Genomic DNA, 57,671 nt, shown 5'->3' on the forward strand with positions numbered 1-57,671 from the left:
GCGTTATACAAATGCGTGGTCGTGGTAAAGCCGCTGTTATAAGCATGATTTGCCTGTTCAAAATTGGCATTGCTATGTCCTAAAGAAAGCACTATTCCCTGATCCAGCAAATAATTGATGACTTCATCGTCCTGTAATTCGTGCGCAATGGTCATCATCTTAACAACACCGTCCGAATTTTCAATTAATTCCTTTACTTCTTCCAGCGTAGCTTTATGTACATATTCCAGCGGATGGGCCCCTAACCTTTCAGGATTTAAATAAGGCCCCTCTAAGTGCAGCCCTAAAAAAGCACGGGCGTGCGGTTTATAAGCTTTAGCCGCTTCAATGGCTTGTTTAAATATATCGAGTGTATTGGTGGCCACACAAGCAAGAAAACCTGTTGTTCCTTTACTGATCAGGTCAGCATCCATTTGTTTTAAGGTTTCTGCTGTTGGGTAAGCAGAAAACAGATTTTCACCACTACCATATATTTGCAGGTCCATAAATCCGGGAGTCAGATAATTCCCTTGTGCGTCTATGACTTCATATCCTGCCGGGATATCACCTTTGATAATTTCTTTGATTAACCCCTCTGCGATTAAAACAGTCGCATCGGTAATCAGCTGTTCACCTTTGAAAAATCTGGAGTTCTTGATTGCTATCATATCTTGTTTTTAACAGTTCTTAAAGATGAGCAAAAAATACAGGGCAAAAAAAAAGTCCCTTAAAATAAGGGACCTTTTAATTTATCATTGAAGGAACTATGATCCTAATTGAACACGTTTAAATGCAGTAACAGTTAAACCGTTAGCTGTGTCATTTAAAAATTTACGAACGTCTTTAGAAGAATCCTTAACAAATTCCTGGTTTAATAAAGTACTGTCTTTGTAAAACTTGTTCAGTTTACCAGCAGCAATTTTCTCAACCATTTCTTCTGGTTTACCTTCTGCACGGATTTGCTCTTTAGCAATTTCCATTTCACGCTCGATAGTGTGTGTGTCTACATCTGCTTTATCTAAAGCAACCGGGTTCATTGCAGCAATTTGCATAGCTACATCTTTTCCAGCTTCGTCAGCACCAGCAACAACTTGGTTTAAAGCAACCAAAACACCTAAACGGTAGTTACTGTGGATGTAAGGGACAACTTTTTCGCCTGATACTGTTTCAAATTTAGAGATACCAATTTTCTCTCCAATTTTACCAGTGTTTTCAACGATGATGTCAGAAACTTTTTGACCATCAACTTCAAGCGCTAATAATTCTTCTAAAGTAGCTGGGTTTTTCTCAACCGCTAAATCAGTGAATTTATTTGCTAAAGCAATGAAATCAGCATTTTTAGCTACGAAATCTGTTTCGCAGTTTAACTCAACCACAACACCACGTTTTCCGTCAGCTGTAGCTTTTGCGATTACAACACCTTCGTTAGAATCACGATCCTGACGGCTTGCTGCAACTTTAGCTCCTTTTTTACGTAAGTAATCAACCGCAGCTTCGAAATCGCCATTGGCCTCTATTAATGCTTTTTTGCAATCCATCATACCGGCACCGGTTTGTTGGCGTAATTTGTTTACATCTGCTGCAGAAATTTGTACTGACATTTTATTTTCTTTTTTAAGTTTTTATCTAAAAAATTATGGGTTGTACATTGTATGTTGTAAGTAAGAACCCGCAACGCACAACATACAACCCAAAAATATATTATTTATGCTTCGCTTGTACCTTCTTCGGTTTCAGCATTTTCTTTTCTTGCTCTTCTAGCGCCAGGTGCAGCAGTTTCAGGAGCATCAGCAGCAGTTTTAGCAGCTACAGCTTCTTTTTCAGCTTCATCATCTTTTTCACGTTTACGCTCGTCTAAACCTTCTTCAATTGCTTTGATGATAACATCAGTAATCAAAGAGATAGATTTAGTTGCATCATCATTCGCTGGAATAGGGAAATCGATGTTAGAAGGATCAGAGTTAGTATCAACCATTGCGAAAGTTGGAATGTTTAATTTCAACGCCTCACTAACAGCGATATGCTCTTTTTTAACGTCAATTAAAAAGATAGCAGCCGGTAAACGGTTTAAATCCGCGATACCACCTAATAAGCTTTCCAATTTGATACGCTCACGCTGGATCATCAAACGCTCTTTCTTAGAAAGAATAGAGTAAGTACCATCTTTAGTCATTTTATCGATGTTAGACATCTTTTTGATTGACTTACGTACAGTTTGAAAGTTAGTTAACATACCACCTAACCAACGCTCAGTTACGAAAGGCATGTTTACTTTTCTTGCTTGATCAGCAACGATTTCTTTAGCTTGTTTCTTAGTCGCTACAAATAAGATCTTACGACCTGATTTTACGATCTGTTTGATCGCTGAAGCAGCTTCTTCAGTTTTAGTTAAAGTTTTGTTTAAATCTATAATGTGAATCCCATTGCGTTCCATAAAAATATATGGTGCCATTTTCGGATTCCATTTGCGGGTAAGGTGACCAAAATGTACACCTGCATCCAATAAGTCTTGATATGTTGTTCTTGCCATTGTCTTTGTCCTCCTTGAGATTAACGTTTACTGAATTGGAACTTTTTACGAGCTTTCTTGCGACCTGGTTTCTTACGTTCAACCATACGCATATCACGGGTCATTAACCCTTTAGCACGTAATGCCGGTTTTTTCTCAGCATCTATTTCAACAATAGCTTTAGCGATAGCTAAACGAACAGCTTCTGCCTGGCCTTTAATACCACCTCCTGCTACGTTTACTTTTACGTCATATTGACCGATAAGTTCTGAAACTTCAAAACTTTGGTTTACAATATATTGTAAAGGTAATGTAGGGAAATATACTTTGTGATCTTTACTGTTAACAGTAATTGTACCGTTGCCCTCTTGCATGTAGATTCGCGCAACAGCAGTTTTTCTTCTTCCTGAAGTGTTAGTAACTGACATTTCTTTCTTCCTTTAATTAAAGTGTAATGGTTTTTGGTGATTGTGCTGCATGAGGATGCTCAGTACCTGCATAAACAAAAAGGTTTGTGTATAATTTCGCACCTAATTTTGTTTTAGGTAACATACCACGAACTGCTTTTTCTACTACACGTGTAGGATGTTTCGCCAATAACTCTTTTGGAGAGATGAAACGCTGACCACCTGGATATCCAGTATATGAAACGTACTGTTTGTCGTTCATTTTGTTTCCGGTCAACTTAATCTTGTCCGCATTGATAACGATCACATTATCGCCGCAGTCTACGTGTGGGGTGTACTCAGGCTTGTTTTTACCACGGATGATCATTGCGATCTTCGATGACAAGCGCCCCAAAATCTCGCCTTGTGCATCAACAACAACCCACTGTTTGTTAACAGTTTTAGCATTGGCAGAGACAGTTTTGTAACTTAACGTATTCACTTGCTTGTATTTAATTTGTTAAACAATTATTTTTTCTCCCTAGGATTTAGGGACTGCAAAGATAGATTAATATGTGTAATTTTCAAATAGTTAATCAAATTATTTACATGTTTTTTTATACAAACTTGTTAAAAGCTGCAAAAAGATCATAAATGAGAATAATATGCCCGAAAGGATCAGCACAATCGTTTCAGCAGGATAATAATGATAACTGATTGTATCAATCAACAACAAAACAGCGCTGTAACCCATATAGGAAGCATACAGCAAGGTTACAAACCCCGCCAACCACTGCAAAGCAGACCATTTGGTTTGCTCAGTTTCCATATTCCGTAAAACCATCCAGTTAAAGACAATGACAATCAGCAAGCCGGATACAACCCAGCGGTTACCATTCAACAGATACGTCAAAAAATAAAGGACTGCAAAAATCAGGTTCAGATAAGATAAAGTTCTAAGCATGTATCAATTTTTTCAAAAAACAGCGTTTATTATATAAATTTAAGAACCTTTTTATTCGCATATTGTTACACTACTACAAAAAGACATTTATTATGACAAAAGAAACGAAAATAGTTGCAGGTATATTGGCAGGAGCTGCCCTTGGTGCTGCGGTAGCTTTAATCTTATCTTCAGACAAAAGCGATGACGTAAAAGATAAAGTTACAGACTGGTTCTGTGACTTACTGGATGCTTCTAAAGACAAAATCTCTGATGTATCTGACACTGTAAAAGACAAAATTGCAAAAGTAAGAGCTTAATACTCTTTTAACTTTATAGATGGCACCGGATGCTTACCGGTGCCATTACTGACTATTACACCTAACTATAACCGATGAAAATCGCTTTCCATGGTGCTGCGCGCGCCGTTACTGGTAGTAAACACCTGATTACTTTAACAAACCAGACTCAAATACTATTAGATTGCGGCATGTTCCAGGGCATGGGCGAATCAACAGAAAAGCTAAATAGCTATTTTGGATTTGAGCCTTCAAAGGTTACTTACATGATTCTTTCGCATGCGCACATTGACCATTGCGGTCTGTTGCCACGCTTAGTCGCAGAAGGATTTAAAGGAAAAATATTTTGTACACCAGCAACGATGGACCTGGCCAGGATCCTTTTAATGGATTCTGCAAAAATTCAGGAACAGGATGCGGAATATGCAAACAGGAAAAGACCTCAGAACGAAGAAGTGGAAGAAGCGCTTTATACAGAAGAAGACGTAATTCAAACCTTAAGTCAGTTCAAAATTATTGACTACGATGCTAGTTTTGACATCTGCCCGGAAGTCACTGTGTGTTTCACAGATGCAGGACATATTGTTGGCAGTGCTGCAGTACACCTGACGATCAGGGAAGAAGGTAAATCGACCCGCCTCACTTTTAGCGGAGATGTTGGCCGTTATGGAGACCTGATACTCAAAAGCCCTCAGATTTTTTCGCAGGCAGACTATATTATCATGGAATCTACTTATGGAGACTCTTTACATAAGGATCTTGAACCTATAGAAAACATGCTGCGTGAAATTATACAGCATACTTGTATAGAAAAAAGAGGCAAGGTGGTTATTCCTGCATTTAGTGTAGGCAGAACGCAGGAATTGTTATATGCACTGAACAATCTTGAACTTAAGCACCAATTACCAGCTGTACCTGTTTACGTAGATAGTCCTTTATCTATTCAGGCTACTGAAGTTTTAAAGAACCATCCGGAAGTTTATAACAATGGGGTTAAAGAAGTCATGAAAACTGATGAAGACCCATTTAGCTTCAAAGGACTGAAATTCATCGAAAGTGTAGCAGAATCCAAAGCACTCAACAATGACAACAGGCCTTGTGTAATCATTTCTGCTTCTGGTATGGCCGAAGGAGGAAGGGTAAGACATCATATACGCAATACGATCGGTGATCAGAAAAACACAATTTTAATGGTCGGTTATGCTTCTCCTGGTTCACTGGCTGGCAGACTAATGGCTGGTGATAAACAAGTCTATTTATTCAGAGAGAACCTTGATGTTGTTGCCGAAGTTCGTTCTATACGCTCCATGAGTGCACATGGCGATTATGAAGATTTGCTTCAGTTCCTTTCTTCTCAGGATCCAGCGCTGGTTAAACAGCTTTTCCTGGTACACGGAGAGTATCCTGTTCAGCAGCATTTTGCAAAAAGACTAAATGAGCATGGATTTAAACAGGTGGTGATTCCTGAATACCACCGGGTGTTTGATTGCGAGACTGAACCTGCATGGAGCATTTAAATGATTTTTTTGGCTACCCCGTACCGCAATTCCTGCAAAATATAATTATTGCAGTATTCAGTTGTGCATTGGGCGCTATATTGACAATAATCATTCGGAAAGTTTTTAAGTTTTTTGCAAGATTCTGGGCAACATTTGAAATTCAGTCGATCATTAAACACTTGAATGGCCCTGTCGGTCTGTTCATCCCGCTATTATTCCTGAATATATCACTGAGTTTGATGGTGATGAATAAATCCATCATGGCTCAATTGAGCAGAATTATAGAAATATCCCTGACTATTACTTTTGCTTTAGTGCTTATCCGGATTATTAAAGTACTGGAAGATTATTTTTACCACAAATACGATCTCAATAAAGAAGATAACCTAAAGGAAAGGAAGATCAGGACGCAGTTGCAATTTATACGAAAATTTGTAGTTTCCTTGATTATAGTCGTTACTGTTTCTATTATCCTGCTGAGTTTTGAAAGTATGCGCAAAATTGGCACAGGTTTATTAACAGGCGTAGGTATTGGTGGTATTATTATAGGTTTCGCCGCTCAAAAATCACTGGGTAATTTACTTGCAGGTTTCCAGATCGCTTTTACGCAGCCTATACGGATCGACGATGTTTTGATTGTTGAAGGAGAATGGGGCCGGGTAGAAGAAATTACACTCACCTACGTCGTGGTTAATATCTGGGATCAGCGGCGCCTGATTCTACCAATCACTTATTTTATTGAAAAACCTTTTCAGAACTGGACAAGGGTCTCCGCACAATTACTGGGCACTGTCTTTCTATATCTCGATTATACAATTCCTATTCCACCATTAAGGGATGAATTAACCAGGCTACTGATCGATCATCCTTTATGGGATAAAAGAGTTAATGTGGTACAGCTCACAGACAATAAAGAAAATACGGTAGAAGTTCGTTTTTTAATGAGTGCCCGCAATTCCTCTCAGGCATTTGATCTGCGCTGTTATGTCCGTGAAGAGATGATTGCTTTTATCAGAGCTAATTATCCGGACAGCCTGCCGAAAACGAGACTGGAATATAAAGACAGTAACGCTCAGGGAGCAGAAGACGCTGTCCTTCAAAAAAAATAGGCTTTTATGGCATTAGACATTCACAGGCTCGACAATCACGATCATTTATTCGGAATTGATGATATTAAATTCAAAAATCTGAACGATATATTTACAGCATATAAGCATTGGACAGGTATTTCGATTAACCAATATGACGATACCAGACTGACGGTAGGCGGTCAGCAAACAATGATTAAAATTATAGATGATTATGTCAAAAAGACAAACTTAAATCAGGACAAAGCAAAGACCACGGACATCCTGGAATTCAGAGGTCTGTTAACTTATTTCATCAATAACAATTATGATATTGAATTTTTTGGGGACTAATTCGGCTTAACCTTGTGAGTAGAAGCATACCAATCTTTAAGCTTCAAAAAAATAATTTAATACCTTTGCCCCGATGGACGTTTTCGGAAATGCTTTACAAGATCAGTTTACAAATGGTACCGCGGCAACGTTATTGCTGCATAATTCTTATGATGAACCTGAGGAGATGCCAGTTGACATCTTTTTCCGTACAGAAGAAGAAATGCCTGACATAGAACTGGAAGCAATGGATCTTTGTGAAGGCAGGGTACTTGATGTTGGCGGAGGAGCTGGCAGTCATGCGCTTATTCTGCAAGCACGCGGCTTTGATGTGATCGCATTGGACATTTCACCTATTGCGGTAGAAATCATGAAAACCAGAGGCGTAAAGAATGCCGTTGAGGGAGATATTTTCAGTTATCAGGGAGAGAAGTTTGATACTTTATTGTTCCTGATGAACGGTATCGGATTGACAGGTACCATTGACGGTTTCAAAACATTCCTTAAACATGCAAAATCCTTATTAAACGAAGACGGACAACTATTATTTGATACTTCGGATATCTCTTACTTATATGAAGATATGGAGAAGCCTGCCGGTAAATATCACGGGGAGATCGCTTATCAATACGAATACAAAGATCAAAAAGGAGAATGGTTCAACTGGCTGTATCTTGATCCACAGCTCCTGAAACAAATCGCTAAAGAATGTGGCTGGGAATGTCACTTGCTATTTGATGATGGCCAGGATCAGTATCTTGCAGAAATGAGGGTCACTCAATAATCTGGAAGTCACAATAATTCAGAAACTCATTTGCCAGAAACAGACATTGTATTTTTGTAATACAATTTGTCAATATGAGTAATTCTTCCATTCAATTAAGCGTTCTCGACCAGTCACCTGTTAGAAAAGGTGTTTCTGCACAACAAGCAATACAGGAGACTGTTGAGCTCGCAAAAATAGCGGACAATCTCGGTTATACCCGTTTCTGGGTTTCTGAGCATCACAATACAACTGCATTAGCTGGCTCAACCCCCGAAATCCTGATTACACATCTGGCGGGCCAGACTGAAAATATAAAATTGGGATCGGGAGGGGTTATGCTCCCTAACCATAGTGCCTTAAAGGTGGCAGAGAACTTTCGTATGCTCGAAGTCCTTTTCCCAGGGAGGATTGATCTTGGACTAGGCAGAGCCCCGGGTACAGACCGGATTACTGCCAGCGTACTTAATCCGTCTAACCAGTGGAGGGAGCAGGATTTTTTGGAACAGCTGAATGACCTCAGAAATTATCTGCATGATTCCGGAGAACCTGGCACAATACAAGAAAAGATTATCGCTATTCCACAAGCAGCAACTGTACCATCAATGTGGTTACTAAGTTCGAGTGGCCAGAGTGGTTTATTTGCTGCACATTTCGGTATGGGAATGTCTTTTGCCCATTTTATTAATCCTTTAGGCGGCCCTGAAGCTGTTCAGATTTATCGCGACCGTTTTCAGCCATCAATTGATAAGACAGCGCCAGAAGTAAATGTAAGTATAGGTGTTTTTTGTTCGGAAAATGAAGAAATAATCTTCCGTCAGCAAGCCGTAATGGACTATAGATATCTTCAGCTTGAAAAAGGAGGCAAATTATATCCAATTGCCTACAACGACATTAAACATGTGAATTATAATGCTGCCGAACAGGAAAGAATAGACCATAACAGGCAAAGGATGTTAATCGGGACCCCGGATGTACTGAAAGAAAAAATAGATACATTACTGGCTGATTACAAGGTAAACGAGCTGATGGCTGTCACGATCACCGAAGGTTTCGAAGAGCGCATCCGTTCTTACGAGCTTTTAGCAGCAATGTATCTGAAATAATTTAGTTACTCTTTTCTTCCCAGATCAGCGCAATATTGATAATAGTTTCCACCGCTTTTTCCATGTCTTGTACGGAAGCCCATTCCTGCTTGCCATGGAAAGCGTGTTCGCCTGCAAAAACGTTAGGACAAGGTAAGCCCATTAATGATAACCTTGAACCGTCTGTTCCACCTCTGATACTTTGTCTTTTAACTGGAATACCTACACGTTCAATTGCCAGAACGCCATATTCCAATACTTGTGGATGCTGGTCCAGTACCTTTTTCATATTGCGGTATTGTTCCTTTATTTTTAGTGTATAAGTAGCATTCGGATAGGCAGCAATAACTTGTTTAACAATAGTTTCCAGCGTGCGGCCATGTTCAGCTAACAAAGCATCATCAAAATCACGGATAATAAAATGTGCTTCTGCCTGTTCTACATTTCCCTGCATCGTAACCGGGTGTAAAAATCCTTCCTTTTTCGAAGTCGCTTCTGGCGTCAGGGTATCTTTTGGTAAGGCACTGATAATATCACTCAGAATCTTGACCGCACTTTCCATCTTGCCTCTCGCAAAACCCGGATGAGAACTAATACCATGTATAGTCAAAACTGCTCCATCAGCAGAAAAAGTCTCATCTTCAATAGAACCGCAGGTTTCTCCATCAATAGTATAAGCGAAGTCAGCACCTAGCTTTTTAAGGTCTGCTTTATCTACACCTCTTCCAATCTCTTCATCAGGCGTAAAAAGTATTCTTATTTTACCATGTTTATGCTCCGGATGCTGCATCAAAAAGGCTGCGGCTTCCATAATTTCTGCCAGACCAGCTTTGTTATCAGCACCCAATAAGGTCGTACCGCTTGCGGTTATGATATCATTGCCAATCTGATCTTTCAGATCTTTATGCTCGCTCATCCTCAAAACCACCGAATTGTCATCAGGAAGCACAAGGTCCTGCCCCTGGTAATTAGTATGAATAATCGGTTTCACACCATATCCGCTGCAATCAGGAGAAGTATCCATATGCGAACAGAAACAAATTACAGGAACATTTTTAGTCGTATTGGAAGGAATAGTTGCATATACATAGCCATACTCATCCAGGTGTGCATCTGTTATTCCCAGCTCCAACAATTGAGCAACCAATACTTTACCAAGATTCTTCTGTTTTTCGGTTGAAGGAATGCTTGCAGACTCAGGATCAGACTGTGTGTCTATTTTTACGTATTCAGTAAATCTATTTTGTAAAGAATTACCTGTGTTATGATATTTTAGCATAATTTTAAAAAAAAGTAAAAGCCTTCTTATTCAGTAAAATTCAAAAGCTGTTTTAAATATATTCAAACAGTTTCTTAAAAGGCCAAAGATAACCAAAGATGATATTTTATCTATAAACAATCAGCATAACTTGAAAAGGATACTTATTTCAACCTTATTTTTAGCATTAGCGTTTTCGTCTTTTGCACAATCAAATTTCTACAAGTTTTCTATTGGTGCTGGCGCTGGTATTACGCAGTCTTTCGCAGATCTCAAAAAACATGACTTCGGCCTGGCTGGCTATGCTACGCTTGATTATTTATTCACTCCTTACCTTAGTATTGGCCTGGAACTTCAAAAAGGTGAAATCAATGGAGGGGACATCAACGCGACTCCAGACGACAGGCAGTTCATCAATGGCTACCAGGCGGTGTCTGTCAATGGAAAAATATCTTTAGGACAATTTATAGATTTTGACTATAATGGCTTATCCGGCAAGCTCAGAGGCCTGTATTTTGGAAGCGGCCTGGGGATTATTCAGAATAAGATGAAAGGGATCAGACGCATAAACGTAAATAACCCTGACCATCCATATCCTGGACAGGATGGTTCTAAAGACGTTTACTTTCCACTGAACCTGGGTATTAATTTCTTTTTCCCGGATCAGGAGGGCTTTTACAGATACACACTGAATGTTAATTGCCAGAGTAATGTGACCCTTGGAGAAGGGCTGGACGGTTATGACAACTCATCTTTAACCCGTAAATCCGGAAAACCTGATATCTATAGTTTTTATACTATTGGATTCAAATACAGTTTCGGAAAAATGGGGCTGTATAAGAAAACATTCAGACGCTTTTAGTCTGAAGAAATGTAGCGTACTTTTATAAATTCGTATCAATGAAATATCTTTTACTGTCTTTAATTCTGCTAACGATGGAAACATTTGCACAGCAAACGCCTTACGAGCTTAGTAATAAAAATCAAACAGCTACCTATGAACAGGCAATTGCTTATTATAAACAACTGGCTAAAGTATCTCCACAAGCTAAACTCCTTACTTATGGAACTACTGATTTTGGAAAACCGCTTCACTTACTGGTCTTGTCAAAAAACAAGGTCTTTAATCCTGTTGAACTCAGGAAAAATAATCAAAGAATATTATTAATTAATAATGGAATCCACCCTGGTGAACCTGAAGGTATAGATGCTTCAATGATGCTGGCCAGGGATTTACTAAAAGACAACCATTTACCAGCTAATGTTGTGATCTGTATTATTCCGGTTTACAATATAGACGGATCATTCAACCGCAGCAGTACCTCAAGAGCAAATCAGAATGGGCCGGAAGCTTATGGATTCAGAGGAAACAGTAAAAACTATGATCTGAACAGGGACTTTATTAAAACTGACTCCAAAAACTCAGCTGCTTTTCAGGAAATATTCAATACCTGGCAGCCAGAAATCTTTGTAGATACGCATACCAGCAATGGCGCCGATTATCAGTATACCATGACACTTATTCCTACACAAAAAGATAAACTGAACTCTATTTTAGCAGATTACCTGACCACGACTATGGTTCCTGCTTTATATGCAGGAATGAAGAAAAAAGGATACGAACTCATTCCGTATATCAATTCGGTAGAGAACACACCAGATGCTGGGATCACAGGTTTCCTGGAAACGCCCCGTTATTCAACCGGTTACGCAGCTTTACATAACAGTATTGGCTTTATGCCAGAAACACATATGTTAAAGGCTTATCAGAAGAGAGTTGAATCCACTTATCAATTACTTCAGACTTACGTTGATTTAGTGAGCAGAGATGCAAAGATCATTGGGGAGAACAAGCGTAAAGCTGATGAGGCTGCTTCCATACAAAAAGAATTTCCATTGAGCTGGAAACTAAATGAGACTACTTACGAGCTGATTACTTTTAAAGGATTTGCTGCAAAATATAAGCCCAGTGCCGTAAGTGGCGCTGACAGGCTCTATTATGATAGAAATGATCCCTATACAAAAAAGATCAAATACTGGAATAAGTTTGAACCACAACTTAGCGTAGAAAAACCGGTAGCCTACGTCATTCCAAAAGCATGGGATAAAGTAATTGGCTTACTGAAATTAAATGGGGTGAAGGTAGAGGAGCTTGAGGAAGATAAGGACCTTGCCGTTGATGTTTATTATATCGGGGATTATAAAACAGCGTCCAGACCTTATGAAGGGCATTACATTCACAATAACGTTCAACTCGTTACGAAGAAACAAACCTTAAAATTCTATAAAGGAGATTACCTGGTTTATGTAGATCAGCCGCAAAACAGGTACATTATGGAAACCCTGGAACCACAGGCTACCGATTCTTTCTTTAACTGGAATTTTTTCGATTCTGTACTGGATCAGAAAGAACATTACTCTGCCTATGTTTTTGAAGATACAGCTGCCGGGCTATTAAAAGATGATCCTGAGCTTAAAATCAAGCTGAATCAAAAGAAATTAAAAGATAGTACATTTGCACAGAATCCTTCAGCACAACTTGAATTTGTATATCAAAATTCAAATTATTACGAAAAAACACATTTACGCTATCCAATTGCTAGATTGCAATAATTTATAATCCGATACGAATATATTATGATACAAGAATACCTGATCAACACACCAGTCGCTTCTCTCATTTTTATTTTCACACTGGCGACGAGCATTTATGCCTTTAATGACAGTTCCCTGTTTGGAAAGTTTATGCTTCATCCCTATAGTGTGTACCGCAGAAGTAATGTCTATACCTTATTAACGAGTGGCTTAATACACGGGAGCTGGATGCACCTGGCCTTTAACATGTTTACTTTCTATTTCTTTGCTTTCTCATTAGAAGCTACAATAGGAAGCCTGAGATTTGGTCTGATCTATTTTGTGGGTTTAATTTTAAGCGATATTCCTTCTGTCATCAAACATAAAGATGATTATCATTACCATAGCCTGGGCGCATCGGGAGCAATTTCTGCAGTATTGTTCAGTTATATCCTGTTTTATCCACTGAATACATTAATGATATTTCCATTACCAGTACCTATCTGGGCAGCATTATTTGGTGTATTATACCTGGTTTACTCTTACTATATGTCAAAAAGTTCCAGAGATAATATTAACCATGATGCACATTTATTCGGCGCAATTACTGGTATCATCATTACGATATTAGTTGTACCTGGTATTGTTCCTCATTTTATCGAAACCATTACTGCCCGTTTCGGAGGTTAATCCGTAGCTGGCAGGGACGGTGGATTGAAGTAGCTTGTAGGGGCCATAGGGTCTTTTCTGATTTCCATCAGCAGATTTCCCCAGGGTTTCCAGACGGTCTCTAAAACCTGCGCATAAATTTTATGCTGCCAAACGTCAAATAATGGTTTGTTGGTTGTCCCCCGTAAAGGCATGGCATCAATATAGATTGATCCCTCAACAGGCATAATTGTATATTCTGGCAAACGGTTGAACAAATAGGCAGAGTAAAAGAACCTGGCACACAATTCTTCAAACTGCTGGTCTGTTAAGCACTGGCCTGCAATCTGATCCAGGATCTCCTGATGATATCTTTTATTGGTCCCATTATCCTGCAAACAGGCAATAATACCAAAATCTTTAAGTTTTAAAGAGAAAGTAAGGGTATTGATCTCATCCCTGAAGCTGAAAGGAATATCATCCTGCTCCAAGGGTACAATCACAAAAGACCATGGCGTAAAATCTTCCAGTATTACACTCCGGTAAATACTCTGGATCATGGTCTGCAAATTGCCAAATTTGTGCATCAGCCCTTGTGACATATTTAATCCATCATCGCTGAGTTGCTGCAAGTTTACCGCAGCATTCATCTCGATATAGATCAGGCTGTAAAGAAATTTACCAATCCATTTAAACAAGTCCATTTCTTCCAGCTTTGAAACGCCGGCAAATCCTTGGGCAAATGCTGCCGCTATTTTATCTTCCAGCGGGCCAATAAAATTAAGCAATACCTCTTCACTTACAGGTATTTTCAATGTATTATAGGACCTGATAGACTCATCCAGCAACTTAATCTGTTCATCACCGCTAAAATTTGCAACTTCCAATAACCATGCAGGCAATACATTGGTCTGTATCACAGGGGCATCAAAAGTATCTCCGCTCAAAAAGCAGTTTTTGAACTTAAAGTCGAAGTTTTTAAATGGCTGATAGATTGTGTTAGTCATATTAAGCGCAATATTAGGGATATTATTTTTACATTCGGCGAGGCTCCCATTTTTTAACTTTGATATTACCAAAAGCTTTTAAAACACATGCAAGCAGTTCATATTTCTTTCAACCTGGAACTTAAACATCCTTTCACTATTGCTGGCTTCACCAGAACAAGTACTCCTTTATTGCTACTAAAGCTTACTTATGAAAATATTGACGGTTATGGCGAAGCTTCCATGGTTCCTTATTTAGGTGAAAGCTATAGTTCTGCAACGGAATTTCTGCAAAAGGTAGATTGGACACGTTTTAAGCATCCTTTTAACTTTGGAGAGTTTATGGCCTACCTCGATAGTATTGACGCTGGTAATCCAGCTATAAAGGCTGCTATAGACATTGCATTAAATGACATCAATGGAAAGATGCTGCAAAAGCCATGTTTTGAGCTTTACAATGCTGATCCGCTGAAAATGCCCGTTACCTCTTTCACGATAGGAATTGCTGCACCAGAATTGATTAAAGAAAAGGTTGCTGAGGCAAAAGGGTTTAAAGTACTCAAAGTCAAACTAGGATCTGGCCACGATAAAGAGCTGATCAACGCGATCAGAAGTGTAAGTAATTTACCACTTTATATAGATGCTAATCAGGGATGGACTGACCGGAAAATGGCCATAGACCTGATCTATTGGTTACATGACCAGGGAGCCGTACTGATTGAACAACCAATGAACAAGACAAATATCGAAGGAAATGCCTGGTTAACAGGGCGTAGTCCAATTCCAATCCTTGCTGATGAAGCCGTACAAAGATTAAGTGATATTGACCACATTAAGGGGGCTTATCATGGTATAAACGTTAAATTAATGAAAAGTGGCGGAATGTATGAAGCCAACCAGATGATTTTAAAAGCCCGGTCTTATGGGATGAAAGTAATGATCGGGTGTATGAGTGAAACTTCTATCGCTACTCAGGCCGGTCTGGCTTTAGCTCCGTTATGTGATTGGGTAGATCTGGATGGTCCTTTTCTAACTAAAAATAATCCATTTGAATCCCCTGCCATGCACCAGGGCAAGTACATCTTAAAAGACCTTCCAGGTTTAGGGCTGAAAGGTCTTTCTGCTAATTTGTTTCTTCCTTAACAGCAGAAGAATTATTCACGATATTTTGTTTTTCCTTGATACCAGCTCTCACTTCTTTGACGATCTTAATCTTCAGGTAAATGAAAAATAAACCTGTAGCAATTAACAAGGCAACAACAGGATAATTTGCGTTCTGGAAAGCCCATTTAAGGCCGATTACAGAAATCACAATACCCAGGGTATAAAAAGTATTTAATGCAATTTGCTTCTTCATCTTAATAAACTGGCATGCTAGGATCAAATGCAGCCTGCCATGCAAGGATACCGCCTTTTAAGTTGTAAAGGTTTGTAAAACCATGCAATTGCTCCAATTGCATTACTGCCGCTGCACTGCGTTTACCACTTCTGCATTGCATAATTACGGGCTTATCGGTTGCAATTTTCTCTACTTCAATCAGAATGCCTCCCAAAGGAATATTCTCGCCATTAAGGTTTGAAGTATCGTATTCGAAAGTTTCTCTTACATCAATCAGTTGAAAATCTTCCTTGTTATCTATTTTTTGTTTTAATTCTTCTACGCTAATTTCTTTCATCTTCAAAGCTTTAAATGGATAGTTTATGATCCACGAATAATGGTCAAATATAAAGTTTATCAACAACTTATCTGCTAAATGCAAGTCAAAATTTATGGTTTTAACCTATAGCTTGTAACAACTAAGAATGCCGGGCGTTTAATAGTATTCTTTCTTAACTTTGTTATTATGGATGCCCTGTCACGTTTCTTTTGGTTTTGTTCTGGTGTACACCAGCCTACATTAGAGAAGCACCCTACCGAACATAATAAATATGTTGGTATCGGCGCAACTATCTTTTTCACTGGTTTATTCGCTGCTTTGTCTGGTGGATATGCCATGTACTTTGTTTTTAAAGGCGACACTGCTGCCGCGCTTTTCGCCATATTTTTCGGTGTCCTGTGGGGACTTGCCATTTTTAATATGGACCGTTATATTGTATCCAGCATCAACAAGAACTCTACTTCAACTCAGCAAATTCTACAAGCAACGCCTCGTATATTATTGGCGATTATGATCGGTATGGTCATTTCACGCCCCTTAGAGCTCAAAATCTTTGATAAGGAGATTAAAGAGCGTCTTAAAGTAAGTTACCTGAATAACCAGCGTTCAAAGATTGACACGCTAAATAAAGCTTTTACCAATAAATACACAATCGAGCTGAACAAATTAAATGAATCCAAAGCTCACAGAGATTCTTTAGAGAACGGTATCAAATCAGACCGGCAAAAACTTAACTTTGAAGTGTTCGGAACCAAAACGACTGAGACCTCAGGGGTGATGGGTTATGGGCCTTATGCAAAGCGGAAAGAAGAAGAACTCAAACAAAGGCAGCAAAATCTGGATTCCCTGAATTCGGATGTCCGGAGGATGGAGCAGTTTGTAGATGGACGAAAGCAGTTTGACGGTCTGTTGTCAGAAAGGCTTTATACAGGTAAACAATTAGACAGCCTGACAAGTCTTGCCGGTTTTGCAGATCGTAACTGGGCATTGGGCCAGTTGAGTTTCAATACAGATGGCACCCGTGATACGACAACTGCCTTAGCAGTCACGTTTATCGGTTTACTCTTCATCTTTTTTGAATGCCTGCCGGTATTTGTAAAAATGATGAGTTCAAGAGGCCCGTATGACAGGTCTGTAGAAAATCTGGAGACCAGCCAGATCCATACCTCTGAAAAGGACAGAGACTTTGAAATCGAAGTGACCGATGGCGTACATGAGACCCGGGTAGCGACTACTATTGCAAGAGAAAAAGAACTATTAACTAAATTATGATGAAATACTTTTATTACCCATTGATCTTACTTTTTATCGCCCGAACGGCTTCAGCCCAGGATATTGATAAAATTATTACTAAAGAATATGTAGACAATATGATCAAAACCCTGAGTAGTGATGACATGCAGGGAAGAGCAACGTTTAGCCCTGGAATTGATAAAGCAGCTACTTTTATTGAAGGTGAATTTAAAAAAATAGGCTTACAGCCACTTAAAGGTGCAACAGGCTATAGACAAACTTTTTACAAGTACGAGCTTAAACCTGCCTCAGCTGAAGTATCAATTGATGGGAAAGCTATTGCCCCTGCTAACTTTGCAGTTTCGGGAAATACCAGTGAAACATTGAATTTCGATAATACCGGCGGAGATGGATGGGCAAGACTTGACTCTTCAAAAACCTTCAGAGAGCAGTACAGACTTTTAGTCCGCAATAAAAAAACGAAACTGGTATTGGTAGACCCGAAATTCACAAAGGAATTTAATGAGTTAAAGGCTTATCTTTCAAAAGCAGCAATTATTGACGAAAAGATGATACATGAGGTCAACAAATTTGCTTTAGTCCTCGTATTATCTTCTGATACTACTGTAAAAAACTTTACAGTATCCTTGAAAAACAAGGCGAACAAACTACCGTTGTTTAACGTTGCCGGAATTATTCCCGGAAAATCAAAAGCCAGAGAACTGGTCGTATTCTCGGGACACTACGATCACCTGGGTATTATTCCTTCGGCAGATCAGGACAGTATTGCAAATGGTGCAGATGATGATGCTTCTGGTACCACAGCTATGATTGCGCTTGCCAAATACTATAAGAAACTGAATAACAATGAGCGTACGCTTATTTTTGTTGCTTTTACAGCAGAAGAAATTGGCGGTTATGGGGCAAAATATTTCTCTGAGCAGTTGAATCCCGATGAGGTGGTTGCGATGTTTAACATTGAGATGATCGGTAAAGAAAGCAAATTTGGTAAGAACACGGCTTTTATCACAGGTTATGATAAATCTGATTTTGGAAAGATCTTACAGAAAAACCTGGAAGGATCTGCCTTTACTTTCCATCCTGATCCTTATTTACAGCAGAATTTATTTTACAGAAGTGATAATGCAACACTGGCTGCACTTGGTGTACCAGCACATACCATCAGCACTGATCAGATAGATATTGATAAACTTTATCATACAGTTAAAGATGAGTACAGCACGCTGGATACTGAAAACATCCTTTCTACAATTAAAGCAATTGCTAAAAGCGCAATTACCATTGTAAAAGGAACTGACACGCCAACCAGAATACCTAAATTAACTAATTAAACACTTTTTAAAGGTGTTAGTGGCAGTGCCATCACATAATCATTCATAAAGAAACCGTTGCCAATTTCAATGTCGACGGTTTCTTTAACCACAAAACCTATCTTTTCGTAGAAGTCTTTTGCATTATTATAACGGTTTACATTTAATTCCAGGCTATCTGCACCTGCTTCTATAGCCTTATTTCTTACTTCATTCATTAAGAGCTTACCCAGGCCTTTTCCATGCGCCTCAGGTAAAACATACAGCTTATGCAATTTGGCCACAATATGTTGTTGATGTGTTGTAGTTGAATAAGACATAAAAGCCAGGTCCTGATCGCCATCCTGTGCAATCAAAAAAGTATGGCCTTCCATCAGCTGTTTCGTTAGGGCAGTAATACTGTAAAACTCATCAAGCATATAATCAATCTGTACCTGCTCAAGAATATGACCATAAGTTGGACCGTAGGTAGAGGTTCCTATATACTGGATGATTGCCAGATCCTCTTCTTTTGCTTTTCTTAGTGTAATCATATTTTTTCTGTTAAGAATACATATTCCGTAGCAAAAGTGAATTCCACAAAACCATCTTTCACAACCTCAAATTCCCTTTCGTCTTTTTGCATCAGGTTAGTCGCTTCGAAATAAGAAACTATATCAATCAGAAACAGACTTCCTGCGGGTTTCCAAACACTAAATCCAGTTTTGACCGCATAAGACTTCTCGGTTGCACTGAATAAAACAATATTAATCTTAGGCAAGTAAAAAGCCAGATCTGACAGTGCTTTCTGTTCATCAATAATATTCACTGCAGCATATTTCTCTGAAATCAAATAGTTCAGCACGGTATTATATTCATCGCCTGGGCCCATAATAGACTTTGTGTTCTCCTGTGGGGCGAGTTCTCCGGCAGCATTCAGAATCACATCTACTTTTAATCCCAGGCTGATAACTTTCTCATAAATAGCGCTGTTGACTATTAAAGTAGGACTCCATTCCAGGATTTGTCCTAAGTATTCCTCATCAAAATTGCCCAGATTGTGAATATATAAGGCTGGCTCCTGTTTTTCTCTGACTATATGGTGCGACGACATGTTGCTAAGGTATTAATGATTACTGAGAAGCTAAATGATTATTTGAAGAAATAATCGATAAAAACCGTCCTTATCCTATTTCCAGAAAAACAACAAACTTTATATAGAACGAGCCAAATCTGCTCAGCAAGAGCTCAAAAAACACGATAGGGGAAGATTGAGCCCTGCAAAAGTATCCACAAAAAACAAAACGCTGAAGGAACTTGCTGCAATTCTGAAAACGCACTATTAAATTTTTCTCAAAAAAAGAGGCTATTCTTTTGGGGAATAGCCTCTTAATCATTCTTTAAATCTTACTATGGATTCTGTCCACCTGGCCCAATCGCTGGATTTGCGTTGATCTCAGATTGTGGAATTACCCATTGCCATTTTGGATCACCCGCAGCCTCACCTAAGGTTGTTGCCAATTCATTTGTATGGTTAGAATTACTTCTGTCCAATGCAGAATTCAGACGTTTAAGATCCGTAAAACGGAATCCTTCACCCCATAATTCAACACGACGCTGAATTAAGATCTCATTGATCAGCGCATCACCAGTATTGGTTGACAATACATAATTAGGATCTCTGTTTACAGCCAGCTTATAAAGAGCCGCCTGTGCAAGACTATGCTGTCCAGTTCTGGCTAACGCTTCTGCTTCGATCAGGTACATTTCAGCAGTACGCATATGCGCCACATCACCTATACTTGTCACTCCTGCTACCATGAACTTTCTGTTCATATATGGTTTTCTTGCTCCGCTTGGTGGAACAAGAAAAGTCTTGTCTGCACCTGTTGGATCCCATAATGTTTTTCTTACATCAGTGGCAGCGATTTTATCATACAATAATTTGTTAATCGCTTTAGGATTTGTTCTAACGTTAGAAGAGTTAAAATTCGAAGACATATAAGCAAAGAAAGAAGAGAAATCAGAAGACTGATCTTCCACTTGCTTGCTTCCCCAAATCCACTCTTGATTCGCAGAATTATTAAAGCCGCTTTTATATTCATCATTAGTCATTAAGCTGCTTGCAGCTCTTGCTTCCACAGCATTTGCAGCCGCAACAGTCCACAAACCTTGCGTTAATGCAACTCTTGCTTTGATACCTTTTGCTACTCTTAAATCAAAGTGGCTTTTATTTGCTCTTACTGATGTTTTAGCAAAAAGGACAATAGCTGCATCGATATCTGTGTTAATCTGCGTATAAACACCTTCAACCGTACCTCTTGGTTTTGCAGTTACATCAGTAGCCAATACGATAGGCACGCCTGGCTGTGTATTATTTCCAGCTGCATCATAACGCTTAGAATAAATTTGCACTAACAGGAAATGTGCCCATGCTCTGTAGGTTAATGCTTCGGCCATAATTGCATCTTTAGCTGCCTGCTCACCTTCAGCTCCATTTACTTTCGCAATGATCTGATTTGCATTTGCAATAATCGTATAATAAAATTTATACGCGTATTTATCATTGATGCTGGAAGCATTTCTATGGTCAATCCATTTGTACATATTATTGTACCAGCCATTACCAGCTGTGGTCATTACCACATCTTCCCCAAGCATGTCCAGGTTGATTTTCATACCTGACTCTCCACCTTGATCCTGGTTGTTATCGTCGAATTGTTTGTACAACATACGGTGAATACCGTTTAAAGCAGCCATTGCGTTATCTGTAGTTTTAAATACAGTAGCATCATCCGCTTTATCAGTAGGATTTGTTTCCAAAAAAGACTTTTTACATGATGCAAAGGTCAGTGCAATCAATAAAAAAGGAAGGAATTTATATTTTATAGTTTTCATCAGTATAATTTAATTAAAATGCAACATTTAGTCCCAAAGTAATAGTACGTGTTGGTGAATAACCAGCTGATGTAGTTCCATTATAAGAATAACTTGGATCTAAACCTTTACGTTTGGACAATAAGAATAAGTTCTCTCCACCAACATATACTCTCGCATTTTTAAGGTCTGCTTTGGCAACTAAAGCCTTTGGCAAATTATAAGAAAGCGTAGCAGATCTGAAAGCAATGTAAGAGGCATTAATTAACCAACGATCTGAAGCTGCATTATTGAAAGCTGACTGACCAACATCCAAACGAGGCACATCAGTAACATCTCCAGAATTTTTCCAGGCATTTAAAGCATCAACATGTAACGCCCCACCATATCTGCTGTAAGTCATTAAACCTGCATAAGCGGAATCATAAACTTTACCACCAATCTGGTAGTTCACCAGGAAAGAGAATTGGAAATCTTTATAAGTAAATGAGTTGGTAATGCTACCTGCAAGTTTTGGAATAGCAGTTCCAGCATAACCATATTCAGCATTGTTAGGATTTGTAGTATAATCTACGCCATTAATAGTCCTGCTTTGTGCAGCATTACCTACAGGGATATTTTTATCTCTTACATACAGTGAAACACCATCTGCCGGATCTACACCACCCCATTTTCTTAACCAGAAATCATACCTTGATTGACCAACTTGTAATTTTGTAACGCCATCAATGATTGTTGGTGTTTCTTCTGGTAATTTCGTAATGCTGTTTTTAACAGCCGTCATGTTGATATTAGCAGTCCACTGGAAGCTTTTTCTTTTGATGATGTCTCCGCCAATTTCAAACTCGATACCTTTGTTATACATACTTCCAATGTTTCTTGCAATAGTTGGAACACCATTAGAAACTGGAAGTGGAACATTAAATAATAAATTATTTGATCTTCTGTCAAATACTTCAATTGTACCACGTAACCTGTTTTTAAACAAACCATACTCCAATGCAATATCAGTAGAATAGTTAGTTTCCCATTTCAAATCAGGTGTTGCTAAAGTATTTAAAGCTAATCCACCTTCTTTGTTATTGTTATAGTTCAGGTTGTAATATGATTTGTAGTTATAATAAATATCGTTTCCATTAGCGTCAAGTAATCTATCATTACCAACAGAACCGTATGAAGTACGCAATTTAAGGTAATCTACCCAAGGTGTACTTTTCATAAAGTCTTCAGCAGTAATTAACCACGAAGCTCCAACTGAGAAGAAGTTACCCCATCTTGATTGTGAGGAGAATTTAGAAGAACCGTCACGCCTAAAAGACCCGTTCATGAAATACTTACCATCATAGTTATAATTTAACTGTGTGAAGTAAGATTCCAGGTTGTAAACATTTTTATAAGCATTCAGATCACTGGTTGTTGTAAAGTTGATCAGCTCAGTATTTCCATCTAAAACCTGTCCATTTCTTGAACCTGTTCTGTAGTTATAAGTATACTGGTAAGTTTCATGACCAGCAAGAAAATCAAAATTACTCTTCTCAACAGTTTTGTTGTAATTTAAAATCTGAGTTGAAGTAAATGAAGTTGTTGTCGAACCACTGTTAGATGATCTGCCACTAGGTGCGCCATCACCAATAAACCTGTTATCGTAAGAATTTGCACTGTATTCTGAAACGTCTACATTCAGTTTTTGAGTGAATTTAAAGTCTTTTAAGAAGGTAACCTCTCCAAAAGTCCTTGCACTCAATGAGTTTATTTTAGTTAATTCCTGATTTAAAAGAGTTTCTTGTACAACATGTCTTCCACTGCTTGCGCCAGCTGGGCGAAGCGCTCCTGGATCAAAGATCTTATCACCATTCTTATCAGTCATAAAAGCACCTGAAGCATCGTGCATATATACAGGATAAATCGGGCCAATGTTACGTGCAAAATAGAACACGTTATTATAACTTGTTCCACCAGTAGTTCCTTGAGAGTTCAAAGTCATACCGCTCGCTATGTTCGATTTAGTCAAGTTTCCAGAAACATTTAAACCTGTTTTAAACCAGGTTAATGGATTTGCATTGACACTTACCCGGCCAGTAATCCTGTTGTAATCTGAACGTTCAACATATCCTTTATCATCAAGGTAACCCAATGACATGAAGTAATCTGATTTTTCAGAAGCACCACTATAGTTTAGGTTTGCATCAGTTCTTTTACCAACACGGATCAATGGTTTTGCCCAATCAAAATCGTCATATAAAAGTTTTGCATTTGGGTTTAGCAATCCATCAGTACCCACAATTGCATTGTCAGCAACATTGAAAGGATTGTATCCTAATGCACCTTTAATTGATGAAGATGCTTTCGCTCTCGCTTCCACATCAGTCAGCCCTTTTCCACTTTGCGGATATACCAGGTTATTTTTATAAGCCTGCCATGCTAAAGGATAATACTGAGCTGCATCAACTCTGTCATATTCAGGAATACCTCTTGAACTTATACCTTGAGTAATGTTTAATCCTAACTGATCATTACCTTTTCTACCTTTAATAGTAGTTACAATAACGACCCCATTTGCTGCACGTGATCCGTACAAAGCAGATGCAGAAGCATCTTTTAAGATTGAAATATTCTGAATATCATTCACGTTCAGATTCGAAAGATCACCATCATATGGGGCGCCATCTACTACATATAATGGAGTATTTGAAGCGTTAATCGATCCAAAACCACGGATACGAATAGATCCTGAAGCACCTGGTTGTCCACTTCCTGAACTAGACATAACACCAGCAGAAGCTCCGGATAAAGCGCTGTTAACATTAGTTAACGGTCTTAATTCAAGCTCTTTTTTGCTAATCTGTGCTACTGAACCAGTAATTGCTTCTTTTTTTGAAGTTCCGTAAGCAACGTTAATTACCACTTCACTTAACGCCTGCGCATCTTCGCTCAATAAAGCATTGATAACAGCTTTTGATCCAACTGTTTGTTCTGTTGTAGTATAGCCAATTGCTGAAAACACAATCACATCTGATGGAGTAACCGGGCCTATTGCATAAGCACCATTTCCATCTGTTTGGGCACCTGTCGTTTTTCCTTTAACTTTCACAGATACTCCCGGAATCGGAAGACCATCTCCTTTTCCTGTTACTTTACCTTTTATTGTTGTATTTTGAGCAAATGCAGAACTTATGCATAGCAAACTCAGCACAATAAAATTGAGAAGTTTTCTTTTCATTTAGAATAAGTAAGGTTAATTATTTGTTATTTGGGGCACAATATGTACAATAAATTATACTTACAGGAACTGTTGACGGACAAAGACTCCTTTTTAGCTTTTTTACTTATTTATTTTATTTAACAGAAAACATTTTCACTTAAAGTATTTAATAAGATTTTAAAAACCATTTTAGCATATAAATAAGCCTGATTATTGCATTCATGATATTTAGATCCTTAAAATCAAATCGCCGTTTCCTTGCTGTATGCTGGCAAAACAACGAACACGAGATTTATTGAATATGGTTTTTCCTATCTTTGAATTGCCTGTTAAAAATCATTCTGGGCCAATACTATTGAGCGATTCAAAAGACCGTTTCAGCCGGGTAAATATAAAGTTCAGTCAATAAGATCTTTGAATAAACGTCTTTGACACTAGATTTATAACTTAAACCTGTTTTGTTCATTATAAGAGAAGCCATGGCCAAGAATACTAAAGAAACAAGTGAACGTACTTTTTATCAGCACTTCAGGTTTTTCATTTTACCTGTCGTCTTTTTCTGTTTTTACATTTTCATTTATCTGTTAAACCCTTACGATCCATTCTGGAATGTTTATTTTGAACAGAACATATATACTTTGCTTACCGAGTGGCTTGGGGTAATGGTCGTTTGTTTTCTGATTACTGAATCCAGCCTGCTGATAGCCAGATGGCTGGACCGGCATATTCCATGGATAGAATCTCCGTTATTGCGTTTTGTCTGCCAGTTTTTCTTACAGATTATCATTGCGGGCGCTGTTATCAATCTGCTGCTTTATATTGATCACCTGGTCTACCCGCGTTGTGATACTTCTTCGCAAAGTGACAAAACATCTAGCTGGCAGGTTGGCCTGGTGAGCATTATCATCAGTACCTTAATCAGCGCTATTTATACTGCTGATTTCTTCCTCCGCAAATGGAAAATGTCAATGCTCGAAACATCAGCGCTAGAACTCAAAGCATATGATCTGAATCAGGTAGCTATGCAGGCAGAGCTTCAATCATTGAAAGCACAGCTTGATCCACACTTTATGTTTAACAACTTCAGTACCCTATCAAGCCTGATAGCTGAAAACCCAGAATCTGCACTTCTTTTTCTGGACAATCTCTCCAAAGTATACCGCTACATGATTATTAACCTGAGCCGGGATATTATCTCGCTGAAGGACGAAATTAAATTTATCAACTCTTACATCTACCTGATCAAAATAAGGGTATCTGATAACCTGCAGATCAATATTGATATTCCTGAAAACTATGAAATTAAAGGCGTACCACCAATCACACTGCAATTATTAATAGAAAATGCCATAAAGCATAATGTAGCCTCACGTTCACGTCCATTACATATAAATATTTGTATCAATGCTGAAGGCTGGCTCGAAGTTTCAAATAATCTGCAATTGGTCAACTTCCATATACCATCAACACGGGTCGGACTAAAAAACATTATCAGCCGTTACCGTTTGTTATCAGATGCCTGTCCGCAGATCATAGAAAATGAGAATACCTTTATAGTCAAACTACCCTTATTAGAAATAACTGAATAACAAAGATGAATGTATTAATCATAGAGGATGAAAAACTGAATGCCATACGCCTGCAAAAGATACTACTTGAAATAGATAGCCATACTGAGATTGTTGCCACACTGGATACGATCGCAGATAGTGTCCAATGGCTGCGTTCAAATCCGCATCCTAACTTGATTTTAATGGATGTGCGCCTTGCAGACGGTATTTGTTTTGAAATATTCTCTAAAGTTGAGATTACTGTTCCTGTTATTTTTACGACTGCCTATGATGAATATGCACTACGTGCTTTTAAGGTAAACAGTATTGATTACCTGTTAAAACCAATAGACATTGATGAATTAAGAGGCAGCATTTCTAAATTCAAGCAACAACACACGCAGAAAATATCTTCCGGAACAATTGAAGAGGTTGTTGCTATTATAAAAAAACAAAATCCAAATTACCGTTCCCGTTTTCTAATTCCATATCGTGATGGCTACAAGACCATTATGGTTCCAGATATTGCTTATTTTTACTCTGAGAACAAGATCACGAATATCGTTACCCGCGATGCGAAAGAACAAGCTGTATCTTATACAATGGATGAACTTGAAGAGCAACTAGACCCGGCAATATTTTTTCGTGCTAACCGGCAATACCTGATCAACATCAAAAGTCTGGAGAGTATACACAACTATTTCAATGGCAAATTAAAACTTATCCTGGTTCCTGCAGCAGCGGCCGATATTCATATCAGTAAGGAAAAGGCAAGTCAGTTTAAGAAATGGCTGGATAGCTGATTCAGTCGTACTGAAAGTTGTTTCATCTGTCAATAAAGCGTTCTCAGTTATTTCTTCTCCCTCATTTTGTGACTTAAACCATAAAATTGCATCGTTGTAATCTGTATTTATTAAGCAATATAGGTTCCCGCAATTTATGCAAATCCTATCACACTCATGAAAGTTGAAAACAAATCTCTTCTGTTAAGAAGACCAGGCCTTTTATTTTGTACAGCACTGCTCCTTACTTCTTTATTCAGTTGCCGCTCCGCTAACGAAAACACGGGTACCCAAGAAGCTCCACCAACAATACCCGTTATCACACTGACAAATTCTACAGCAACGACTACTAAAGATTATACAGGTACCCTTGAAGGAAAGGTAAATGTTGAAATCAGGCCTCAGGTAGAGGGCTATCTTGACAAGGTTTACGTTGATGAAGGTGCATTTGTGCAGGCAGGCGAATTATTATTTAAAATTAACGATCAGCCTTACCAGCAGCAATTCAATAATGCCGTTGCCGTTATGCATGCCGCAGAAGCAGCATTAAGCAATACACAGCTGGAAATAGATAAGGTTATCCCCCTGGTTAAAAGTAACGTAGTCTCTGCTATACAGCTTAAAACAGTGCAGGCAGCCCATAATGTAGCAAAAGCAAATCTGGAACAGGCAAAAGCAGCAGTAGGGTCAGCAAAGATCAATCTGGGGTTCACAAAAATTAAAGCCCCAGTAAGTGGCTTCATCGGCAGAATTCCACGCAGGTTAGGCAGTTTAGTTGGCCGGAATGATCAGCAGCCTTTAACGACGCTTTCAGATGTACATGAAATCTATGCTTACTTCTCTATTGGCGAAAGCGACTTTATCAATTTCAAATCACAGTTTCCAGGTAAAACACTGACCGAAAAAATAAAGCAGATCCCGCCGGTTTCTTTACTCCTTGCAGATAATACTATTTATACACATCAGGGACGTATCAGTATGGTTGATGGACAATTCGATAAGAATACAGGGTCTATTATGCTGAGGGCAACATTTCCGAATGCAGATGGCTTGTTACGTGCAGGAAATACCGGAAAGATCAGAATTGATCAGCTTCACCAAAGTTCTCTATTAGTCCCTCAGGCTTCAACGCTGGAACTTCAGAATAAAGTCTTTGTCTACAAACTAGCGGACAGCAACAAGCTCAGCAGAGTAATGATTGACATTGCGGGTAAAAGTGGTGCAGACTACATTATCAAAGATGGTTTAAAGCCTGGTGACAAGATCGTATCCGTTGGACTAGACCGCCTGCATGAAGGTATGGTTATCAATCCAGGTTCTTCAAAGGTTCCTTCAAAAGCTGCAAAACAATAATATTAACATTAGCCGGGACAGTTCAATTGTCCGGCATCATTATACAATGAATCATGTTTAAGAAATTCATAGAAAGACCCGTATTGGCTACGGTTATCTCCATTTTACTGTTAATACTTGGGTTCTTAAGTATGACAAAACTCCCGGTCACTCAATTTCCTGAGATTGCACCACCCAGTGTATTCGTAACAGCGGTATACCCTGGTGCAAATGCAGAAACCGTGGCACGTACCGTTGCCCCTTCTTTAGAAGACGCAATTAATGGGGTAGAGAATATGACTTATATTAAGTCAACCTCAAGCAATGACGGCTCACTAAGTCTCCAGGTTTATTTTAAACTTGGTACGGATCCCGATCAGGCAGCAGTGAACGTCCAAAACAGGGTATCACAAGCCATTAGTCAGCTACCAACAGAAGTAGTCCAAATTGGTGTAACCACGCAAAAGCAGCAGAACAGCATGATTATGTTCATGTCTATTTATGACGAAAGCAAAAAGTATGACGCTGCATTTGTGGAGAATTATGCGAAGATCAATGTGATCCCTGTGCTTAAAAGGGTTACAGGAGTTGGTAACGTTACTGTATTCGGAAACAAAGATTATGCGATGCGTATCTGGTTAAACCCAGAACAAATGGCCTCTTATGGTTTAACTCCGCAAGAAGTAATGGTAGCTATTCAGGATCAGAATGTAGAAGCAGCTCCGGGAAAATTCGGTGAAGGCAGTAAAGAAGCATTTGAATATGTACTTAAATATAAAGGTAAATCTAATCAGCCTTTAGGCTTTGAAGAGATGATTATCCGTGCAAATGCAGATGGATCAGTACTGCGTGTAAAAGACGTGGCGAAAGTTGAATTTGGCTCTTATACCTACAGCGGTGACACTTGGGTGAACGGCAAGTTCGGTGCAGGTATGGCAATTTACCAAACCGCAGGATCCAATGCAAACAAAGTACAGGAAGACATCAATGAAGCGATGTTGAAACTCTCAAAAACTTTCCCCAAAGGCTTAAAATATGAAACTCCTTTGAGCACAAAAGTTCAACTTGATCAATCGATTTCCCAGGTAATACATACTTTGATAGAAGCATTTATATTGGTTTTTATCGTGGTATTTATTTTCCTTCAGGACTTCAGATCGACCTTGATTCCCGCTATTGCTGTGCCGGTAGCAATTATTGGAACATTCTTTTTTATGCAATTATTCGGATTCTCGATTAACTTGTTAACATTGTTTGCCCTGGTACTTGCCATTGGAATTGTAGTAGATGATGCCATCGTTGTAGTGGAGGCAGTCCATTCAAAAATGGAACATGAGCATCTTGCCGCAAAACCAGCTACTTTATCGGCTATGCACGATATAACCGGGGCAGTAATCTCCATTACACTGGTTATGGCAGCTGTATTTTTACCAGTAGGTTTCATGGAAGGCCCGACAGGAGTATTCTACAGACAGTTTGCCTTTACCCTGGCTATTGCTATTGTGATTTCAGCAGTGAATGCGTTGACGCTAAGTCCTGCATTATGTGCATTATTTCTTAAAAACAACCATACCGCCCCTGCTCAAAAGACAAAGTTCAGCGACCGGTTCTTTACCGCATTTAATACCGGATTTTCAGCAATGACAGATCGGTATATCAAAAGTGTCAAAGTATTGATCCGTTTTAAATGGGCAAGTTTTGGTGCATTCGCCTTATTGATGCTTTTAACCTTCTGGATGCTGCGTACTACACCTAAAGGCTTTATTCCTGATGAGGATGGTAGTTTCATTGTATTTTCTTTAGCGATGCCAGCAGGGTCTTCTTTAGACCGGACCGGTAAGGCATTGAAGAAAGCCGATAGCATAATTAAAACCATACCCGCCGCTGAAAGCATTACGAGTATTTCTGGTTTTGATATGTTAAGTTCAGCTAACAGTCCATCATTTGGTGTCGGTTTCATTAAATTAAAAGATCTCGATAAAAGAGGAGAGGTTAAAAACATTAATGAGATCATCGGTGTGATGAATCAAAAACTCTCTACCATTCTGGAAGGCAGCATATTCGTATTCACCATGCCAACTGTTCCTGGGTTCGGGAATGTCAGCGGATTGGAATTTGTTTTACAAGACCGTACAGGAGCCAAACTTGACAAATTCAGTGAAATTGCCAGGGGGTTTACCCAGGAATTGATGAAGCGTAAAGAAATAGAGGCGGCATTTACTACTTTCAGGACAGATTATCCGCAGCTGGAAATGGAAGTTGATGCTATAAAAGCCAAGCAACTTGGTGTTAGCATAAAGGAACTGATGGGAGTTATGCAAGCTTATTACGGAAGTATACAAACTTCAGACTTTAACCGGTTTGGCAAATATTACAGAGTAGTTGTGCAGGCAAACGTAGCTTCAAGAGCGACACCTGAATCGATGAACGGAATATTTGTTAAAAACAATGGTGGCAAGATGGTTCCTGTCAACACCTTAATTAAATTAAAAAGGGTTTATGGCCCTGAAACGGTATCCCGTTATAATCTTTTCAATGCGATTAGTATTAATGCAACGACCAAAGCCGGATTCAGTACAGGCGATGCCATTAATGCGACAGAAGAAGTTGCAGCTAAATATCTTCCTGAAGGTTATAGTTATGAATGGACTGGAATGTCCCTGGAAGAAAAAACCTCTGGTGGACAGGCAGCGACCGTATTCGGTTTATGTTTACTTTTTGTTTATTTCCTGCTGGCTGCACAATATGAAAGTTATATTTTACCACTAGCAGTTATTCTTTCTGTTCCGGTAGGTATTCTGGGGGTATTGTTAGCCGTTAATATGGCTGGGCTTGAAAATAACATTTATGTCCAGGTGGCCATGGTCATGCTAATCGGCTTACTGGCTAAAAATGCGATCCTGATTATTGAATATGCCGTACAAAGGCGGAAGGCAGGAATGACCTTATTAGATTCAGCTCTTGAAGCATCTAAACTCAGACTGCGCCCAATCATTATGACCTCTCTTGCATTTATCGTTGGATTGATCCCTTTGATGCGTGCTGTTGGACCATCGGCATTAGGCAACCGTTCCATTGGAACAGGTGCAGCGGGTGGAATGGTTCTGGGTGTAATACTGGGTATATTTATTATCCCGGTACTCTACGTCGCATTTCAGTATTTACATGAAAAAATAAGTGGTCAGCAGACCGCAACAGAAAGTTAACTGACCTTTAGAAATCGGAACATGAAACTGAATAAATATATATACTTTTTAGCTTTACCACTGGCGTTATCAGCCTGCAAAACCGGAAAAGACTATGTCAGGCCTCAAACTGCCCTGCCCGGACAATTCAACACCACAACTGCAGCTACCGGAACAAGTATCGCAAATATTGCCTATAAGGATTTCTTCACAGAGCCTGCCTTAAAGCAATTAATAGACAGTGCAGTACTGCGTAATTTTGACCTTGCTTTTGCCATTAAGAATATAGAAAGTGCCAGAATAAGCTTAAAACAGACAAACGCAAGCTTTTTCCCTGATCTTACTCTGCAAGTTAATGCAGCTACTAACAGATCTTCAGATAATAGCATAAACGGAAAAAGTGCAGCGATGTTTGCCGGATCAAAACATATAGAAGACTACAATGTGAGTTTGGGCTTGTCTTGGGAGGCTGACATCTGGGGGAAAATCGGAAGGCAAAAAGAAGCCGCACTGGATACTTACCTGCAAACCGGGGCTGCAGCAAGAGCTGTTCAAACCCAGGTTGTAGCGAATGTGGCACAAGGCTTTTTTAATCTGCTGATGCTGGATGCTCAACTCGAAATAGCGCATCATAACGTTATCCTGAATGACAGTACTTTAATGGTTATCAGTTTACAAAAAGAAGCAGGACAAGTCAATAGCCTTGCCGTTCAGCAGGCCGAAGCACAGCGCCTTTCTGCAGCATTGCTTGTTCCACGATTAGAACAGACAATTGCTATCCAGGAAAATGCGTTAAGGACGCTGGCAGGTGCTTTCCCTTCAAAAGTTGAAAGAAAAGTGAGCCTGACCGCCTTTACTGTACCGGAACATTTGACAACAGGTATTCCTGCAGATATATTAGCCATCAGACCAGATGTTAAAGCAGCAGAACTAGGTGTTATGGCTGCCAATGCAAGAGTCGGAGCAACCCAGGCGAATATGTATCCTTCGCTAAACATCACAGCAAGTGGCGGTATCAATGCCTTTAAGGCAAGTAACTGGTTTAATATTCCTGGTTCGTTATTCGGTACAGTAGCAGGAGGATTAACACAGCCAATTTTTCAGCGCCGTCAATTAAAAACACAATTTGAGCTCGCCAAAGTAGAGAAAGACAAAGCTGTTATAGAATTTAAGAGGGCTGTACTTAATGCAGTAACAGAAGTTACTGACGCCATGGTTAAGCTTGAAAAGCTAAAAAAACAACGCGAACTAGAGGAATCAAGAGTACAAACTTTAAAGCAGGCCATTAAAAATGCAGATATGCTTTTCAAAAATGGGATGGCAAATTATCTGGAGATAATTACTGCGCAAAGTAACGTATTACAGAGTGAATTGAACCTCATGGACATAGAACGTCAGCAGCTCAGTGCAATGGTAGATCTTTACCGCTCACTAGGCGGAGGATGGAATTAGTAGTGTAAAAGCCAGAATTGTTTTAGATATTTGCAGAATAAACATCGCTGAAATCCTATTTAAAGATCTCCCGATCCTATTACTCTCCTTATCTAAAACAACAACATGGCAATGCCGGCAACAAAAGAACATGCAAAGAATATCGCACTGATAATTTTAGGAACCCTTATTTTCGCTTCGGGTATCAACTACTTTGCTATTCCTAATAAATTGTCTGAAGGAGGGGTTATCGGACTGACCATTGTTGCTTTCTACTATTTTCATTGGTCCCCTGGTATTTTGAACCTGATTCTGAATGCTATACTAATGGCAATAGGCTATAAGTTACTCGACAAACGCACAATTATTTACACGCTGTTTGGTATATTTTTCTCTTCACTATTTCTATTCCTTACAGAAAACACACATCCTCCTTTAACCTCAGATCCACTACTTGCAGCAATATTTGCGGGTTTATTTGTTGGTGGGGGTATAGGCCTGGTCTTTCTCTCGGGAGGTACCACAGGAGGCTCAGCTATTATTGCAAGGCTATTTCAAAAGCTCTGGGGATGGAAACTGGGTACAGCAATGCTCATCGTTGACATTGTCGTAATTGGCCTCTCTACTTTTATTATCGGCCCCGAAAAAACAATGTATACCCTGGTTGCAGTTTATATTGGTGCCAGAGTCGTAGATTTTATCGTTGAAGGATTTAATACTAAAAAGGCAGTAACTATTATCTCTGCACAATCAGTGATGATTGCTGAAAAAATAACCATGGGACTGGTCAGAGGAGCAACCGTTTTACATGGTCATGGCGCATACACCAAAGACCGCAAAGAAGTTATTTATGTAGTAATCAGCAAACCTGAACTCATCGAATTAAAAACCATGGTACATGAAACAGATCCTGATGCCTTTGTGGTGATCCACGATGTCCATGATGTTTTTGGTAAAGGATTTACCATTTAATAAGATTTGCAGGCCTTTGATGCTTTATTTTTTCTCCAAAAGCTCTTGTGCTGCTGTTACCCAATTTTGAGCAGGCGTTAATAAATAGTCTGGCTTAATCCCGACGTTATCTATACCAAGCCCCATATCAACTCTTCTGCTGCGGCTTGTCGCATAATGCAGCGCATAAGGCATACAGCTAAAAGAAATATCCCTGACATTAGCATAATCCAATACTCCGGCAGAATTTTCTCCCATCACAATGATCTTTTTACTCTGTTTTGCAGTCAAAAGAAATTGCTCAGTAGTTGATCCGCAGCCCTTATTAATCAAGACCACAATCTTTTTAGGAAAGACTTTAATGCTATCTAACACTAAATCATTATCTGCCCCCAGGCTAATGAACTGGTCTCGGTGAAGCTGCATATCTTTTATCTTTTCACGGATAAATACTTTCTGGTCTTCGGGAATATCATTCATTTTTAACAGTCCTCTCCATCCTTCCTCGTTATCTTCTGAGGCCAGGATATCTGGTCCGACAGTCTTAACTTTATTAGTATACAAATAAGGGAGCAAAGGTCTGTAGGAAAAATCGGCACCACCGCCATTATTCCTCAAATCAAGAATCAGATTAGGTGTTTTTTCCAGAATTACCTGATTTGCCTGAATTACAGAGTCAATACTTTTAGCATTTCTCTGATTAAAGGTACCAATCTGGATATAAAATGTCTGAGCTGAAAGTGATTTACAAGAAATGTCGTTTGTTAGTATTTTTTCTGTTTTCACGCTTGCTGTACCTTCTCTCTTCCAATCGCCAAATGCATTTTGACCCAGCTTCAATGAGACAGATTCCGGTGTATAATATCTATCATAGATGATTCCTTTTAAGCTGGCCTGCTGAGCTTTCAATTCCATCATTACAAAACCTGGTTTCCATGCTTTATTTTTAGATTCGAGCACTACACCTGCATAATCACGAAAGCCATTTTCACTTTTGATCAGTGCAACTTTATAAACAGAGTCTTTACTCCAGTAAATACCCGCTGCTGTTCCCGATTTCTTTAAACTGTCTATATCCTGAGCACTGATCTCCTGTTTTTCAAGACCTGCGATTAACCTGTCCTGATCTGCATCATATTTCTCTTTAGAAAGCCTGTTGCGCCCAACTTCAATATGCCCATCCTTAAAAAAGCCAATCCATTCGTTTATCAGATTGACACAGTAAGCAGGCGAGCTGATCTTTTTAGCTCTTTCCAAAACCTGGGCAGAATATTTTTGATACGCTATTTTAGTTTTAGGGTTTACTTTATCTCTGAACCCGGCGTAATTCTTTTCAATCTTATGTTGAACATATTGGAATTCTTCTGCGCAATTACAGTCTTGAGAAAAACTGCGGGGTTGGAATAGAAAAAATAGAAGGAGAGAAACAAGAATTACTTTCATATAGTCTTAACTGGTGTGATTAACCAAATATAATTATATCTACTAAACGAAGGCAGCAGCAATAAAGTGATACCGAATAATTCTTTTTCACAGAATGTCTAAAAAGCCAGCTAAACAACAAGAAATTCAATTAAAAATCGATAAACTTAATTAATCGGACAATTCTATTCAGATCTTCTCCTGAAGTCTATTCAATTGAATCAGAATAATATATTTCAATATTGTTATATTAATAAATTTATAAAGAAATTCACCAGCTAATATATCAAATACGCAAAATAACAACTGCATTTATTATTAAATAATATAAATATTAAATATAATTATTTAATATTTAATATTGTTACATTTATTTTAGTGTCAAATACCTGACACACAACAACCTAACCAAACCTATGAAAAACCTAACCATTTTTAACCTGTTAAAGTCTAAGACGGCACTTTTCGTTTTAGCAGGCGCAATGATCCTTACCTCATGTAAAAAAGAAGTTGAAGTTCAAAACCCTGGCTCACAAGATGTTTCAGCAACCAAAGTTGATGCTGAGGTATGGCGTAAAGCCAATTTAACCAACTATGAATCGTTTCCACTTCCTGGAAGTCCGGAATGTATAGAGTTTAATGGCTGCACCTGGGCTGGCCAATTCGCATTTCTTAGTGGAAAACAGACTTTAAGCTGGGTAAAAGCGAACAACATTATTTCGATTCATTCAAAAGACGCAGGAAAATACAAGTTAAAAACATTTAGAATAAGACAAGGCAGCAAACAAATTGATGCCAAAGTATATGACAATTGCGCTGACTCTGATTGTGAAGGATGCTGTACCATTAATGCGAATGAAAATGGGATCGGCTTCCTGATAGATCTTGAAAAATACACCATGCAGCGTTTCGGTTCGGGAGACGGAATCGTAGAATGGAGATGTCTAGATTGTTAATCATCATCAGTTTGCAACCAGAGCCCTTTAATTAAGATCGAAGAGCTTTGTAAAAAAAACAAAAGGGAGTTTTCTGATTGAAGAAGCTCCCTTTTATGCTGTATGATATTTTAGATTTCTTATCTTTCAGCAATTAATAGCTCAAATTCAATCCATGAAAAAATTAGTACTCGCCATCCTTATGCTATCGTTTATGGCCTGTAAAGAGGAAAATGACGATAAAGTTAAAGAAGTAGATAAAAGCGGATCAGTAGAAACTAAAGTTCACATTTCGCACCTGAATGATTCACTAGATGTAATGAAGACAGAAAATATATTCTGGGTTAAGAACAAGGATGTCAAAAGAGTGACGCGATTAGATACGATCCCTTCACTCGGACTTTCCACTGAACAGGGTGAAAATAGTTCTGGCCAGGATACCACTTTAAAAGTCAAAAAAAACTACCAGCTCTTTATTACAGTAAATTAATATGAAGAAATCAAAAGTCGTAAACCTGGTGCTCATTACCGCAGCGCTGGCTTCCTGCAGTAAGCCTAAACCAGACTGGGACTCGAATGAAGTGTATATGCGGTCTGATACTACTGCAAATTATACACATACCCAGGGTATGCACCTTTCTCCATTTCTATGGTACTATGCATTCAGACCATATGGCATGTACTATGGGGGCACCTATCATCACTCCGGTTATTATTCCTCCTCACTCTCTAAGCGCTCAAACATTGGCAGATCCAGCATGAAAGGCGCAGCAATAAGAGGAGGGTTTGGGGGCACACATTCATTTTCTGTTTCCTCGTAATGCAAAGACATACGATTACCCCAAGAAATAATTGGCAAACCTCAGTAGAAAAACTAGGCTTTGGCTTTCATACAGCAGATGTTCCTTATTGGAATGAAAATGCTTATTATGAGTTTTCTCTTTCAGAAGTTAATAAAATTGAAACAGCTACAGCCGAGCTTTGGGGCATGTGCCTTGAAGCGGTGCAGTATGTTATCGACCATAAGTTATATGCTAAATTCGCTATCCCTGATCAGGCCATAGCAATTATAGAAAAGAGCTGGAATGATGATGTCCCTGCTATCTATGGTCGTTTTGACTTCGGTTTTGACGGAACAGACTTAAAGTTGTTTGAGTTTAATGCTGATACACCGACCTCTTTATTTGAAGCAGGCATCGTACAATGGTTCTGGCTACAGGATTTTGCCTCTCATAAAGATCAATTCAACTCTGTACATGAACGCCTGATTGATTACTGGAAATATTTAAAGCCTTATCTCCATGAGGGGACCTTACATTTTACCTGCGTTAAGCAATCACTGGAAGATTTAACCACAGCAGAGTACATGAGAGATTGTGCAATTCAGGCTGGTATACCAACAAAACTTGTTTTCATTGATGATATCGGCTGGAATCAGGAAGAATGTGAGTTTGTAGATTTAGAAGATCAGGAGATTAAAAACATTTTCAAGCTTTATCCCTGGGAATGGATGGTTAACGAACCATTTTTTGATCAGCTACTCTTAAATCCTGAAGTATACTGGATTGAACCAGCCTGGAAAATGATCCTTTCTAATAAGGCTATACTACCTGTTTTATGGAAGCTATACCCTAATTGTCCTTATATCCTGGAATGCTATTTTGAAGAAGAAAACAGATTGACCGATTATGTAAAGAAGCCAATCTATTCCAGAGAAGGAGCAAATATCAGCATTTTTAAAAATGGACAGGTAGTAGAGGAAACCAGAGGTATTTATGGCAAGGAAGGTTTCATCTGTCAGCAAACCTTCAACATCCCCAGGTTCGAAAGCAAAACCCCAATCATCGGGTCATGGGTTATTGGTCAGCAACCTTCGGGTATGGGGATCCGGGAGGATGATAGTTTGATTACCGGAAACACATCCTGTTTCATTCCTCACCTGATTAATAATTAAATAGAGTTGACATATACTGATGAAGAGTCCGGACTAACAAAATGCTCCAGGGCTTTTCTCTTTGGAATATTTAACTTTTTAAAGGAGCTCAAAAGAGCATTCTGGCATTACTCCAATGACATTACGCAAAACTCTTTGAAAATTACAATTATTGCTTTGAATTTTGTAATTCTGATCCGGGCTACAGGTTATACATTTGAATAATAATATAACATAAGATCTTAACCATGATACAAGCCAAAGGATATGCAGCACAAGATGCTCAAACAGACTTAGCCCCCTGGAACTTTGAACACAGGGAAGTAGGGCCGCATGATGTTCAAATTGAAATCTCCTATTGTGGCGTTTGCCATTCCGACCTTCACCAGATTAAGAACGATTGGTTTCCTGGTATATTCCCAATGGTACCAGGACACGAAATCGTAGGCAAGATTGTAAAAGTTGGTGAACACGTAAAAAAATTCAGTCCAGGGGAACTTGCTGGTGTTGGCTGTATGGTCGATTCTTGCCAGGTTTGTGAAAATTGCAAAGATGGACTGGAGCAATATTGTCTTGAAGGAAATACTCAGACCTATAATAACAATGACAGATCCGGAGTACCAACTTATGGAGGTTATTCTAATACGATTGTAGTTCGGGAAGAATTTGTATTGCACATCTCTGAGAAATTGGCTCTTGCAGCAACTGCTCCGTTGCTTTGCGCAGGTATTACGACTTACTCACCTTTACGTCACTGGAAAGTTGGTAAAGGCCACAAATTAGCAGTTTTAGGTTTAGGCGGATTAGGACACATGGGCGTGAAGTTCGGTGTGGCTTTCGGTGCTGAAGTAACCGTATTAAGTACTTCTCCTGCAAAAGAAGAAGCTGCAAAAGCATTAGGAGCACATCACTTTGTAGTGACTTCAGATCCTGCTCAGCTTGAAGCTGTAAAGGGCTCATTTGACTTTATTCTGGATACGGTATCTGCAGTTCATGATATGGACATGTATATCTCCTTATTGCGTACAAATGGTACACATATTTGTGTTGGTGTTCCATCTGAAGCTTATGCGATTCAGCCATTCTCTTTATTAGGTGGCCGTAAAAGTGTTGCAGGTTCAGGTATCGGCGGTATAGCTGAAACTCAGGAAATGCTTGATTTCTGTGCAGAACATGATATTGTTTCTGATGTTGAGGTGATTGATATTAAAGATATTACTGCATCTTACGAAAGAATGCTAAAAGGTGATGTCCGTTACAGATTTGTTATTGACATGGCAACGCTTTAAGCATAAGGTTAGCAATCATGCTGTAATTAACAAGAAAAGCCACTCATAAAAATGCTCCCATAAGTTTAGATGAACTATTGGGAGCACATCCATCAGGATTGGCTTTTTTGTTGTAGCCTAAAGAGCTGTAATAAATTTATAACGTCAGGTTACCTGCTACACGAATAAGCCTTCCACTTACTGTATGAATCTTAATATTTACATTAATAACCCCGTTATTATTGAAAACACCACCATTTTGTACGTAATCAACGGCAATATCATTCCCAGTAGCGGTTTCATAAACATTTGCGCTTGAGACTATATTAGTGGCAAGATCTCCAAATATGGAAATAGTATAAATACCCTGGACAATATAACCCAGATAAGAATTTGCCTGTTTATTACTATGAACAGGATTAACTGTTTTAGCAAAAGAAGACGATGTAGGGAAGCTTAGAAACATTGATACAAACAATGCACCGGTTAAGATTTTTCTCATAAATTTATGTTTTAGGGTTATAAACTACATAAATATACTTATTAATTACTTAAGATATCAAAAAAAGCAATTAGCATAAAATTCATAATCTAGCTCTCACACCTATTCTATTCTTCTTGACAGATTAAATCTTACTTGACAGGTTTATTTTTTGGAAGTAAAAGCAGATAACCATTATCCGGGACTAGTTGCTAAAATCAGCATCAATCCTTGGCTTTTAACTCATAAAATAACTAAAAGGAGAGTAATATTGAATGTAAAAAAAGCCTTTAGAAAAAATCTAAAGGCTTTGTGGTCCCGACGAGAATCGAATACCAATCAATAAAGAACTCATTATCAAATATTTAAAATATATTTATAATTATAGGCGCAATATGGTGTAAATTTAATCTTAAAAACTAAGATTTTGGCAGATCTCTGGATCGTTTAATTAACCATATGACCGCACCAGCAAATACAGCAATTACTGCTAAAATAATCATGACATACCAAAGTGTGTTTTTAGGCGCTTTATCTAAAACTGATTTTTCGTCCGAAGATTTATTAGTATTTAATACCGCTTCAGTTTTACGAGAACTTTGAATAATATCATTATGATGTGTAATTTGCCTTTCCATCTTAACAGGTATAACCTGGGCCTTAATTACGGCTGCGACTGAAAGCATACCGGTGACAGGATTAAGTAACAAGGTAACGTCCACTAGTTCGTTCTTAATGGCGGTCATACCATTGATCAAACTATCCATATTTAATTCAGTATTCTGAACAACTGTTTTAGCTGGAATAGTAATAGAGGTATCAATAGATTCTTTAATTGTCGTGACTGACTTGTCAATTATCAACCCAACACTATCCTTTTGTATCTCCTGTTTGGATTCAACTTTCGCCAGGCTGTTTTCTTTGTGAACCTTTTTAAATATTCCGCAGCCACTGAAAGAAACGATCAGGGCCAGCATTAAAATTAATCTTTTCATGTTGACTTCAATAAAATGTTTATGCTATCAAGTTTCTGATTCAAAATATCCATCCTGTTGATGGGAGGTACCGGCTTCCCTCTGCCTACCCTGTTTGCAGGAACAGCAGAGAAAAAAAGGAGAAATACTGGTATTAATAATAATTTTTTCATTTCGATTTCTGGATTATGTAATCTTTAATAATGGATACAGCTCCGTTAACATTAGTTATAGCAGAGTCTGCTTTAGCCTTCGTGCTGTCGCTTGCTTCTCTGATGGGAGCAACCTGACTGGTAACTTCCTTAGTTACTACCCTGGGAACTTGCTTACGCACTTCTTCAATCACCATTCCGTACATCTTATCTTTATCATTATCCTTTGTATAGAGAACGTAGACAAGTGAAATACCTAATGCAGCAATTAATACGGATTGGAGATCATTTTTAATCATGGCCACCAACTGCTTGAAGAGTCCTAGTTTTTCTTTTAGTGGATCTTGCATTTGTTCCCCTTATATTTTGTTTAATTCAGAAAGCGTTTGCGGTCCGGCAATTCCATCAGGAATAAGTCCGTTTTTTTTTCTGAAATGCGATTACTGCAGCTTTGGTATTCTTGCCGAATATTCCATCATCCGGAAGACCGAGTTTTGACTGAATGTATTTAACCTGGTTGACGTACAACTGTTCATCAGTTGCTTGCTGCTCATTATACGGTGTGAAATATAAAGCAGCTTCACGTTTTCTCCTGGCAAGGAGGATAGGCTTACCACCTGCGTTTTTCCAAGCTTCGAATGCTTGTTGAATTTTAGGATCTTCTTTATCCTCGTTGACCACCTTTAACAAGTTTGATGTTTTAAAGCCAGTAGTGCCAATGTTGTAAGTTAATGATGTCAACGCATCAAACTGATTATGATTGATGTCGTCACGGGTTGGAGCCCAAACTGCCTGCTCATAAGACTTAAGCATTAAACGGAATAACTGGATAGCTCTGCTGACAGTTAGTTCCGGATCTTTCATTGTCACCCTATTACCCGAATCTGGGTAATAGGTCATTCCCACTCCTATAGTAGGTATCCCCACCTGATCCAAGTATGGCCTTCTTACAAGCCCCTCTTCGTGAATTAAAAACTGTATCCCCTTATTTGATGTCTCCCTTATCTCCTTCATATCTCCCTCACTTTTAGTGTTTCATACAAAACTACCGCCATGTATTGCTCACACCAGAGCAAAGCGTTGACAATGTCATACATTGTCAAGCATTTAGTATAATAGTCTTAAAGAAGTATATTTACAACATGCGTTCAAAAAATGAAGTGTAATTAAAAAGCCACATGTTAAAGTGGCTTTTTAATTACAAAGATGCCGTTATGATGTCAACCTCTGTTTTAACTGCTGCGACAAGCGCATTATCACATTCTGTGTTACTGAATGATATATTGATATTCGTTCCATTTTTTGAATACGAAAAATAGCATTGCGTTTCTCCAGATACCGAATCAATATTCGACTGTACACCATTGACTTGCACATCATTCACCTGTTTTTCACTTTCGAAAGAGTATTGGAAACTTAATTTCCAGCCTTTGAAGTCCATTGAATCATTTTTTTGGGTTCGGGTAGATACATTGACCCTTTTTTCTGTTGTAGTAGCCATATTGTTATTTATTTAAATTTTCTAATTTGGTTGTTAAGTAATTTTTCAGTGCATTGTGTGCTGGGGTACCTAATAATTTTGTTACCTCAATCGCATTAATTAATAGATTAAGCTCTTCTATGGATAACTCTGTTATTTTTTCAGATTTATAGGAGTGATAAATTTTACTTCCCAATTCAGATAGAGGAATGTCGCCACCTATGTAAATCGTGTTCCCAAACCCTTTAACCCATTGATCAGGAAGAGCTAATTCAGTCCCTTCTAAATCCTTATAGATGACTTCTTTGAAGTCTAATATTATTGTTTTCATATATTTGTTTATCTGTTTGCTTTTAAATATTACTGGTTTATCGGTGGGTTTTGACTAGAATTAAATCTTCCTCCTCCGACTAAAATACCGCTTGATACTTTAATGCCCCAATAATTTGTACTGTCATACTGTGACAATCTGATATAACCATTTAGACCCATTTCGCTACCAACCCTTATATTCCCTTTTATTATATCGATTGCTACATTATTGTTTGTACCGGAGCATTCAACTGTAATCGCAACATTTTCATTTGCAGGGGTTGTAAATATTGTATTTCTAAATTCAGCTGTTCCAGAGGACGTATCTAACCCTGGAATAGAAGAACCAGCACTACCAATTCTTGAAAAAAAGACACCTCCATTTTGTCCCGCTCTATAGTGGAATAATTGATTATTAATAGAATCCATTACAAACTCACCTGAAGATAATTTGTTACTACCAATAGTAAATCCCCCAATACTTCCAGTTGTGGCGTTTATGGTGCCAGTTATGTTAGCATTAACAGCAGTCAATAATCCGGCACTGGTTACAGAAAACAAGCCATTTGATGAAGTAATAGCGTTATTCTGAATCAAAATACCTCCAATTGTACCTTTTGTAAAGTTTAGATCCAGCCCCGTAATGTAACCGACATTAATCACATTGGCTCTTACGTGAGCAGCATCAACTGAAAATGTAACTACACTGCCGTTATCTATAGTCGTTACCCCCTGTGCTGCGGCCAAAGCAATTGATCTATAAGCCATTGTTTTTAATTGCCCTGTCAGATTATTGTAGGCGGTATTTGCTGATGTCACAGCGTTATTGTAGGCTGCGGTAGCTTTATTACTTGCATCAGCAGCTGCTGCTATCTGAGCAGCCGAGGCTGCGGAATTTGATACTGTATTTGCATAAGTATTTGATGCTGATACAGCAGTATTGTAAGCATTATTCGCTTTAGTTTGAGCATCCGTACTGGCACCGGACAAAGCATTAGCTTGAGCAGCATTTGCCTTTGTTGTGGCTACGGAATCAGCAAATACATTAGCCTGGGCTAATGCTTGATTTGCTTTTTCTGTAGCATCACGTGCTACATCTTCAGGAGAAGGTTTTATCGTTGTTGCCTTGTTGCCTTCTTCAATCTGTATAGTAGAATACTCTACAGTATTTCCGACATATCCAGATCCACCAATGATTAGTGCAATATTTCCAGAATCTATTGTTGTAAATGTTAAAGAGATCACGCCCCAGCTAGTTGTTGCTGTAGCAGGCAAATACCCAGACTGAACAAGTGTTTGGTTGCTTTGAAACACTGATAACTTAGCACCGAAATCAGCTAAATTTCCATTTACTAATTTATACCTTAATGATAACGTGTATTGCTTACCTCCAATTATAGGTATTGATAAATCAGCCCCAATAAACCTGTAATTATTAAAATTCAAGTTAGTTAAGGTTGTAATCAAGTAAGACCCACTTGATGTTTTTACGATACTACTCCCCCCGGAATAGTCACTTCCGCTAAATATTAGGTTGGAGTAGTTTTTTAATAAGTTAACAGCACCAATTTTAACATCAGCAACGGTTTTATCTATACCTTTTTGAACATCATTAAAAGAAGGGGACCAGTCACCAGCTTTATTCCCTAACTCCATTTTCACACCATCCAAAAGAAACCAGGCTGGTGTAGTGGCATCGAATCTTACTGCTACGGTAGTTACTCCCGCTGGTGTTGTAAATGTTACTCCTGATCTCTTGCCCCATAAACCATCTATATTTAAATTAGTGACAGGAATAGTACTATATGTGCTGTTACTATATGCTAACGTAATATTTAATGTATTTCCCGCATAAGGCAGAATAGAATAGAAAGAAACTGTATACTGAGTATTTGATGATACATTTATTTTTGGCATCTGAAAATAAAGTACAGCACTATTTCCTAAGTTGGTTGTAAACAAAAAATAGGTTCCTAATTTTGCCTTAATCCCCCCATATTCATCTGTCAATTTAGGTGTACAGTTAAAGGTAGTTTCAAAAACAGGTAAAGCTTCAAAATTACCGTCTGACAATAGGTTTGTTCCTCCAACCTGAATATTATCAACCAGGCTCTTTGCCACATCATTGATAAGCTTCAATAATGCTATCTTAGCATCATAGTAGGTTTTAAATGTAGCCCTGAAAGTTGAGCCAACTATAACTGTATTTACAGTCATGCTTACTAGCAAAGGAGTAATGTAAGTGTTCAGGTTGCTATAAGCGGTATCATAAGCCACGGTAGATATCGTATAAGTACCGGCACTCGCATTTACAACCGGCTTTTCCCCTTGGATTATTTGCCATTCTTTAAGCACGTCCTGCTTTTCAGAGGGTGTTAACAGATTATCGTTTGCTATATCAGTAAGCAAGTTGTTGGCAGTTGTGGCCGAAGTCTGAGCATTATTTGCAGCAGTTTGAGCCGCTGCTGCGTTACTAATGGCAGTATTTGCCGAAGATTGTGCGGCATCTGCTATCTGCTTAGCCTTATCACTTATCAGCTTTAATAATGCAACTTTACTATCGTAATATGATTTAAAGGTTGTTCTAAAGGTTGCTCCTACAATAACACTATTCGTTGTCATCGACGCCAATAATGGAGTAATATAAGTATTGAGCGTATTATATGCCGTATCGTAAGAAGTAGTCGCGATTGAATAAGTGGTAGCACTCGCATTCACTATCGGTTTTTCACTCTGGATAATTTGCCATTCTTTCAATATGTCTTGCTTCTCACCAGGCATAAGGAGATTGTCATCAGCAATATTAGCCAGTAAATTGTTTGCGGTTGTGGCGCTTATTTGCGCATTACTTGCAGCATTTTGAGCTGTCGCTGCATTTGTTAAAGCATTTGTGGCTACAGTGTCAACATCCTTGACATCCTTTAATGTACCAGCACTACTTCTAAAATTTATCTTGCCAAATATTGTGCTGTTATCCAGGTCAAAACCTGTAAGTCCATCACGTGAAATTATCTTACCAATTTTAATACGGGCAGCAGTGATATCCGCAATACCATTGGTAAAGTCAGAATTACGGTATCCATCCAGAACAGGATAAATTACACCAGCTAAAAACATCCAGAAACCAGCAACATCTTCTGGTTTAATTTGATCGATGGTAATTACAAAAGTTCCAGACTGATTGGTTTTTGAACATTTACAATAGACATAATACAGCTTATCTGGGATCAACCCAGATTGAGCCACTGGCTGTAGTTGCCAGATATTTTGATTACCTGGATTAGCATATTCAAAATGGACCAGCTCCCCAAGAGATATTGACACTGAGTTCGCATTTCCACCATAGTTATCAGTTATGTATACTTTATTAAGTCTGAAGTTCTGCGATTTAGTTCCTATAATAGCAAGTAATGTAGTTAATACACCTACATCATACCTATCAGCATCAAGCTTGCCATCTGGATTGAATATGCTGAGTTCAAATGCCCGCAGATTTTGAACCCCACGCTTTGCAAGAACCTCACTTTTTCGATCAATCTCCTGAACTTGTTTATTTGCCTGGATAACATCAGCAATTAATTTGACTGTTTTATCGTAACGGATCTCGTTACCTATGATCGCAGTTATATCATACCTATTTACTAAAGGGAAAGTAATCTCAGTGAACCTTAATACTTCATCTACCGCCCAATCAGTATCCTTAACAGTAGCACGATCGCCAGCTCTTAACTTTGTATTACTATCACGTAATACTTTCGGATCTGGTTTAGCTCCGTATAATAATCTCTGAAATTCATTTTCATTAAGGAACTTTAGCGTTTCAGTTCTTAGGTCATTTTCTGAACGTGTCACATATTCAGCAGGCATATTCATATCCAGTAACGTGAACTTATTTCCGATCTCCGGAAGATTCAAATCATTGGGACGGATATATCCATTAGTATCAGTGCTATTGATCAGGGTGATTGTCCTGGTAGCATGAACGTATGAATCGATTTCAAACTCATTACCCGTAAGTATGCCTGTAAGAAATGACACCTTAGCCTTAACACCTTCCTGTAGAAAATTATTGATATTAAAATCAATTGAAGTATCTGTTATGGTGGTAGATATAATTTTATTTGCTGAGTCCCTTAAAACAGTTGTAGCAGTAATTGTACCCTTAAATTGTGGAAATATATTTTCATTAATATAACGGCCTTCCTTTACTCTTTGAGTACCAACTGTCACGCCAGGAGTTTGTACAAATTCACCTTCAAATATTAAGTTATTATAAAGACCGCCCCTGTATTTTGAGGTAATATTACGTGTACCACCTTGGCCATAAGCACGGGTAATTACATTTTTGCTTGCATCAGGAGATCTTTTAATTTGATGAAGTCCTTTGCCTCTGCCTAATTCGAATACCAATCCAGTATCACGGCCAATAGACTCAACCATTTTAAGGCCCTTACCTTTTACGTCCCACTCTAATCCGGTTGCCTCAGATATTATATCAAGAGCGGTTCTTACATAGGTGAAGTCATATTCTATAGTAACAGGCTCTGTATTGTCAACTTCAATTATAAACCATCCTGAACCAGCTTGATTTGCAGAATTGATGATCATCTGGCAGTGCTCAAGAGCTGTACCATAAAGGGGAAACTTTTTAGCTCCTAACGAGCTTTTGACATACACATCGAGCAACTTGTAAAATGCAGCTTCAAAGTTAACGCTGATCTTTTGGGATAAAATAGCACCATCCTTTTCTCGATCTGACATAAGGTTTACTGAAAACTCCTCGTCCTCGAAAATTATATAATCCTCTTCCTGTATGTCAATATTCTCAACAGTTGATACAGGGCATGATATTAACCTGGTGCCTTGTAACTTTTCATTAAAAACTGTACTGGTATCAATATCAATTGATGCGATAATTGCACCAGTTCTGAATATATCTAATTTATTGATCATTTGTTAAAGTTCTTTGATGATAAATGCGCTCAAAAAAGCGTAATTACTGTTACCTAATCCAGCTATGGAATAGGTAATATTACCTGAAGCATCAGGGCTAACAGACTCGAAGTAACATTTATAAATTGCATCCGTGTCGTTAGCAACAATTTTTTGGACACCCCCTAGAATATGGCTCTGTTGACCATAAGAAATATCATATGTATTTGGATAAGTAGCAAAAATGAAGGTGTATTGTTTGCTGGGATTCAGGCCCTGGAACTGCATATTTTTTGTTGTAGATAGTTCTATGTATAGATTGGCATCTAAAACCGCGTCAGGAAAATCCGGATCATTCACCGGGTGCGATATGTAGCCGTATGAAACAATGGCTGATACTGAATTAACTTCAATTAATTTAATCGTAGTCGCTGCACCTGTTGTATCCTTAAAAACGCCATGCGTAGCAAGTGGAACCCACTTATTCCAAGCTGCAATTGTTGAATGCGAATCATCCTCAACACTCACTTTTATAATTCGTCCAGTGGGAGCAGTAATGTTATTTTTTAAAGCTGCAAACATCATTTTTCTAATCATTAGCTTGCTTGATTTATACAGTAAGTAATTGTGGTTGAACTCAGGTAGTGACAATAGATGTAATTAATAACACCAGTAACATAGTTACCAGAGCCTGTTAACTTTTTGAAATTCGCATCAAGTGTTGGCGCTGTACCTGAGTTGTGGATGACTAAAACTACTACCCCTATAATTGCTCCTGTTGCAGATCTTGTTATGTTTCCTGTAACAGGGGTTGAAATACTTCCACAAATTGCATCCACAGAAAATGTCAACACAGTTGATGTTGTTGTAGCCGGAGCTATGTTCGCTTTTAAGTTTAATGCAGCCTGACCGGCTATACTTATAGGCTTATTTGGATCGGAAGTGTTATCGGCATCTGGTAATCCAACATGAGTTTTTGTTACACCGGAAACTGTTCCTGTAAATGTTGGATTATTTATGGGTGCTTTAGTCCCGAGTTGCGTATAAATATCTGCTATACTGCCAGCAAGCTTCTGAAATGCTGTAAGTATCCGATCAGTGGCGTTTATGGCGGAGTGCCCAGCATTAGCAGCAAAATCAGTAAGAACATTTAAAAGTACCCTTGTGTTTGTGAAATACTTATTGGTATTTCCTTCAGGAACTTCATCAGTTGTTCCTGGGCTAGCCACAAGTCTAACATATACAGAACCTGACCAGCGATATTGCCAGTTATTATCTATGGTTACATAAATTTTACCTTTCTCTCCTATAGTAGGCATATACGCCATGGATTGAACCTCAATAACATCATCAACATATGAAGGTAATTGTTCCGGGAGCAATTTTAGATCTGGCCCTAAATCTGCCTTATATAACAATGCTGCATTTACTGTTGACGTATCTGCTTTTCCTGATATATCCTGATTTGTTACACCAGCAAGGCGGGTAATTTCTGAATCTAATATTAGAGACTTATTTGCAACCCTTGTTACCAGGTTACTTAAATCCTGATCACCTGAATTTGATCCAGTAACGGCTGTAGCACCAAGCTTGGATAATATGGTTTCCTTTGTCTCTGAAGATCCTCCGCCTGTAATTGGTAAATCACCAGATCCTAAAATGGACTGTCCACCAAATGTTTTAATATTTAATCCGCTACTTAACTTTTCCTGGTAAGCTGACAACGATGCAGTCGTTGCGTAATAGGATAAAGACTGAGATGTCGCATATGCGGTTAATTGTTCAGGGATAACTAACCCTTTTCGTAGGTCGGAAACTAATATATAAAATAACTTCCCGTCAGTTGCTCTTGCTACAAAAGCTTTTTCAGTACCAATTGGTTCAGAAATTTTTGTTGCGTTATCTGGAAATATAAAACTCATATTCTTACTCTTATTGTGTTACCATTATTGTCTGTTATTAATTCACCCAGATTATTAACTAAATCCGTAAAAGGATCTATAATGCCATCCTCGATCAACTTGCATTCGACTATCCCAGAAAATAAACCTTGATTTGAATACAATGAGTCAACCGTAAACCCGTCTTTCACAAAGAATGATCTCAATTTATCATTGCGTGCGGATAGTGTTCGTAACCCTGGTGCAGCTAACAAAGCCTGCAGGCTCATGATTTTAGAACGGAACTCTGCGTAAGTCGACTGCTTAATGAAAAGTTTAAGAATAAGTTCAGGAGCTACGGTATTTGTGATTTGATATGCTTCCTTGCCGTAAGCAATTGCATCCATTGATTTAGGGGCCGGCCTGTTTCTTCTATCTCCTGATAATTCCAGTTGATCAGCTCCAAGGCTCTTAAAACTCACTCCATCAATACCAAATCCAGCATCATTGCCAGTTGGAATAACTCCTGACATATCTACAATAGGTTCTCTGAAAGGAATGGTGATCTTTAAAAACGTATCGTGGATAAACTCAGCTGTTACCGAACCATTCACATATACATTGAAAGTGCCCCATTTACATTCCAACGGTACAAGACCAGTGAAGGTATCGATCAATGATACTAAGCCTTCACGTTTGAATTCACAGTCAACTCTATCCGTGCCTTTGATGTAGCCCGTTAAATTCAAATCACGCCCTGAAAAACCACCAAGAGAAATATCTTCAGCACTTACGTAAGGTTCAATTCCTACCTCACCTGCCCAGTCAAAGAAAGTATCACCAAACCTGCCAGGCATATTAAGAAAACCAGACAATCCGATATTACTGCCCGGTTGTTGACCTGGTTCAAAACCGAAATCTGACAGAGGTATATTTTTAAGCTTATACATTATACCTTTACCCCTCCATTTCTCATTAACTGATCGATAGAATCACCGTTCACTACTTTAGTGTTGATGATGATCTGATCAAGCTTAGCAGACAGACCATCAGTATTATCAGCCGTACGGCCGGTATACGCCTCAATTCTGATGAGGGAATTAAGTTGAGCAGTATTTATTGCCAGAATATCTTTCGCTGTTAATGAAGTGCCTTTTTGAACATCATATTGAGCCTGTGAAATTCCAAGCATCTTGTTAGCCGTTCCCTCTGTAATAGCTTCGCCAACGATAGCACCGGAAATACCATTTTTAACACCTGGCTTAGCATCAACACCAGTAATCTTTTCAATGTTATTTAAATATGCATCTGCATCAAGACCCAACTTAATATACTTTTCTTTCAAAGCCGCAATCTGAGCTTCGCTCGGAGTTCCCGCCTCCATCATGCTTGCCAATTCTTCGTAGAATGGCTGCAAGGCATCATCAAGATATTTTGCTTTAAAAGTATTCAGCAAAGCATTTCGCATGATCTCCTCAAAAGAATCTCCAAAGTCTTTAGCAGACCTCTTACCGTTTTCAAATAATGACTTAAGACCATCAGCAAGCCCAGAGGTGGATGTTCCTGTAAGCAACTCACCTAACTGTTTCTTAAGTTCATCAGCCGATATACCAGCAGCTTCAAGCTCTTCACGGAGAGATTTTAAGTTATCAAAATTTGTCTTTTCAGAACCAACAAGCTTACCTTCGGCATCCTTCCTTGCTAATGCGTCATAGTCAGATCCGGTAAGCGAGGCCATGATATCCCATGTTTTCGCTTTACGGAGCCAGGTACCATGCTCATAGCCCATCCCCTCTTTAGAAGATCCTCCTTGAAGAGCATTAAATATCTTATCATAAGCGGCCTGTATTTGGGGAGATTGCTTTTTTATAGCTTCCAGCTGATCAACAATCGCGCGATAAGAGTTTTTACCTCTCGCCACAGAATCAAGTTCCCTTCTACGAAGCAAGGCCTGGTAATCACTTTCACCCTTTATTGCTGCGGCATAAAAGTCCTCCACCTCTTTACGAGCGGCCGCATTCATCTCACGCACTTTTTTACCCATACTGAATAATCCAGCAGCAGCACTGATAGCTTTAGTAACACCGCCAATAATATCACCTGTGGCAAAGGAAGCAACTGATCCGGATGCATTCGAAGCAACATTCAATAATTCTCCAATTGAACCAATAGTGTAAGCGAGATCATCATTTAGCCCCTCAAGAGAAGAGGCTAAATCACCAAATGCAGCAGCCATTTGACCAGCTGCTGAAGATATATCACCGGCAACATCTGACGTATCTCCGCTAAATAAACCTTTAGTTTCACCAGACCTCCCAGAACTACCTTTATCTATTAGCTCTTGTATTACTAATAATTCTTTTTTATACTTTTTAGCCTCTTCAGTTCCTTCAATAAGAGGATTGCTCAATGAGTCTAATAATAATTGTTTACGATCGTTAAGTGTATTTTTATTACTTGCACTGATGCCAAGATCCAATTTCGCATTCAGCTCATCAATATGTTTCTGAACATTAGTAGCAACATCAGCAGGAATATCTGCGCCTTTTAAAATATTGCTTGCTGCTTTTATCTCAGCTTTTAATGAGCTTCGGGTATAAGTTATGGTTTCCTCCGCCAGTCTTTTATATATCTCGGTTTTTTGGAAGGCAGTAGTGGTTGCGGATTTAATTTCTTCATCCCTACGATTTGATAATTCAATTTTTTGAGCATCAGTAATTCCTGTACCTAATGATTTTGCTATAGTAGCATACTTTTCACGTATAACTAAAATATTCTGCTCATGAGACATAGCGGCAGATTTAGCTTCAACATATTGCTGGTCTTGTTTAACCTGTATATCATTCAGGAATTTAACAGCAGCATCATACTTTTCCTTTTCTCCACCAGTGAGTGTTTGCCCGGTTGCCTGAGCTACTGAAAATTTTAGGACAATGCCGGCATAGGTTTCTTGTACCTTTTTAAGATAATTATTTACAATATCAAGCTCCTCAGCATAACGTTTCTTTGCTGCGTCTTCTCCAAATTGCTTTTTATAATTTTCAAATTGCTCAAATAACGCCTTCTCCTTGATAAGCTCTAATTCTGCTGCTGCCGTATTTTGTCTGAAAGTAAGATCTTTAATAGCGGCCGTCCGGATCGGTTCTATAGATGAAGTATTTTGCTTTGGCCCTAATACAGCAGTAGCCCTGGCTGCACCATACTTCTTGGCATAAGCATCATATTTTCTACCCTGCTGCTCAATGTCAAAAGCAAGCTTTTTAAATTCATCTACAATAGCTGAACGAGCTTCCTGTTCTTTAGTAAGGCCGTTACGAGCAAACTTATCCTTTAGAACCTGCATACGTTGCTGTAATGATTCCTGTGCACTTAAAGCAGCCGCATCAGCTCTTTCTTGGCGATCTTTTTCTCTTTGAAGTTTCTCTGCAGCTTTTCTCTCCGCAGCTTCAGCCTTACCGTCACTAACTTTATTGATAATTTTAAAATTATCATTCTCCTTTTGGCGTTTTTTCAATAGCTCACCACTGTCAGCGGCTAATAATGCCTCCTGTTGAGCAATTGTACGAGAGATATCCTGGTATTTAGTAATTATATCCTTTTTCTCTTTTTCAGTAGCACGTCTTATCTCATTTTGACCACCAGCAAAACTACCTCCTAATCCACCGCCACCTATAGATGCAACAGGTATCATGATTTTACCTGTTTTAGCAAGCTCATCCATTTGACTTTTCAGTGGAGAAATGCTTTTAGTCAGGTCGCCTATTCTTTCAGTAGTTTTTTTAATACGATCTTCATTCAAAGCCTGTAAAACCAGTATTTGTTGGGCAATAAAATCACGAGCTCTATCAGTACTTATGGCCATAGCGTTACCATACTTATCAAACTGTGTAATAGCTCCAGGTATCTCATCACTCACCTGGCCAATTGCATCTTTTAACAAGGTCTGCTCAATTTTACTCAACTTAGCAACCCCGCCATTCTTAGCAGCTTTTTCAGTAAGCTGATCATACTTATCAAGTAGAGGTTCTATATTTCTTTGCAGGTTTTTAACAGATAAACCTGTATCATAAAACTCCTTATTAGCCTCCCTGAGAGAATCGTAGTTCATTACCAGATTGATCTTCTGGCCTACCATTTCTTTGATATTAGCAATACGAGTAGCAAATTGCGCCATCTTATCAGCCGATGTCATAGTGACATCACCCATAGATTTCAACTTTTCATTAACTACATTGGCAACTGCTGTTTGAAAATCACCTGTCTTTTTGATTTCAGCACGGAGCTGTATTTGTGATATCTGTAAGTTATCCAGGATAAGAAGGGATTTACGGCCTAATCCGTTAACGAAACTATCTGTTAAGTAAGTCACGTCTTGTCCAGTTTGCCGGGAGACTTTACCCGCCAGCTCTAAACCTTTTGCGAGAAGCTCCGGGGCAATCTGAAAGTTTTTAGCACGCAAGGCCGCAGCCATCAGGTCAATGTCAGATGTCGCTCCCCTAGTTGCAGTTCTGAGAATCTGTAATGTTTTTCCGTTATCAAGTTTAGCAAATGCCTCACGAATACCTTCGCCTCTTGCTGCGAGTTCTCTGGCTTCTTTTGCCCACGAAATAATAACCTGAGCACTGAAGGCTGCAAGAATAGCAGCACCAATGGATTTCAATGTATTCAGGAAACTATTGGCAGGTGCTTCTGCCTGCTTAATCTTATTTCCGAGCTCATCGAACCCCTTCTTACCTGCATTAGAAAGTTTTTCTAGTGCTATAGTTATTTCTTCAATTTTTCTATTTAAAGTGACAAAAGATTCAGGAGCCTTAGCATAGTTAAGTTGGTCTTGAAAGTATTTTAAACGAGTTGTTAAAATCTCCTGCTGACCGATGGTAGACTTAATTCTATTTCCAAGCTCATCATAACCTCGTTTACCAATATTTCCAAGTTTGACGATTTCAGCCTGAGCGTCTTGAATCCTTTTGGTATATTCAGCAATTACAGCAGGATCAGTTGATCCACCTCTAATTTGTTTACTATTTTGAATATCTGCTTCTAAATCTTTTTGAGCTATGATAGCATTTTTAATGGCCTCAGTAGTTTTGTTTGTTCCATCAGCGGCGGCATTTGTAGCCTGAGTTGCTGCGGCTCCAAATGCCGTAGCTTCACTTGCGGCCTTATTAAATTCCGCAGCAGCACCTACTGGCAATCCGGTTATGGGCCTGCTCTCCGCATTGATCTGCTGATCCTGCGGAGAGGTAATCATTTGAACAGGCTTGATTTGTAAACCGGTAACCGAATCAAAAGCACTCTTTTTTCTTTTTATAGCTTCAGTAGCACGATCGTGCGCCTTAGTCTCCTCATTGACTGCATCAATCACGCTCTTTGACGATTTGGATTGATCTTCAGTAACCTTTACAGCCTTCTGTCTTGATTTAGCCTCTCCATCTACACCTTTACTGATCTCTTTAGATGCTTGTGCTCCAGTTTGAGCTGCCGCTTTACCGGCATTAGCTAAAGTCTTTTTTAGATCACTATCGTCACCACTTATCTTAAAATTTAATTCAGGCATGGAGCTAAATTACCAAGCGGTAATACAGCGTAACAACAACAGATTTGACAATGTCATACATTGTCAAGTAATTGCCTTATAATAAAGAAAAGTGCTTTATTAAAACGATATTAAGCTAACTTTTTTAGTTTAATTACTAATTATATTAGTTTTTTAAACTGATTTGTGTTTAGCTTTGAAGACTATTATTTCAACTATATGCCAGCACTTGATTATAGATATACATTGGATCTTCTACGCCATAAGCTTATTATGAAAGTAAGACTCAATGAAAGGATAAATAATAACGTTTATCATAAGCTAAAATTTATAGAGGTCACAGAACAAGCTATTACTTTCCACTTGGACGAACTCAGTGAAAAGTATATACTGGTTAACGTAACTCCCGATTTGGAAAAATACGCTTTACAGTTTATTGAATTTATAAAACCGGTACTCAAGGATTTTTTAAGAGAGATTAATTATGGAGGCACTACATTCAGAATTGTATTCAAACATAAGGGTGATAAAATTGAAAAGGTGTTTACCGTTTTAAATAAAGATGACCATGGATAAGCCGGCTTGGATGGAAGATAGGACTAAGGAGCGTGATTATAACGCTAAATTGGTTTATTCAAAGGACGCATATCACTCAGGATGCTGGATATACTCAGAACGAACAGGAAAACTTTATACGCCTCGGGAATTTTTAGAGTCAGATGAAGTCATCAGTTGGAAAAGAGGTGAAGAAGAAAAGGGCATATTCACTATTTTAGATCCTCGTAAATTTCGATACTTGATCTTGGAGAATGTGAAAAATCAAACTGAGGAAGCTATCAACCTGGAGAAGAGAATCGATGAATACTATGAGATGTCACCTCGACCAAAAAACAAAAAGCCAAAATTTAACGTTTGATTATTATGGAACCTTTCGTTTTAACATTAGCCGAAAACATCCACATTGATGTTGTTCCTGCTCATTTAAACGGAAAGGATCTTGTTTACCATTTATTCATTGACGGTAAGGCACACGGATGTTTAATTCCCTACATAGATGATAATGCTCAGCTCGCATGGAGAACAGATGACAATATAGACCAGGTGTTAGTCCAGACTATTGGCCGTATGATTGATCATTATGAGCAATTTGATTCATAAGGATGATCAAAAACCACGATAAGTGAAAGAAAGAATACGGGTTTCCGTATTTGCCTGATTTTCACCACGACAAAACCTCATTTGGCGTAAAAGAAAAAACTAAGCTCAGTTTAATTACGATACTTGATTAAATCTAAATTAAGTATGAGAAAACAATTTTTATTAAAACATCTATTTTTAGTTGTTCCTATAATGCTCTTTTTACATTCATGTAAAAAAGACAATGTACCGGAAGTCACCAAAGACCAAAATTCAACACAATCTCTTGTAGATATTGCTAAGTCTTCACTTGAAAAACAATCACTGGCGGGAAGTCCGCTATTGAGCAACTTAAAATCCATTGGCATGGCGCCAGACTGGTCGAATATCAAGACTAGCATAAATAGTGAAAATAAAACCGTTCTCGCTATTCCTCTTGAACAAACAGCTAATTCATTCTCTGAATTAAATGTGATCGTAACCAATGGATTGCCACATGAGGTAATCAAAAAATATACTGTGTCGAATGACAATTCAATATTATTAGAGTTTTATGCCTTAAATGGTAGGTTACTAAAAGCAGGGCAGTATGATGCAACATCAGGCAAATTCCAATTGGCAAAGTCAATAACTAACAGCGTTATCTTATACGAGCAAAAAAATAAACTCGGTAGTAATGGTAATTTATTTTTGTTGTTAGCTAATAATAAAACAAAAATATCCACGGGAGTCAAAACTGTTGCCGTAAACGGCATCCATGACCTTGAAGAAGTTGAAATTGAAGGGCAAGGCCCAGCCACACCAGAAATCGGAGATCCTCAGGGGCCTTCAAATGATAATGGTTATGGGCCTGTTGACTATTATCCTGTCGAACCCGTACCTCCATCAGGTGGATCAGCAGGCGGGGAAGATTCGGATCCATCCGCAAATTTTGTAAACAAAATTGACGATACGAAGCTAAAGGACTGTTTCAAAAAGGTTTTGGAAAATTTAAAGAATATAGATAGAGCTTGTTTACCTAATTTAGTTAAAGTCTTTTCTGGAAATACACCAGGATATAATTGGATAATGCAAGATGGAAACACATCAGTAAATAATGGCGTCACAAACGCTTCGTATAACAGAACTACTGCGAGTGCGACGACAACATTCAATTCCGATAATTTTAAAGGCGGCAGTGACTTGGCTATTGCTAAAACAATTCTTCATGAATCAGTGCATGCTTACTTAGTCGCTTATTTTGGTGTTGATAATATTTCCGCACAACAAACATATTCCCAATATTTTGAAGCGTACAATAAATCGACACGCCCTGATCTCAACGACCTGCAGCATAACGAAATGGTAAGAAACTTTATTGGTAGTGTAGCAGGTAACCTTATATCTTAC

At 38.6% G+C, this 57,671-nt stretch carries 53 protein-coding genes (2 of these 53 running past the window's edge); 27 read left to right on the top strand and 26 right to left on the bottom strand.

The features are described from left to right. The 6 genes from nagA to AY601_RS19830 form a co-directional block, all read right to left on the bottom strand. Positions 1–647, bottom strand: partial view of an N-acetylglucosamine-6-phosphate deacetylase gene (gene nagA / locus AY601_RS19805; RefSeq protein WP_068404328.1) — the 5' portion only. It extends 463 nt beyond the left edge of the window; 647 of the gene's 1,110 nt are visible here — the first part of the coding sequence; it begins with the start codon at positions 645–647; the stop codon falls past the left edge of the window. Between the two features lie 96 nt (positions 648–743). Beyond that, on the bottom strand, positions 744–1,580 hold the full coding sequence (gene tsf, locus AY601_RS19810) for a translation elongation factor Ts (RefSeq protein ID WP_068404330.1): 837 nt from the start codon (positions 1,578–1,580) through the stop codon (positions 744–746). A gap of 104 nt (positions 1,581–1,684) precedes the next feature. Continuing rightward, a complete protein-coding gene (rpsB, locus tag AY601_RS19815; protein WP_068404332.1) occupies positions 1,685–2,509 on the bottom strand; it encodes a 30S ribosomal protein S2 in 825 nt (274 codons plus the stop codon). A gap of 20 nt (positions 2,510–2,529) precedes the next feature. Further along, positions 2,530–2,916, bottom strand: coding sequence for a 30S ribosomal protein S9 (gene rpsI, locus AY601_RS19820; RefSeq protein WP_068404334.1), 387 nt, complete (start codon positions 2,914–2,916; stop codon positions 2,530–2,532). 16 nt (positions 2,917–2,932) lie between these two features. Next, complete coding sequence (gene rplM, locus AY601_RS19825; protein ID WP_068404336.1) at positions 2,933–3,376, bottom strand: 50S ribosomal protein L13; 444 nt, start codon at positions 3,374–3,376, stop codon at positions 2,933–2,935. 99 nt (positions 3,377–3,475) lie between these two features. Then, on the bottom strand, positions 3,476–3,838 hold the full coding sequence (locus AY601_RS19830; protein ID WP_068404338.1) for a hypothetical protein: 363 nt from the start codon (positions 3,836–3,838) through the stop codon (positions 3,476–3,478). Positions 3,839–3,930: 92 nt separating this feature from the next. Here AY601_RS19830 and AY601_RS19835 point away from each other — a divergent pair, with 92 nt between their 5' ends. From AY601_RS19835 to AY601_RS19860, 6 genes are all read left to right on the top strand, one after another. Then, on the top strand, positions 3,931–4,137 hold the full coding sequence (locus tag AY601_RS19835) for a YtxH domain-containing protein (protein ID WP_068404340.1): 207 nt from the start codon (positions 3,931–3,933) through the stop codon (positions 4,135–4,137). A gap of 74 nt (positions 4,138–4,211) precedes the next feature. Further along, a complete protein-coding gene (locus tag AY601_RS19840; RefSeq protein WP_068404343.1) occupies positions 4,212–5,633 on the top strand; it encodes an MBL fold metallo-hydrolase RNA specificity domain-containing protein in 1,422 nt (473 codons plus the stop codon). Next, positions 5,621–6,724: a mechanosensitive ion channel family protein gene (locus AY601_RS19845; protein ID WP_068404345.1), complete on the top strand. Its 1,104-nt coding sequence runs from the start codon at positions 5,621–5,623 to the stop codon at positions 6,722–6,724. Before AY601_RS19840 ends, AY601_RS19845 begins: the two co-directional genes overlap by 13 nt. A gap of 6 nt (positions 6,725–6,730) precedes the next feature. Next, entirely contained in the window at positions 6,731–7,036 is a 306-nt protein-coding gene (locus AY601_RS19850) for a hypothetical protein (protein ID WP_068404347.1), read from the top strand. 73 nt (positions 7,037–7,109) lie between these two features. Then, a complete protein-coding gene (locus AY601_RS19855; RefSeq protein ID WP_068404349.1) occupies positions 7,110–7,799 on the top strand; it encodes a class I SAM-dependent methyltransferase in 690 nt (229 codons plus the stop codon). A gap of 74 nt (positions 7,800–7,873) precedes the next feature. Next, positions 7,874–8,884 (top strand): LLM class flavin-dependent oxidoreductase, encoded by a 1,011-nt coding sequence (locus AY601_RS19860; protein WP_068404351.1) that lies wholly within the window; start codon positions 7,874–7,876, stop codon positions 8,882–8,884. 1 nt (position 8,885) lies between these two features. Here the strand turns inward: AY601_RS19860 and pepT are convergent, their stop codons facing one another. Continuing rightward, on the bottom strand, positions 8,886–10,142 hold the full coding sequence (pepT, locus tag AY601_RS19865; RefSeq protein ID WP_068404353.1) for a peptidase T: 1,257 nt from the start codon (positions 10,140–10,142) through the stop codon (positions 8,886–8,888). Positions 10,143–10,272: 130 nt separating this feature from the next. On the opposite strand from pepT, the gene AY601_RS19870 reads away from it, so the two are divergent. The 3 genes from AY601_RS19870 to AY601_RS19880 are packed head-to-tail and all read left to right on the top strand — an operon-like array spanning position 10,273 to position 13,385. Beyond that, complete coding sequence (locus AY601_RS19870) at positions 10,273–10,983, top strand: outer membrane beta-barrel protein (RefSeq protein WP_068404354.1); 711 nt, start codon at positions 10,273–10,275, stop codon at positions 10,981–10,983. Positions 10,984–11,021: 38 nt separating this feature from the next. Then, the gene (locus AY601_RS19875) at positions 11,022–12,734 is read left to right on the top strand and encodes a M14 family metallopeptidase (protein ID WP_068404356.1); all 1,713 of its coding nucleotides are present in this window, start codon (positions 11,022–11,024) and stop codon (positions 12,732–12,734) included. Between the two features lie 24 nt (positions 12,735–12,758). Further along, positions 12,759–13,385, top strand: a complete 627-nt coding sequence (locus AY601_RS19880; protein WP_068404358.1) for a rhomboid family intramembrane serine protease — start codon at positions 12,759–12,761, stop codon at positions 13,383–13,385. On the opposite strand, the gene AY601_RS19885 is transcribed toward AY601_RS19880, so the two are convergent. Continuing rightward, the gene (locus tag AY601_RS19885) at positions 13,382–14,350 is read right to left on the bottom strand and encodes a hypothetical protein (protein WP_068404360.1); all 969 of its coding nucleotides are present in this window, start codon (positions 14,348–14,350) and stop codon (positions 13,382–13,384) included. The genes AY601_RS19880 and AY601_RS19885 overlap by 4 nt on opposite strands. Before the next feature lie 87 nt (positions 14,351–14,437). Here AY601_RS19885 and AY601_RS19890 point away from each other — a divergent pair, with 87 nt between their 5' ends. Continuing rightward, positions 14,438–15,472, top strand: coding sequence for a dipeptide epimerase (locus AY601_RS19890; RefSeq protein ID WP_068404363.1), 1,035 nt, complete (start codon positions 14,438–14,440; stop codon positions 15,470–15,472). Here the strand turns inward: AY601_RS19890 and AY601_RS19895 are convergent. Together AY601_RS19895 and AY601_RS19900 are read right to left on the bottom strand one after the other, a co-directional pair. Then, positions 15,453–15,686: a DUF6358 family protein gene (locus AY601_RS19895; protein WP_068404365.1), complete on the bottom strand. Its 234-nt coding sequence runs from the start codon at positions 15,684–15,686 to the stop codon at positions 15,453–15,455. The two genes, AY601_RS19890 and AY601_RS19895, sit on opposite strands and share 20 nt — an antisense overlap. Position 15,687: 1 nt before the next feature. Further along, positions 15,688–16,005, bottom strand: a complete 318-nt coding sequence (locus AY601_RS19900) for a rhodanese-like domain-containing protein (RefSeq protein ID WP_068404367.1) — start codon at positions 16,003–16,005, stop codon at positions 15,688–15,690. 168 nt (positions 16,006–16,173) lie between these two features. Between AY601_RS19900 and AY601_RS19905 the strand changes: the two genes are divergently transcribed. Beyond that, positions 16,174–17,259 (top strand): DUF4407 domain-containing protein, encoded by a 1,086-nt coding sequence (locus AY601_RS19905; protein ID WP_068404369.1) that lies wholly within the window; start codon positions 16,174–16,176, stop codon positions 17,257–17,259. Next, positions 17,256–18,572 carry a M20/M25/M40 family metallo-hydrolase gene (locus AY601_RS19910; protein ID WP_068404371.1) on the top strand — a complete coding sequence of 439 codons (1,317 nt, stop codon included), beginning with the start codon at positions 17,256–17,258 and terminating at the stop codon, positions 18,570–18,572. Before AY601_RS19905 ends, AY601_RS19910 begins: the two co-directional genes overlap by 4 nt. Here AY601_RS19910 and AY601_RS19915 read toward each other — a convergent pair. From AY601_RS19915 to AY601_RS19930, 4 genes are all read right to left on the bottom strand, one after another. Further along, entirely contained in the window at positions 18,569–19,084 is a 516-nt protein-coding gene (locus tag AY601_RS19915; RefSeq protein WP_068404373.1) for a GNAT family N-acetyltransferase, read from the bottom strand. The genes AY601_RS19910 and AY601_RS19915 overlap by 4 nt on opposite strands. After that, a complete protein-coding gene (locus AY601_RS19920; RefSeq protein WP_068404375.1) occupies positions 19,081–19,644 on the bottom strand; it encodes a thiamine pyrophosphokinase in 564 nt (187 codons plus the stop codon). Before AY601_RS19920 ends, AY601_RS19915 begins: the two co-directional genes overlap by 4 nt. 296 nt (positions 19,645–19,940) lie before the next feature. Further along, positions 19,941–21,428, bottom strand: a complete 1,488-nt coding sequence (locus tag AY601_RS19925) for a RagB/SusD family nutrient uptake outer membrane protein (RefSeq protein WP_068404377.1) — start codon at positions 21,426–21,428, stop codon at positions 19,941–19,943. A gap of 13 nt (positions 21,429–21,441) precedes the next feature. After that, positions 21,442–24,627 (bottom strand): SusC/RagA family TonB-linked outer membrane protein, encoded by a 3,186-nt coding sequence (locus AY601_RS19930; RefSeq protein ID WP_068404379.1) that lies wholly within the window; start codon positions 24,625–24,627, stop codon positions 21,442–21,444. Positions 24,628–25,088: 461 nt separating this feature from the next. Between AY601_RS19930 and AY601_RS19935 the strand changes: the two genes are divergently transcribed. The 6 genes from AY601_RS19935 to AY601_RS19960 all read left to right on the top strand — a co-directional run bounded on the left by AY601_RS19935 (position 25,089) and on the right by AY601_RS19960 (position 33,861). Next, a complete protein-coding gene (locus AY601_RS19935; RefSeq protein ID WP_068404381.1) occupies positions 25,089–26,198 on the top strand; it encodes a sensor histidine kinase in 1,110 nt (369 codons plus the stop codon). Between the two features lie 5 nt (positions 26,199–26,203). Further along, the gene (locus AY601_RS19940) at positions 26,204–26,962 is read left to right on the top strand and encodes a LytR/AlgR family response regulator transcription factor (protein WP_068404383.1); all 759 of its coding nucleotides are present in this window, start codon (positions 26,204–26,206) and stop codon (positions 26,960–26,962) included. Between the two features lie 156 nt (positions 26,963–27,118). Further along, positions 27,119–28,294, top strand: coding sequence for an efflux RND transporter periplasmic adaptor subunit (locus AY601_RS19945; RefSeq protein WP_068404385.1), 1,176 nt, complete (start codon positions 27,119–27,121; stop codon positions 28,292–28,294). A 53-nt stretch (positions 28,295–28,347) separates the two neighbouring features. After that, complete coding sequence (locus AY601_RS19950) at positions 28,348–31,479, top strand: efflux RND transporter permease subunit (RefSeq protein ID WP_068404387.1); 3,132 nt, start codon at positions 28,348–28,350, stop codon at positions 31,477–31,479. 21 nt (positions 31,480–31,500) lie between these two features. Continuing rightward, positions 31,501–32,910, top strand: coding sequence for an efflux transporter outer membrane subunit (locus AY601_RS19955; protein WP_068404389.1), 1,410 nt, complete (start codon positions 31,501–31,503; stop codon positions 32,908–32,910). A gap of 105 nt (positions 32,911–33,015) precedes the next feature. After that, complete coding sequence (locus AY601_RS19960) at positions 33,016–33,861, top strand: YitT family protein (RefSeq protein ID WP_232324638.1); 846 nt, start codon at positions 33,016–33,018, stop codon at positions 33,859–33,861. 24 nt (positions 33,862–33,885) lie between these two features. On the opposite strand, the gene AY601_RS19965 is transcribed toward AY601_RS19960, so the two are convergent. Next, positions 33,886–35,283, bottom strand: coding sequence for a S41 family peptidase (locus AY601_RS19965; protein WP_068404391.1), 1,398 nt, complete (start codon positions 35,281–35,283; stop codon positions 33,886–33,888). A gap of 395 nt (positions 35,284–35,678) precedes the next feature. Here AY601_RS19965 and AY601_RS19970 point away from each other — a divergent pair, with 395 nt between their 5' ends. From AY601_RS19970 to AY601_RS19990, 5 genes are all read left to right on the top strand, one after another. Next, positions 35,679–36,218 carry a hypothetical protein gene (locus AY601_RS19970; RefSeq protein ID WP_068404393.1) on the top strand — a complete coding sequence of 180 codons (540 nt, stop codon included), beginning with the start codon at positions 35,679–35,681 and terminating at the stop codon, positions 36,216–36,218. Between the two features lie 154 nt (positions 36,219–36,372). Further along, positions 36,373–36,687, top strand: coding sequence for a hypothetical protein (locus AY601_RS19975; RefSeq protein WP_157288024.1), 315 nt, complete (start codon positions 36,373–36,375; stop codon positions 36,685–36,687). 1 nt (position 36,688) lies between these two features. Next, entirely contained in the window at positions 36,689–37,018 is a 330-nt protein-coding gene (locus tag AY601_RS19980; protein ID WP_068404398.1) for a hypothetical protein, read from the top strand. Further along, the gene (locus AY601_RS19985; protein ID WP_068404400.1) at positions 37,018–38,151 is read left to right on the top strand and encodes a glutathionylspermidine synthase family protein; all 1,134 of its coding nucleotides are present in this window, start codon (positions 37,018–37,020) and stop codon (positions 38,149–38,151) included. The genes AY601_RS19980 and AY601_RS19985 overlap by 1 nt, the downstream gene beginning before the upstream one ends. 227 nt (positions 38,152–38,378) lie before the next feature. Next, positions 38,379–39,419 (top strand): NAD(P)-dependent alcohol dehydrogenase, encoded by a 1,041-nt coding sequence (locus AY601_RS19990; protein ID WP_068404402.1) that lies wholly within the window; start codon positions 38,379–38,381, stop codon positions 39,417–39,419. Between the two features lie 136 nt (positions 39,420–39,555). Here AY601_RS19990 and AY601_RS19995 read toward each other — a convergent pair whose 3' ends face one another. The 11 genes from AY601_RS19995 to AY601_RS20045 form a co-directional block, all read right to left on the bottom strand. Beyond that, entirely contained in the window at positions 39,556–39,900 is a 345-nt protein-coding gene (locus AY601_RS19995) for a hypothetical protein (RefSeq protein ID WP_068404404.1), read from the bottom strand. A gap of 398 nt (positions 39,901–40,298) precedes the next feature. Beyond that, positions 40,299–40,874 (bottom strand): hypothetical protein, encoded by a 576-nt coding sequence (locus AY601_RS20000; RefSeq protein WP_068404406.1) that lies wholly within the window; start codon positions 40,872–40,874, stop codon positions 40,299–40,301. A 148-nt stretch (positions 40,875–41,022) separates the two neighbouring features. Then, positions 41,023–41,355, bottom strand: coding sequence for a hypothetical protein (locus tag AY601_RS20005; RefSeq protein WP_068404408.1), 333 nt, complete (start codon positions 41,353–41,355; stop codon positions 41,023–41,025). 55 nt (positions 41,356–41,410) lie between these two features. Beyond that, a complete protein-coding gene (locus AY601_RS20010; protein WP_068404410.1) occupies positions 41,411–42,019 on the bottom strand; it encodes a glycoside hydrolase family protein in 609 nt (202 codons plus the stop codon). Between the two features lie 184 nt (positions 42,020–42,203). Then, positions 42,204–42,506 (bottom strand): hypothetical protein, encoded by a 303-nt coding sequence (locus AY601_RS20015; protein ID WP_068404412.1) that lies wholly within the window; start codon positions 42,504–42,506, stop codon positions 42,204–42,206. Between the two features lie 4 nt (positions 42,507–42,510). Further along, complete coding sequence (locus AY601_RS20020; protein WP_068404414.1) at positions 42,511–42,816, bottom strand: hypothetical protein; 306 nt, start codon at positions 42,814–42,816, stop codon at positions 42,511–42,513. A gap of 29 nt (positions 42,817–42,845) precedes the next feature. Next, entirely contained in the window at positions 42,846–47,750 is a 4,905-nt protein-coding gene (locus tag AY601_RS20025; protein WP_068404416.1) for a hypothetical protein, read from the bottom strand. Between the two features lie 3 nt (positions 47,751–47,753). Beyond that, positions 47,754–48,326, bottom strand: coding sequence for a hypothetical protein (locus AY601_RS20030; RefSeq protein ID WP_068404419.1), 573 nt, complete (start codon positions 48,324–48,326; stop codon positions 47,754–47,756). Further along, positions 48,326–49,651, bottom strand: a complete 1,326-nt coding sequence (locus AY601_RS20035) for a hypothetical protein (protein ID WP_068404421.1) — start codon at positions 49,649–49,651, stop codon at positions 48,326–48,328. Before AY601_RS20035 ends, AY601_RS20030 begins: the two co-directional genes overlap by 1 nt. Then, the gene (locus AY601_RS20040) at positions 49,648–50,559 is read right to left on the bottom strand and encodes a hypothetical protein (protein WP_068404423.1); all 912 of its coding nucleotides are present in this window, start codon (positions 50,557–50,559) and stop codon (positions 49,648–49,650) included. The genes AY601_RS20035 and AY601_RS20040 overlap by 4 nt, the downstream gene beginning before the upstream one ends. Further along, a complete protein-coding gene (locus AY601_RS20045; RefSeq protein ID WP_068404425.1) occupies positions 50,559–55,166 on the bottom strand; it encodes a hypothetical protein in 4,608 nt (1,535 codons plus the stop codon). The genes AY601_RS20040 and AY601_RS20045 overlap by 1 nt, the downstream gene beginning before the upstream one ends. Before the next feature lie 252 nt (positions 55,167–55,418). Between AY601_RS20045 and AY601_RS20050 the strand changes: the two genes are divergently transcribed. From AY601_RS20050 to AY601_RS20065, 4 genes are all read left to right on the top strand, one after another. Next, a complete protein-coding gene (locus AY601_RS20050) occupies positions 55,419–55,721 on the top strand; it encodes a hypothetical protein (protein WP_157288026.1) in 303 nt (100 codons plus the stop codon). Next, entirely contained in the window at positions 55,714–56,061 is a 348-nt protein-coding gene (locus AY601_RS20055; protein ID WP_068404429.1) for a hypothetical protein, read from the top strand. The genes AY601_RS20050 and AY601_RS20055 overlap by 8 nt, the downstream gene beginning before the upstream one ends. A gap of 5 nt (positions 56,062–56,066) precedes the next feature. Beyond that, complete coding sequence (locus AY601_RS20060; RefSeq protein ID WP_068404431.1) at positions 56,067–56,303, top strand: hypothetical protein; 237 nt, start codon at positions 56,067–56,069, stop codon at positions 56,301–56,303. A 144-nt stretch (positions 56,304–56,447) separates the two neighbouring features. Further along, positions 56,448–57,671, top strand: the 5' portion of a protein-coding gene (locus AY601_RS20065; protein WP_068404433.1) for a hypothetical protein. Its footprint extends 201 nt past the window's final position; 1,224 of the gene's 1,425 nt are visible here — the first part of the coding sequence; its start codon is at positions 56,448–56,450; the stop codon falls past the right edge of the window.

This window comes from Pedobacter cryoconitis (genome assembly GCF_001590605.1).
GTDB lineage: Bacteria > Bacteroidota > Bacteroidia > Sphingobacteriales > Sphingobacteriaceae > Pedobacter > Pedobacter cryoconitis_A.

Coding starts and splice junctions, on each gene's coding strand:
- tsf (WP_068404330.1), bottom strand. CDS start 1,580: ATGTCAGTACAAATTTCTGCAGCAGATGTAAACAAATTACGCCAACAA.
- rpsB (WP_068404332.1), bottom strand. CDS start 2,509: ATGGCAAGAACAACATATCAAGACTTATTGGATGCAGGTGTACATTTT.
- rpsI (WP_068404334.1), bottom strand. CDS start 2,916: ATGTCAGTTACTAACACTTCAGGAAGAAGAAAAACTGCTGTTGCGCGA.
- AY601_RS19830 (WP_068404338.1), bottom strand. CDS start 3,838: ATGCTTAGAACTTTATCTTATCTGAACCTGATTTTTGCAGTCCTTTAT.
- AY601_RS19835 (WP_068404340.1), top strand. CDS start 3,931: ATGACAAAAGAAACGAAAATAGTTGCAGGTATATTGGCAGGAGCTGCC.
- AY601_RS19840 (WP_068404343.1), top strand. CDS start 4,212: ATGAAAATCGCTTTCCATGGTGCTGCGCGCGCCGTTACTGGTAGTAAA.
- AY601_RS19845 (WP_068404345.1), top strand. CDS start 5,621: ATGGAGCATTTAAATGATTTTTTTGGCTACCCCGTACCGCAATTCCTG.
- AY601_RS19850 (WP_068404347.1), top strand. CDS start 6,731: ATGGCATTAGACATTCACAGGCTCGACAATCACGATCATTTATTCGGA.
- AY601_RS19855 (WP_068404349.1), top strand. CDS start 7,110: ATGGACGTTTTCGGAAATGCTTTACAAGATCAGTTTACAAATGGTACC.
- AY601_RS19860 (WP_068404351.1), top strand. CDS start 7,874: ATGAGTAATTCTTCCATTCAATTAAGCGTTCTCGACCAGTCACCTGTT.
- pepT (WP_068404353.1), bottom strand. CDS start 10,142: ATGCTAAAATATCATAACACAGGTAATTCTTTACAAAATAGATTTACT.
- AY601_RS19875 (WP_068404356.1), top strand. CDS start 11,022: ATGAAATATCTTTTACTGTCTTTAATTCTGCTAACGATGGAAACATTT.
- AY601_RS19880 (WP_068404358.1), top strand. CDS start 12,759: ATGATACAAGAATACCTGATCAACACACCAGTCGCTTCTCTCATTTTT.
- AY601_RS19885 (WP_068404360.1), bottom strand. CDS start 14,350: ATGACTAACACAATCTATCAGCCATTTAAAAACTTCGACTTTAAGTTC.
- AY601_RS19890 (WP_068404363.1), top strand. CDS start 14,438: ATGCAAGCAGTTCATATTTCTTTCAACCTGGAACTTAAACATCCTTTC.
- AY601_RS19895 (WP_068404365.1), bottom strand. CDS start 15,686: ATGAAGAAGCAAATTGCATTAAATACTTTTTATACCCTGGGTATTGTG.
- AY601_RS19900 (WP_068404367.1), bottom strand. CDS start 16,005: ATGAAAGAAATTAGCGTAGAAGAATTAAAACAAAAAATAGATAACAAG.
- AY601_RS19905 (WP_068404369.1), top strand. CDS start 16,174: ATGGATGCCCTGTCACGTTTCTTTTGGTTTTGTTCTGGTGTACACCAG.
- AY601_RS19910 (WP_068404371.1), top strand. CDS start 17,256: ATGATGAAATACTTTTATTACCCATTGATCTTACTTTTTATCGCCCGA.
- AY601_RS19915 (WP_068404373.1), bottom strand. CDS start 19,084: ATGATTACACTAAGAAAAGCAAAAGAAGAGGATCTGGCAATCATCCAG.
- AY601_RS19920 (WP_068404375.1), bottom strand. CDS start 19,644: ATGTCGTCGCACCATATAGTCAGAGAAAAACAGGAGCCAGCCTTATAT.
- AY601_RS19925 (WP_068404377.1), bottom strand. CDS start 21,428: ATGAAAACTATAAAATATAAATTCCTTCCTTTTTTATTGATTGCACTG.
- AY601_RS19930 (WP_068404379.1), bottom strand. CDS start 24,627: ATGAAAAGAAAACTTCTCAATTTTATTGTGCTGAGTTTGCTATGCATA.
- AY601_RS19935 (WP_068404381.1), top strand. CDS start 25,089: ATGGCCAAGAATACTAAAGAAACAAGTGAACGTACTTTTTATCAGCAC.
- AY601_RS19940 (WP_068404383.1), top strand. CDS start 26,204: ATGAATGTATTAATCATAGAGGATGAAAAACTGAATGCCATACGCCTG.
- AY601_RS19945 (WP_068404385.1), top strand. CDS start 27,119: ATGAAAGTTGAAAACAAATCTCTTCTGTTAAGAAGACCAGGCCTTTTA.
- AY601_RS19950 (WP_068404387.1), top strand. CDS start 28,348: ATGTTTAAGAAATTCATAGAAAGACCCGTATTGGCTACGGTTATCTCC.
- AY601_RS19955 (WP_068404389.1), top strand. CDS start 31,501: ATGAAACTGAATAAATATATATACTTTTTAGCTTTACCACTGGCGTTA.
- AY601_RS19960 (WP_232324638.1), top strand. CDS start 33,016: ATGGCAATGCCGGCAACAAAAGAACATGCAAAGAATATCGCACTGATA.
- AY601_RS19965 (WP_068404391.1), bottom strand. CDS start 35,283: ATGAAAGTAATTCTTGTTTCTCTCCTTCTATTTTTTCTATTCCAACCC.
- AY601_RS19970 (WP_068404393.1), top strand. CDS start 35,679: ATGAAAAACCTAACCATTTTTAACCTGTTAAAGTCTAAGACGGCACTT.
- AY601_RS19975 (WP_157288024.1), top strand. CDS start 36,373: ATGAAAAAATTAGTACTCGCCATCCTTATGCTATCGTTTATGGCCTGT.
- AY601_RS19980 (WP_068404398.1), top strand. CDS start 36,689: ATGAAGAAATCAAAAGTCGTAAACCTGGTGCTCATTACCGCAGCGCTG.
- AY601_RS19985 (WP_068404400.1), top strand. CDS start 37,018: ATGCAAAGACATACGATTACCCCAAGAAATAATTGGCAAACCTCAGTA.
- AY601_RS19990 (WP_068404402.1), top strand. CDS start 38,379: ATGATACAAGCCAAAGGATATGCAGCACAAGATGCTCAAACAGACTTA.
- AY601_RS19995 (WP_068404404.1), bottom strand. CDS start 39,900: ATGAGAAAAATCTTAACCGGTGCATTGTTTGTATCAATGTTTCTAAGC.
- AY601_RS20000 (WP_068404406.1), bottom strand. CDS start 40,874: ATGAAAAGATTAATTTTAATGCTGGCCCTGATCGTTTCTTTCAGTGGC.
- AY601_RS20005 (WP_068404408.1), bottom strand. CDS start 41,355: ATGCAAGATCCACTAAAAGAAAAACTAGGACTCTTCAAGCAGTTGGTG.
- AY601_RS20010 (WP_068404410.1), bottom strand. CDS start 42,019: ATGAAGGAGATAAGGGAGACATCAAATAAGGGGATACAGTTTTTAATT.
- AY601_RS20015 (WP_068404412.1), bottom strand. CDS start 42,506: ATGGCTACTACAACAGAAAAAAGGGTCAATGTATCTACCCGAACCCAA.
- AY601_RS20020 (WP_068404414.1), bottom strand. CDS start 42,816: ATGAAAACAATAATATTAGACTTCAAAGAAGTCATCTATAAGGATTTA.
- AY601_RS20025 (WP_068404416.1), bottom strand. CDS start 47,750: ATGATCAATAAATTAGATATATTCAGAACTGGTGCAATTATCGCATCA.
- AY601_RS20030 (WP_068404419.1), bottom strand. CDS start 48,326: ATGATTAGAAAAATGATGTTTGCAGCTTTAAAAAATAACATTACTGCT.
- AY601_RS20035 (WP_068404421.1), bottom strand. CDS start 49,651: ATGAGTTTTATATTTCCAGATAACGCAACAAAAATTTCTGAACCAATT.
- AY601_RS20040 (WP_068404423.1), bottom strand. CDS start 50,559: ATGTATAAGCTTAAAAATATACCTCTGTCAGATTTCGGTTTTGAACCA.
- AY601_RS20045 (WP_068404425.1), bottom strand. CDS start 55,166: ATGCCTGAATTAAATTTTAAGATAAGTGGTGACGATAGTGATCTAAAA.
- AY601_RS20050 (WP_157288026.1), top strand. CDS start 55,419: ATGAAAGTAAGACTCAATGAAAGGATAAATAATAACGTTTATCATAAG.
- AY601_RS20055 (WP_068404429.1), top strand. CDS start 55,714: ATGGATAAGCCGGCTTGGATGGAAGATAGGACTAAGGAGCGTGATTAT.
- AY601_RS20060 (WP_068404431.1), top strand. CDS start 56,067: ATGGAACCTTTCGTTTTAACATTAGCCGAAAACATCCACATTGATGTT.